Origin of the sequence: Streptomyces sp. NPDC051555 (assembly GCF_044454405.1) — a bacterium.
Classification (GTDB): Bacteria; Actinomycetota; Actinomycetes; order Streptomycetales; family Streptomycetaceae; genus Streptomyces.
The window spans coordinates 123,776-180,935 of record NZ_JBITDP010000016.1 but is presented as its reverse complement, the minus strand read 5'-3'; the positions used below and the strand labels follow the sequence as shown (position 1 = coordinate 180,935).

Sequence of the window (57,160 nt, the reverse complement as noted above, 5' to 3'; positions counted from 1 at the left end):
TCGCGGTCTTCTTCCTCCGGGCTGACGATCTGAACGACGTAGTTCATCTCGCCGGCCAGCATTTCGAGCGTCTCGTCGGAGACCGACTGCGTCGCGGTGACCATCTCGCCGAGGTTCATCATCACGGCGACGAGCGACGCCGGGTTGGCGTTGATCTTCTCCGCGAAGTCGGTGAGGGACGCACCGCGCGACAGGCGAACGGTCTCGCCGTGACCGCGCGGCAGCATGACGCCGCCGACCGACGGGGCCTGCATGGCCTCGTACTCCTGGCGCCTCTGACGCTTCGACTTGCGACCACGACGGGCGGGCCCGCCGGGACGGCCGAAGGCACCCTGTGTGCCGCCACGGCCACCGGGGCCGCCGGGACGACCGGCGAAGCCGGGACGGCCACCGCCACCCGCACCGGGACCGCCGCCGAAGCCGCCGCCACCACCGGGACGGGGGCCGCCGAAGCCGCCGCCACCACCGGGACGCGAGCCGGGACCGGCCGGACGGCCGGCGAAGCCGCCGCCACCGGCGGGACGACCGGCACCACCGGTGCCGGGACCGCGGCCGCCTGCACCGGGACCGCGACCGGCGCCGCCGGGGCCGCCACCGGGACGGGGACCGGCAGCGGGACGCTGCGGCATCATGCCGGGGTTCGGACGGTTACCACTGGGGGCACCACCCGGACGCGGAGCGCCGCCCTGCGGGCGGGGCATGCCGCCCGGGGTCGGACGAGCGCCGCCGGGACCACCCTGCGGACGCGGAGCGCCGCCGGGACCACCCTGCGGACGGGGAGCACCCTGACCACCGGCGCCGGGGGCACCGGGACGCGGAGCACCCTGCGGGCGGGGAGCCTGCGGGCGCGCCATGCCGGTGGAGCCACCGGAGGTGAAGGGGTTGTTGCCGGGACGGGGACCCGCGGGACGGGCACCCTGCGGACGGGGAGCACCCTGACCGCCGGCGGCGGGGCGCTGGCCCTGGGCCGGACGCTCCTGGCCACCCTGACCGGCCGGACGCGGGGCGCCGGGACGGGCACCGGACTGACCCGGGGCGGCGGCCGGACGCTGCTGCGCGGGACGCGGGCCGGGGGTCGCACCGGCGGGACGCTCGGCACGCTCGGCGCGCTGCGGGGCAGCGGGGGCCGACGGCGGCGCGGTGAACTCGGTCGCGACCGGAGCCGGCGCCTGGGCGGCGGGCTTCGGGGCGGCCGGTGCCTTCGGACCGGGACGCGGGCCGGAAGCGGCCGGAGTCACCGGGGCGGGGGCGCTGGGCGCGGCTGCGGCCGGAGCCTCGGCGACGACCGGCTTGGGGGCCGGGGCGCCGGGCTTGGGAGCCGCGGGACGTGCAACGGGACCCGGGGTGGGAGCCCCGGGCTTGGCAGGCGCGGCCTTGCGGGGCGCGCCGGGCTTCGCAGCGGACTTGCCGGCGTTGCCGCCGGGGCCCTGCAGTGCGTCAGTCAACTTGCGTACGACCGGCGCCTCGATAGTCGAGGACGCCGAACGCACGAACTCACCGAGTTCTTGGAGCTTGGCCATGACGACCTTGCTCTCCACTCCGAACTCCTTGGCGAGTTCGTATACCCGGACCTTAGCCACTTCGCTCCTTTTAGGTCCGGGTTACGCCGGACCGTCGCTACTTCATGGGCGTACTCATCGCGTACTCATCGAGTGCTCATCGCAATCTCGACCTACTTCCAACTCGCGAGGTACCTGACCGCACGGAGGCATCCGTGCCGTACTGCTCTGTTCTTGCGCTGTGCCTCTACGGCCCTTCTACGGCCTTGCGCAGCTCCGCCGTGTCGAACGGTCCCGAGGACTTGAAGGCCCTGGAGAACGCGCGTCGGCGTACCGCCTGGTCGAGGCAGACCACAGCGGGGTGCACATATGCACCCCGGCCGGGCAGCGTACCGCGAGGATCGGGGACGCATGCGTCCCCTGCCACCACGATGCGCAACAGGTCGTTCTTGGCCGCTCGCTCCCGGCACCCCACACAGGTGCGTTCAGGGCATGCGCCGGCATGCGTCCGGCCAGACACGCTTAAGTCTACCTCCCCGCACCGACCTCACCCGTACGGGCGAAAAATCGAACGGACGTCGTCGTGTAATCACCTGTCTACCGGCCGGGAACCTCCGGCCGGTAGCGGTTTATTCCCGGTCGCTGTCCTGGTGGACTAGCGGACCGGACGGTCCGACCGCTGGTCGCGGTCGTTCCCGGCACCCTCTTCGGAGGCCTGCTCCGTGTCGGGACGGATGTCGATGCGCCAGCCGGTGAGCCGCGCGGCGAGGCGGGCGTTCTGGCCCTCCTTGCCGATGGCCAGCGACAGCTGGTAGTCGGGCACGATCACCCGGGCGGAACGGGTGTCCCAGTCCACGACCTCGACCTCGCTCACCCGGGCGGGTGACAGCGCGTTCGCGACCATCTCCGCCGGGTCGTCCGACCAGTCGACGATGTCGATCTTCTCGCCGTGCAGTTCGGCCATCACGTTGCGCACGCGGCTGCCCATCGGGCCGATGCAGGCGCCCTTCGGGTTCAGGCCCGAACGGGTGGAGCGGACGGCGATCTTGGTGCGGTGACCGGCCTCACGGGCGATCGCGCAGATCTCGACGCTGCCGTCGGCGATCTCCGGGACCTCCAGGGCGAACAGCTTCTTCACCAGGTTGGGGTGGGTGCGCGAGAGGGTCACGGACGGACCGCGGACGCCCTTGGCCACCCGGACGACGTACGTGCGAAGACGCAGACCGTGGGTGTACTCCTCGCCCGGCACCTGCTCCTGCACCGGCAGGATGGCTTCCAGCTTGCCGATGTCGACCAGGACGTTCTTGGGGTCCTTGCCCTGCTGGACGACGCCGGTGATGACGTCGCCCTCACGGCCGAGGAACTCGCCGAAGGTCTGGTCGTCCTGCGCGTCGCGCAGACGCTGCAGGATCACCTGCTTGGCGGTGGTGGCGGCGATCCGGCCGAAGTCCGACGGCGTGTCGTCGAACTCCTTGGGCTCCTGGCCCTCCTCCAGATCCCGCGGGTCCTCCTTCGCCCACACGACCACGTGACCGTTGGTGCGGTCCAGCTCGACGCGTGCGCGGCGGAAGCTCCCGTCGGTGCGGTGGTAGGCGATGAGGAGAGCGGACTCGATCGCCTCGACCAGCAGGTCGAAGGAGATCTCCTTCTCCCGGACCAGACCCCGCAGGGCACTCATGTCGATGTCCACGACTACGCCTCCTCTTCCTTCTTGTCCTTGCGGTTGAACTCGATTTCGACACGCGCCTTGGCGATGTCGGCGAACGCGACGCGGCGGGCGGTCGCCTTGCGGCCCTTCACGCCCGGCACCTCGAGGTCCATGCCCTCGTCGTCGACGTCGAGGATGCGGGCGACGAGGTCGCCGGCTCCCTTGTCGTCCTCGCCGGCCAGCTGGAACTTGGCGAGGCGGCCGATGGCGCGCACGTAGTGGCGGTGCTCGGTCAGCGGGCGGTCGGCGCCGGGCGAACTCACTTCGAGGACGTACTCGTCCTCGCCCATGACGTCGCTCGCGTCCAGTGCCTCGGAAACCACCCGGCTCAGCTCGGCACAGGTGTCCAGTTCCACGCCCTCGTCGGAATCCACGATGATGCGCAGCATGCGGCGCTTGCCCGCCTTGGACATCTCGACGTCTTCGAGGTCCAGGTCCTGGGCGGCGACGAGCGGCTCCAGCAATGCGCGCAGCCTGTCGCTCTGGGTGGTGCTCATCCGGGTGACTCCTCGGCCGCGTGTGCTGTTGTGGTTCCGTCGCGTGTGTCGCGTGTCAGGTCCACAGGGTATCCGGTCGCGGGGGGTGTTGCCGTCCGCCCTGTGGACAGGGCCCCGGGTACCGTGATCTTTGCCTGTCCCCCGCCCCTGCCCGCCGTGACCACCGAGGACGTCGCCGTGCCCTGGACCATGCCTTCGCGAAGGAGCCTGCTGGCCGGAGCCGCAGGCGCGGCCACGGCCGCGCTGCTCACCGGCTGTTCGGGGGCCGCCGGCGCCACCGACGCCGCCGAGGCTCCACCCGAACGGCCGGTTCGGGAGGGTGCCGTACGGGACAGTGCGGCGCTGCTGGAACGTTACGACGCCACCATCGCCGCGCATCCGTCGTTGGCCGCGCGCCTGGCGCCGCTGCGCGCCGCGGTGGCCGCGCACGTCGGGGCGCTGGCCCCCGACGGGGGCCGGGGCAAGCCGTCCCCGTCGTCCTCCCGGTCGCCCTCCGCGGCCGCCCCGACCGCGCCGGGTACGGGGACGGGAGCGGCCGGGAACCCGCCCGGGAAGGCCCCGGGCAAGAGCGCCGAACCGGTGCCCGCGCAGCCCGCGGAGGCCATCACCGCGCTCGCGACCGCCGAGCGGGACCTGGCCGAAGCCCGCACGATCGCCCTGGCCGGGGCGTCCGGCGAGCTGGCCCGGCTGCTCGCGTCGGTGGCCGCCTGCGGCGCCGTGCACACCTACCTGCTCAGCTCGAACCCCGGAGGCAAGGCGTGACGAGGCCCGTGACACGAGCGTCGGGCGCTCCCGAGCCCACCCGCGGCGGCGGCCGCTCCCTGACCGCCGCGCAGGCCGCGCTGGCCGCCGAGCACGCGGCGACCTACGGCTACGGGGTGATCGGCGCCCGGATCGCTCCGGAGCGCGCGAACGAGGCCCGGGACGCCTACGGGGGCCACGTGGCCCGCCGGGATTCGCTCGCCCGCACCGTGCGTGACCTGGGCGGAGCCCCGCAGCCCGCGGAGGCGGCGTACACGCTGCCGTTCCCCGTGCGCACCCCGGGCGACGCGGAGCGGCTCGCGGCCGACATCGAGGAGCGGGTGGCGGGCGCGTACTCCGATCTGGTGCGCGCGGCCGACGGCCCGCTGCGCCGCGAGGCGGCCGACGCGCTGAGCGCGGCGGCGGTCCGCGCGGCACGCTGGCGCGGCGGCGGCGTAGCCTTCCCTGGGCTCGCGGAACGCGCGGAACCAGCCCGCACCAGCTGAAAGGGACCACGCACGCATGGCTTTCGAACCGCCGGAGCGGCTTGTACGGGCGCTCGGCGAGACGCCGGGATCGTCGCAGACCACGGAGTGGCTGGGGCGGTTGCCCGAGCTGGCCGGGAAGGCTCTGGACCGGCGTGGGGTGCAGGCCCAGCGGGTGCAGGCACCGGGCGGGCGCAGCAGTCTGGTCATCCTGGTCCGGTACGCCGACGGCACCCCGGCCGCGCTGAAGATCGCGCCGCCGCAGGCCCGGCCCGACCGGGAGCGGGCAGCGCTGGAGCACTGGGCCGGTTTCGGCGCCGTACGGGTCCTCCCCGCGCCGGACGGGGCGGACGAGGACGGCGCGCTGCTCCTGGAGCGGCTCCAGCCGGAGGTCTCGCTGCGCTCGCTGCCGGAGGCGAAGGCGCTGCTGGAAGCGGCCGGGACGATCCGCCGGCTGTGGGTGGCGCCCGCGGTGGACCACCCCTTCGAGACGGTGGCGGAGCGTACGGGGCACCAGTGCGCGGCGTTCGCCACGGCGCCCGCGCAGGCGGCCCCGCTGGTCGCGGCGGCGCTCGCGGCGCGCGAGGAACTGACCGCGGCGGCGGGCGAACCGGTGCTGCTGCACGGCAACTTCCGCCAGGGCAAGGTGCTGGCGGGCGAGCGGGCGCCGTGGCTGACGGTCGGCCCGGAGCCCTTGGTCGGCGACCGGGAGTACGACCTCGCCCGGCTGTGCCGGGACCGGTTGGAGGACCAGGTCGCCACCTCGGCGGGGGCGGCCGGTGCGCGGCGCCGGGTGAACCGGCTGGCGGACTCGCTGGAGGTGGACCGGGACCGGCTGCGCGGCTGGACCCTCTTCCGGGCGGTGGAGTCCGGGGTCCGCGCCCTGGCGGCGGGGCGCCACCGGGACGGCGAGCTGCTGCTGGAGTTCGCGGGCTGGCTCTAGGAGCCGGTTGTCCGGCGCGCCGGCGGGCATACCGTAGGTAGGTGTGTCAGTCCGGCAGGAGGCCGTCATGGTCGCAGAGCTGCTGACGGCGGGAATCGCCGCGGGAACCGGTGTCGCGGTCCTCCTGGGCGCCGCCTCCCGGGTGGTCAAGCAGTACGAACGCGGTGTGGTCTTCCGCTTCGGCCGGCTGCGGGAGGGGATCCGGGGGCCCGGGTTCACGCTGGTCGTCCCGGGGATGGACCGGCTGCGGAAGGTCAACATGCAGATCGTGACGATGCCGATCCCGGCCCAGGAGGGCATCACGCGGGACAACGTCACGGTCCGGGTGGACGCGGTCGTCTACTTCAAGGTGGTCGACGCGGCGAGCGCGATCATCGAGGTGGAGGACTACCGCTTCGCGGTCTCGCAGATGGCGCAGACCTCGCTGCGGTCCATCATCGGCAAGTCGGACCTCGACGATCTGCTGTCGAACCGGGAGCAGCTGAACCAGGGCCTGGAGCTGATGATCGACAGTCCGGCGATCGGATGGGGCGTGCAGATCGACCGGGTCGAGATCAAGGACGTGTCGCTGCCCGAGACGATGAAGCGGTCGATGGCCCGGCAGGCGGAGGCGGACCGCGAGCGGCGGGCCCGGGTGATCAACGCGGACGCGGAGCTCCAGGCGTCGAAGAAGCTGGCCGAGGCGGCAGAGGTGATGTCGGAACAGCCGGCGGCGCTCCAGTTGAGGCTGCTGCAGACGGTGGTGGCGGTGGCCGCGGAGAAGAACTCCACGCTGGTCCTGCCGTTCCCGGTGGAACTGCTGCGCTTCCTGGAACGCGCGACCCCGGCGCCGCCCCCCGGCCCCGCGGCGACACCCCGGCCCCCTGCCTCCGGCGGCGAGGCCGAATTGCCTCCGGCCGCGCCCCAGCTCGGCCCCGCCGGCGATTGAGGCGCCGGCCGCCGTGGAGCCTGCGGCGGCGCCTCAATCGCCGGCGAGGCTGGATGGGCTCCGACCGGGCCGGGCCCGAAATCAGCCCCGCCGGCGATTGAGGCGCCGCCGGAGGCAAAACGTCACCGACAGGGCCGGGGGCGGACGCGTTCGCCGGGCACCACCGGCAGTGGAGCCTCCGGCAGCGCCTCAAACGCCGGCGGGGCTGGATCGGCACCGACCGGTCCGGGGCGGGCGCGCGCGTCAGATCAGGCGGGACAGGGCCTCGTCCAGGGTGAGTTCCTCGCGGACACCGGTGGCCCGGTTCTGGAGCTCGACGACCTCTTCGGCGGACCGGCGCCCCGCGACCAGGATCCACGGCACGCCCATCAGTTCGGCGTCCGTCAGCTTCACCCCGGGCGAGAGCCCCGGCCGGTCGTCCAGCAGGACCCGCCGCCCGGCCCCGCCGAGGGCCTCGGCCGCCCGCTCCGCCAGCGCGAGCGGCACCGCCTTGCCCGCCGCCACCACGTGGACGTCGGCGGGGGCGACCTCCGCGGGCCAGCACAGGCCGCGGTCGTCGGCGCTCTGTTCCGCCAGGGCCGCGACCGCGCGCGAGACCCCGATGCCGTAGGAACCCATGGTGACCCGGACCGGCTTGCCCTCCTTGCCGAGGACGTCGAGCCCGAAGGCGTCCGCGTACTTGCGGCCGAGCTGGAAGATGTGCCCGATTTCGATGGCACGGTCCAGCCGGAGGCCCGCACCGCAGGACGGGCAGGGGTCGCCGGGTTCGACGACGACCACGTCGAGGTACTGGTCGACCTCGAAGTCCCGCCCGCAGACCACGTTGCGGGCGTGGGTGTCGACGCGGTTGGCACCGGTGACCCACGAAGTGCCGGGCGCGACGCGGGGGTCGGCCAGGTAGCGGACCTTCTCCAGGCCCTGCGGGCCGACGTAGCCGCGGACCAGGTCGGGACGACCGGTGAAGTCCTCGGCCGTCACCAACTCGACCACGGCCGGGGCCAGGTGCTCGCCGAGCTTGCCCAGGTCCACCTCGCGATCACCCGGCACGCCGACGGCCACGATCTCGCCGTCGACCTTGACCAGCAGGTTCTTCAGGGTGGCCGAGGCCGGTACGCCCAGGTGCGCGGCCAGCGATTCGATGGTGGGGGTGTCGGGGGTCGCGATGTCCTCGACCGGACCGTGCTCCCCGGCGACCGGCGCCAGGGCGAAGGTGACGGCCTCGGTGTTGGCCGCGTAGTCGCAGGAGGGGCAGTCGACGAAGGTGTCCTCGCCGGCACCGGCGGGGGCCAGGAACTCCTCGGAGGCGGAGCCGCCCATCGCGCCCGAGACGGCCGAGACGATGCGGTGGTCCAGCCCGAGCCGGGTGAAGATCCGCTGGTAGGCGGCGCGGTGGAGCGCGTAGGACTCGGCGAGGCCCTCGTCGCTGACGTCGAAGGAGTAGGAGTCCTTCATCTGGAACTCGCGGCCGCGCAGCACGCCCGAGCGGGGCCGGGCCTCGTCGCGGTACTTGGTCTGGATCTGATAGAGCATCACCGGCAGGTCCTTGTAGGACGTGCACTGGTCCTTCACCACGAGGGTGAAGATCTCCTCGTGGGTGGGACCGAGCAGGTAGTCGGCGCCCTTGCGGTCCTTGAGCCGGAAGAGCAGGTCGCCGTACTCCGACCAGCGCCCGCTGACCTCGTACGGCTCGCGCGGCAACAGCGCGGGCAGCAGCACCTCCTGGGCGCCGATCGCGTCCATCTCCTCGCGGACGATGCGCGAGACGTTCTCCAGGACCCGCTTGCCCAGGGGCAGCCAGCTCCACACTCCGGCCGAGCTGCGGCGCACGTAGCCCGCGCGGACGAGGAGCTTGTGGCTGAGGGTCTCCGCGTCGGCGGGGTCCTCGCGGAGGGTCTTGGCCATCAGTCGGGACATGCGCTGCACGTGTTGCGTTGACATGCCGCGAGGCTACCGGGGGCCCCGGCGCCCCGGAAAATCCGTTACGGAGCCGGTACGGGGCGGCACAAGGGCAGCGGGGCGCCCATCACCGCGTACGGCAGCCGGGCGCTCGGGAAGCGCACCCGACGGGCGAGGTCGGTGTAGCCCAGCTTCCGGTAGAGCGCGCGGGCCGGGCTGTCGGCGTCGATCGCGGAGAGGATCGAGCGCGGCTCGGCGGCGGTGTCGGTGATCCGGGTGATCAGGGCGCGGCCGACCCCCCGGCCCTGGAAGGCGGGGTGGACGTGGAGTTCGGTGATGACGAAGGAGCCGTCGAGCCACCCGTCGTGGCCGCCCGCGCGCAGGTGCGGCTCGACGACCGTGGACCACCAGTGCGCACGGTCGTTGGGCATCCCGTAGACGAAGCCGACCAGGGCGCCGCCGTCCTCGAAGGCTCCGAGCGCGCGGGCTCCGGGGGAGGTCATGTGGCGCTGCACGATGTAGCGCCGGATGGCGACCTCCTCCTCGCTCAGGCCGAAGGCGACGGCCTGGACCCGCAGGGCCTCGTCCACGCGGGCGGCGAGGTCGAGCGGACCGAGGGTGACGCCGGCGGGGTGGCGGGGGTCGCCCCCGGAGGTAGGCAGCATGCGGCCGACCTTACTTCGCGCCGCCCGCGCCCGGATACGCCTTCGGCACAGGTCGACGGCACGGGTCGGCGGCACGGGTCGGCGACACCGGGCGGGGGCACGGGACGGCGGCAGCGACCCCCGGCATACTACGCCGCGCCGCCGGGGCGCGTACGGAGCCGGCTCCGGTCCGGATCAGAACAGGACGCTCATGAACGCGCCGACCTCGCGGAAGCCCACGCGCCGGTACGAGGCCCGCGCGGCGGTGTTGAAGTCGTTCACGTAGAGGCTGACGACGGGGGCGACGTCCCGCAGGGCGTACTCGACCACGGCGGCCATCCCCGTCTCGGAGTGGCCGAGGCCGCGGTGGTCGGGGTCGACCCAGACGCCCTGGATCTGGCAGGCGCGCGCGGTGGCCGCGCCGATCTCCGCCTTGAAGACGACCTTGCCGCCCTCGATCCGGGCGAAGGATCGGCCCGCCGCGACCAGCTCGGCCACCCGGGCCTGGTAGAGCAGGCCGCCGTCCCCGGCGAGCGGGGAGACGCCGACCTCCTCGGTGAACATGGCCACGCACGCGGGCATGATCACGTCCATCTCCTCCTTGCGGACCCGGCGGACCAGCGGGTCCGCGGCGATCTCGGCGGACGGCTGCTCGATGGCCATCAGGGGCTGGTGGGAGCGGACGTCCCGGGCGGGGCCCCAGTGCGGCTCCAGCAGCCGCCACAGCAGACCGGCGGCCTCGACGGGGCCCACGATGGAGGAGCAGCGGCGGCCGGTGCGCCGGGCGCGGTCGGCGAAGGCCCGTACGGCGTCGGGGGTGGCGCAGGCCGGGACGAGGTTCGCCCCCGCGTAGCACAGGGAGCGCAGCTCGCCGTCGGTGTACCAGCCCCACATCTCGCCGCCGAGGCGCCAGGGGTCGAGGCCCGCGACCTGGACCCGGGACGTGACGAAGGCGTTCGCGACGGGCTCGCGGCCGAGCACCGCGAGCGCGGCGTCGAGATCACTGGGTTCCAGGACCCGGGTGGTGGTCTGCGTCAACACTGTAGGGGGCCTCACCGTGCACGTCCGCTGATCTCCGCACTGTACCCGCAGGACATGTGGGATGCCGCCCGCAGCGGCGCGAAAAGGCCCGGGCCCCGCCCACGAGCTGCGGGAACGGGGCCTGGGCGGGACGAGCGGGGGGTCCGGCGAGCGGCTGCGCGGGGCGCGGCGGCGGCCGGCTCGGGGTGGTGCTCAGCCGGCGACGGAGATCTTCGGCTCGCCGGAGGCCACGCCGTCCTTCTCCATCTGCTCGGCGATCTTCAGCGCCTCTTCGATGAGGGTCTCGACGATCTTCGACTCGGGCACGGTCTTGATGATCTCGCCCTTGACGAAGATCTGGCCCTTGCCGTTGCCGGAGGCGACGCCGAGGTCGGCCTCGCGGGCCTCGCCGGGGCCGTTGACGACACAGCCCATGACGGCGACGCGCAGCGGCACCTCCATGCCGTCCAGGCCCGCGCTGACCTCTTCGGCGAGCTTGTAGACGTCGACCTGGGCGCGGCCGCAGGAGGGGCAGGAGACGATCTCCAGGCGGCGCTGCTTGAGGTTCAGCGACTCCAGGATCTGGAGGCCGACCTTGATCTCCTCGACGGGCGGGGCCGAGAGGGAGACGCGGATGGTGTCGCCGATGCCCTCGGAGAGCAGGGCGCCGAAGGCGACCGCGGACTTGATGGTGCCCTGGAAGGCGGGGCCGGCCTCGGTGACGCCGAGGTGCAGCGGGTAGTCGCAGGCGGCGGCGAGCTGGCGGTAGGCGTTGACCATGATGACCGGGTCGTTGTGCTTGACCGAGATCTTGATGTCGCCGAAGCCGTGCTCCTCGAAGAGGGAGGCCTCCCACAGCGCGGACTCGACCAGCGCCTCGGGGGTGGCCTTGCCGTACTTCTTCAGCAGCCGCGCGTCGAGGGAGCCGGCGTTGACGCCGATCCGGATCGGGGTGCCCGCGTCCTTGGCGGCGCGCGCGATCTCCTTGACCTTGTCGTCGAACTGCTTGATGTTGCCCGGGTTCACGCGGACCGCGGCGCAGCCCGCGTCGATCGCCGCGAAGACGTACTTGGGCTGGAAGTGGATGTCGGCGATCACCGGGATCTGCGACTTCTTCGCGATGGTCGCGAGGGCGTCGGCGTCGTCCTGGGTCGGGCAGGCCACCCGAACGATCTGGCAGCCCGAAGCCGTCAGCTCGGCGATCTGCTGCAGCGTGGCGCCGATGTCGGAGGTCCGGGTCGTGGTCATGGACTGCACCGAGACGGGTGCGTCGCCGCCGACGGCGACCGAGCCGACCTGGATCTTGCGGCTGACCCGGCGGTCGGCAAGCTTGGTCGGCACGGACGGCATTCCGAGAGAGATGGCAGTCATCTGCTGAGCAACCCCAAGGTGTGGATCAAGGTGTGGATCGAGGTGGATCGAGGTCCCGGGATCGGCGGGCTCCAGCGTTCGAGATTACGCCAATCAGCGCGCCCCCCGCGCATCCGAGGGGCCGTACCACCCGAACGTAGGGAGTCGGGCACGATTCGTGGCCGACTCCCCCTGGAGTGCGGTACGACAATCGGCCGATCCTGAACGAGGATCAGCTGATCTTGATCGGGTTCACCACGTCCGCCACCATCACCAGCAGCGTGAAGCAGACGAAGACCCCGGCCACCAGGTAGGCGGCGGGCATCAGCTTGGCGACGTCGAAGGGACCCGGGTCGGGGCGCCGGAAGACCCGCGCCACGTTGCGCCGGAGCGACTCCCACAGGGCGCCGGCGATGTGCCCGCCGTCGAGCGGGAGCAGCGGCAGCATGTTGAAGAGGAACAGCGCCAGGTTGAACATCCCGACGAGGTTCAGGTACATCACGAGCTGATCGGTGACCGGGATGTCGAGGTTGGCGATCTCGCCGCCGATGCGGGCCGCGCCGACGATGCCGATCGGGGAGTCCGGCTCGCGCTCGCCGTTGCCGAAGGCCGCGTTCCACAGCGGGGGGATCTTGGACGGGAGCTTGAGCAGGCCGGTGACGCTCTGGTCCACGACGTCGCCCATGTGGGTCACGGACTGGCCGAAGCTGAGCGCCTCGGTCTCCCGCGCGGGGCCGAAGCCGAGGAAGCCGGCCGTGACGAACTGTCCCTTGACGTAGCCGCCCTGGCCGTCGGTCTTGCCGACGGTGTTCTCGATCAGCTTGGCGTTGAGGGTCAGTTCCTTGCCGTCGCGCAGCACGGTGATCGTGGCCGGCCCGACGGTGGCGCGGATCCTGTCCTGGAGCACGGACCAGTCGTCGACCTTCTGCCCGTCGAAGCCGACGATCCTGTCGCCGGCCCGGAGCCCGGCGGCCTTGGCCGGTGCCACCGGGTCACCCGGCTGGCAGGTGGTGCGCTTGTCGCTCTGCTTCAGGACGCAGTCCGAGACCGAGGAGACCTTGGTCGTCTGCTGGGTGACGCCGAAGGTCATCCACACGCCGAAGAAGACCGCGAGGGCGAGCACCAGGTTCATGAAGGGGCCCGCGAACATCACGATGACGCGCTTCCAGGGCTTGCGCGTGTAGAAGAGCCGCTTCTCGTCGCCGGGTTCGAGCTCCTCGTACGCCGCCGAGCGCGCGTCCTCGATCATCGACCGGAAGGGCGAGGTCGAGCGGGCGGTGACCTTGCCGTCCTCGCCGGGCGGGAACATCCCGATCATGCGGATGTAGCCGCCCATCGGGATGGCCTTGAGGCCGTACTCCGTGTCGCCCTTCTTCCGCGACCAGATGGTCCGGCCGAAGCCGACCATGTACTGGGGCACGCGGATGCCGAACATCTTGGCCGTCGACAGGTGGCCCAGCTCGTGCCAGGCGATCGAGATCAGCAGCCCGATCACGAAGATGAGCATGCCGATCACGGTCATCACAATCGTCATGCGCGCGCCTCCACTGCGGCCTGTGCCGCCGTCTCCCGGGCCCGGGCCCGTGCCCAGGCTTCCGCTTCCAGGACGTCCTGGACGGTCAGAGAAGTTCCCGAGCTCGGGGTTCCGTGCTCGTCGACCACGGCTGCGACGGTATCCATGATTGCTGTGAACGGCAGCCGACCGGCCAGGAAGGCCGCCACGCACTCCTCGTTCGCCGCATTGAAGACGGCGGGGGCGGTGCCGCCGAGGGTGCCGACGTGCCGGGCCAGGCCCACGGACGGGAAGGCCTCGGTGTCGAGCGGGAAGAACTCCCAGGTGGACGCCTTGGTCCAGTCGAATGCGGGGGCCGCGTCGGGGACCCGCTGGGGCCAGCCGAGGCCGATCGCGATGGGTCCGCGCATGTCGGGCGGGGTGGCCTGGGCGAGGGTGGAGCCGTCGGTGAACTCGACCATCGAGTGCACGTAGGACTGCGGGTGGACCACGACCTCGATGCGGTCGAAGGGGATGTCGTAGAGCAGGTGCGCCTCGATGACCTCCAGCCCCTTGTTGACCAGGGTCGCGGAGTTCACCGTGATGACGGGGCCCATGGCCCAGGTGGGGTGCGCGAGGGCGTCCTCGACCCGGACGTCGGCGAGCTCGGCGCGGGTGCGGCCGCGGAAGGGGCCGCCGGAGGCGGTGACGACCAGCTTGCGCACGTCGGCGCGGGTGCCGGCCGCGAGGGCCTGGAAGAGCGCCGCGTGCTCGGAGTCCACCGGGATGATCTGGCCGGGCTTCGCCAGCTCCTTGACCAGCGGGCCGCCGACGATCAGCGACTCCTTGTTGGCGAGCGCGAGGGTGCGGCCGGCCCGGAGCGCGGCGAGGGTGGGCGCGAGGCCGATGGAACCGGTGATGCCGTTGAGGACGGTGTGGCAGTCGGACGCGGCGAGTTCGGCCGCGGCGTCCGGCCCGGCCAGGATCTCGGGCATCGGCTCGGCGCCGTACTGGTCGCCCAGCGCCTCCTTCAGGGCCGGCACGACGTCCTCGCGGGAGACCGCCACCGTCTTCACCCGCAGCAACCGCGCCTGCTCCGCGAGCAGCCCGACGCGGCCGCCCGCGGCGGACAGCGCGGTCACCCGGAACCGGTCCGGGTTGCGCAGGACGAGGTCGATGGCCTGGGTGCCGATGGATCCGGTCGACCCGAGGACGACGATGTCCCGGCGGCCGGCCGCGGCGTCGAAGAGGAGGTGCGGGTCGGCGAGGGGGGATGGGCTGTCGCTCATCCCCCTATTGTTGCCCCATCGCCGGCCCGCTCGGACACCGTCTCCCTAGGAGGAGGCGCCCGATCCCTTGGCGAACTTCTCCCACTGCGCCGTGACGATCTCCGGCGGCACGGCGCCGAAGTCCTTGATGTCGAGAATGTCGGAGCGGAACGAGAGCGTGACCGCGCCGGAGCGGATCACCGTCAGGTACTTGTACAGCGAGAGGTTCTTCTCCTTCACGTCCTGGACCACGATCCGGTACGCCTGCGCCTCGTCCCCGAGCTTCGGCGCCTGGACGGCCTCCACCTTGAGGACCTTGCCCTCGGCCAGCATCCGGTCCTCGGTGTAGCCGCCCGCGCAGCTCTTGCCCGCGGCGGCCAGGGACTTCAGGGCCGCGTCGGCGGCGGTCCCGTCCTTGTACGAGCGCAGCAGGATGTCGGTGCCGACGCCCGTCAGCTCACCGGGCACGCTCGTGTGCGCGTACGCCTGGGCGGTGTGGCCCGCCTTGCCGAGGCTGGTCAGCGGCGCGCACACCGCGGGGGTGACCTCGTACGACTCGTTGATCGGCTCGTCCAGGACCGGTTCGCCCGCCTGGTAGGGGCCGGTCGTCTCGCCCGGGGCGAGGGCGAGGGCCTTCAACCGGTCGGCTCCGGGGCCCGGGGCCGCCGGGGGCACCGGGGTCGGCGCGCCCTGCGTGCTCGGCGCGCTCGGGGCCCCCGTGCGGGGCGCGGGCACGCCCGTCTCCTTGTCCACCTGGTCGGAGCCGCCGCAGGCGGTGGCTCCGACCAGGAGCAGCGCCCCGAGGGCGGCCCCCGTCGCGCGCCGGACCGTCGTCGTGTTCCGCACCCTGTACATCGTGTCCCCGTCCCCTTTGGATCATGCCGAGGGGACGATTGTCCGACAGGTGTCCGACAGGTCAGCGGATGGGTCGGTGCACGTTCTTGTGCGCGGAGGGTCCGGGGGTGGCGTCGGCGATCCACGGGCCGTCGCCGGAGGGGTCCAGGACGCCCTCCTCCAGCCAGGTGTAGACGCCGCCGAGGACGCCTTCGACCACGGTGCGGTCGAGGTCGTCGGTGTTGTCCCAGAGCCGGCCGAAGAGCTCCTCGACCCGTAGCCGGGACTGCCGGCAGAAGGCGTCGGCCAGCTGGTAGGCCTCGCGACCGTGGTCGCCGGTGGCGCGCAGGTGCTCGGCGCGCACGCAGGCCGCGCTCATCGCGAAGAGCTCGGCCCCGATGTCCACGATCCGGCCGAGGAAGCCCTGTTTGGTCTCCATCCGGCCCTGCCAGCGGGACATCGCGTAGAAGGTCGAGCGGGCGAGTTTGCGGGCGCCGCGCTCGACGTACCGCAGGTGGGTGGCGAGGTCGGGATGGCCGCTCGGGTGGAAGGCGCGGTAGGTGCCGGGGACCTGGCCGGCGCCGGTCGCCAGTTTGGGCAGCCAGCGGGCGTAGAAGCCGGCGGCCCGGGCGCCCGCCCTGGCCTTGTCGCCGAGCGCCTTGTCGGGGTCGATGAGGTCGCCCGCGACCGAGAGGTGGGCGTCGACGGCCTCGCGGGCGATCAGGAGGTGCATGATCTCGGTGGATCCCTCGAAGATCCGGTTGATGCGCAGGTCGCGGAGCATCTGTTCGGCGGGGACGGCGCGTTCGCCGCGGGCGGCGAGGGACTCCGCCGTCTCGAAGCCGCGGCCGCCGCGGATCTGGACCAGTTCGTCGGCCATCAGACAGGCCATCTCGCTGCCGTACAGCTTGGCCAGCGCGGCTTCGATGCGGATGTCGTTGCGGTCCTCGTCGGCCATCTGGGAGGCGAGGTCGACCATCGCCTCCAGCGCGAAGGTGGTGGCCGCGATGAAGGAGATCTTGGCGCCGACGGCCTCGTGCCGGGCGACCGGGCGACCCCACTGCTCGCGCACCCCGGACCATTCGCGGGCGATCTTCAGGCACCACTTGCCCGCGCCGACGCACATCGCGGGCAGCGACAGCCGGCCGGTGTTGAGGGTGGTCAGGGCGATCTTGAGACCGGCGCCCTCGGGGCCGATCCGGTGGGCGGCCGGGACCCGCACCTGGTGCAGCCGGGTGACGCCGTTCTCCAGCCCGCGCAGGCCCATGAAGGCGTTGCGGTGCTCGACGGTGACGCCCGGCGAGTCCGCTTCGACGACGAAGGCGGTGATGCCGCCCTTGTGCCCGTCGGACTTCGGCACCCGGGCCATGACGACGAGCAGGTCGGCGACCACGCCGTTGGTGGTCCAGAGCTTCACGCCGTCCAGGACGTAGGTGTCGTCGCCGTCGGGCACGGCCGTGGTGGCGAGCCGGGCCGGGTCGGATCCGACGTCCGGTTCGGTGAGCAGGAAGGCGCTGATGTCGGTGCGGGCGCAGCGCGGCAGGAAGAGGTCGCGCTGTTCCTGGGTGCCGAAGAGCTTGAGCGGCTGCGGCACGCCGATCGACTGGTGTGCGGAAAGCAGGGCGCCGATCGCCGGACTGACGGAGCCGACGAGGGCCAGCGCCTTGTTGTAGTACACCTGGGTGAGGCCGAGGCCCCCGTACTTGGTGTCGATCTTCATCCCGAGGGCGCCGAGCTCCTTGAGCCCGCGCACGGTCTCGTCGGGGATCTTCGCCTCGCGCTCGATGCGGGCGCTGTCGATCTCGGTCTCGCAGAAGGCGCGCAGCCGCTCCAGGAAGGCCTCGCCGCGCCGGACGTCCTCGTCGGCGGGGAGCGGGTGGGGATGGATCAGGTCGAGCCGGAAGCGTCCCAGGAAGAGCTCCTTGGCGAAGCTGGGCTTGCGCCAGTCCTGCTCCCGGGCCGCCTCCGCGACCTGTCGGGCCTCGCGCTCGGTCACCTTGGGCTGTGTTGCGGACATGCGCAGCTCACCTCGCCGCCGAATCGGATGATCAGGTGATTACCGGTCGGTGCTACCAGTGAGTCGTACCCGCTTCGGGCGCGGGGGAAAAGGGGCCGGGCAAAAGAGGGACGGCCCGAACCCCCGCACAGTGGGTTCGGGCCGTCGGCTCATCGCCGTACGAGTCGGCTCAGATGTCGAGGCCCGTGAGGACCAGGACGCGCTCGTAGGTGTAGTCGTCCATCGCGTAGCGGACGCCCTCGCGGCCCACGCCGGACTGCTTGACCCCGCCGTACGGCATCTGGTCGGCGCGGTAGGAGGGGGCGTCGCCCACGATCACGCCGCCGACCTCCAGCTCGCGGTGGGCGCGGAAGGCGGTCTGGATGTTCCGCGTGAAGACACCGGTCTGCAGGCCGAACTTCGAGTCGTTGACGGCGGCGAAGGCCTCGTCGACGCCCTCGACCTTCCGCAGGGTCAGGACCGGTCCGAAGACCTCCTCGCAGGCCAGCTTGACGCCCGCGGGCAGCTCGGCGATCACGGTGGGCTCGTACGAGGCGCCCTCGCGCTTGCCACCGGTCAGCAGCTTGGCACCCGCGGCCACGGCCTCGTCCACCCAGGACTCGACGCGCTTGGCGGCGTCCTCGGAGACCAGCGGGCCGACGTCGGTGCCGGCGTCGGACGGGTCGCCGGTGACCTGGGCCTGGACCTTCGCGACGACCTTCTCGACCAGGCGGTCGTAGACGGTGGCGTCGGCGATCACGCGCTGCACCGAGATGCAGGACTGGCCGGCCTGGTAGTTCGAGAAGGTCGCGATGCGGGTCGCGGCCCAGTCGAGGTCGGCCTCGGAGGACCAGTCGTCCAGGACGACGGCCGCGGCGTTGCCGCCCAGCTCCAGGGTGCAGTGCTTGTGGGGCACCGACTGCTGGATGGCGTAGCCGACGGTGTCGGAACCGGTGAAGGAGATGACGGGCAGCCGCTCGTCCTTGACCAGGGCCGGCATCTTGTCGTTGGCCACGGGGAGCACGGACCAGGAACCGGCCGGGAGGTCGGTCTCGGCGAGCAGCTCGCCCAGGATCAGGCCGGAGAGCGGGGTGGCCGGGGCCGGCTTCAGGATGATCGGCGCGCCGACGGCGATGGCCGGGGCCACCTTGTGGGCGCACAGGTTCAGCGGGAAGTTGAACGGCGCGATGCCGAGGACCGGGCCCTTGACGAAGCGGCGGGTCAGGGCCAGGCGGCCGACGCCGCCGGCGTCGGTGTCCAGGCGCTGGGCGTCACCGCCGTTGAAGCGGCGGGCCTCTTCGGCGGCGAAGCGGAACACGGAGACGGCGCGGCCGACCTCGCCGCGGGCCCACTTGATGGGCTTGCCGTTCTCGGCGGAGATCAGCTGGGCGATCTCCTCGGTGCGCTCGGCGAGCCGCTTGGACACGTGGTCCAGGGCGGCGGCCCGTACGTGGGCGGGGGTCGCCGAGAACTCCGCGGTCACGGCGTGGGCGGCCGCCACGGCTTCCTCGACCTGCGCGTCGGTGGGCACGCTGACGGTGCCCACGACGCGGCCGTCCCAGGGGGACGTGACGTCGAAGCTGTCCTCGCCGGTGGCCTGGCGACCGGCGAGCCAGAAGGCGTGGGTGGAAGTCATGGCGAATCCCGGCCCTTCGGAGTGTGTGCGGAGTCCTTGTCCCTCCCACCGTAGGACTCCGCCGCGGATTCGGCGCTTGTCCGGCGTGGAGTGGGGCCCGGGCGTGGTGCGCCGGTTTGTCAGGGGACGGCCCGGCCCGGGGTCAGGACGGGGCGTCGGTGCCCGCGACCTTCAGGGCGAGCCACAGCTCCATCCGGACGTCCGGATCGTCCAGGGAGCGGCCCAGGATCTCCTCGACCCGGCGCATCCGGTAGCGCAGCGTGTGCCGGTGCACCCCGAGGTCGGCGGCGGCCGCGTCCCACTGGCCGTGCCGGGAGAGCCAGGCCCGCAGGGAGGCGACCAGGTCTCCGCGGCCGATGGCGTCGTGGTCGATCAGGGCGCGCAGCGTCCCGTCCGCGAAGGCCCGTACCGCGTCGTCGGCGAGCAGCGGCAGCACGGATCCCGCGGCCAGGTCGTCGTGCTCCACGAGAGGGCGGCCGCGCCGCCGGGCGACGACGAGGGCCTGGTCGGCCTGTTTGTAGGCGGCCGCGGCGCTCGCGGAGCCCGCGGGAGCGGACAGGCCGACGACGAGTTCGTCGGGCTCCGGTCCCGTCGTCTCGCGCCCGCGCCGCGATTCGAGGGCTTCGGCGTGGTCCGCCACGGCCGCGGCGGCCGCTCCCCCGTCCGCGGCGAGCACGACCAGCCGGCCGGGCTCGTTGACCACCAGCAGGGCCTCGCCGCTGCGGGCCGCCGCCGACTCCACGGCGTCGGCGAGCAGCGCGAGCCCCTCGGGCTGCGCGGTGCCCGCCAGGGCGGGTTCGGCGATGACGAGGCGGAAGGGTGCGTCGAGGAGTACGCCGTACAGGTCGCCGGCGACGGCCCGGGCGTGCGCGGTCTCCCCGTCCAGCAGCAGCCGCAGCACGGCCGAGCCGAGTCGGGATTCGGCGTCGTGCAGGGAGCGGGAGCGCTCGGTGGTGAGGGTGAGGAGGGCGACCGCGGAGTGCACGGCGTACCGCTCGGCGGTGCCCAGCGGGGCTCCCGTCCCGACGGCGAGGGCGCCGCGGGCGCGCCGGCCCGTGCCCAGGGACTGGAGCTCGACCCGGTCCTCGGAGCCGCCGACGACGGCGCTGGCGGGGGCGGGCCGCTCGCGCAGCCGCTCGACGTCGGGGGTGAGCCGGGCGGCCCGCCGGGCGGCCCAGTCGGGGGCGGCGGCGACGACCGCGCCGGAGGTGTCGTAGAGGGCGGCCCAGCCGTGCACGTGCGCGGCGAGCTTGGCCAGGAGCTCGGCGGGGCCGTCGGCGGAGAGGGCGGCCCGGGTCAGTTCGCGCTGGGCCTCGAAGCCGGCGGTGACGGCCCGGTACTGGTCGGCGGCCAGGGCGGCGGAGACGGCTTTGCTGATGGCGAGGAAGGGGGTGCGCCGCGGCACCTCCAGCAGGGGGAGGTCCTCGGCGCGGGCCGCCTCGACGAGCGCCTCGGGGACCGCCTCGTAGTTGACGCCGACCGCGAAGCCGAGGCCGACGACGCCGGCGGCGGCGAGCCTGCGGACGTAGCGGAGCATCTCCTCGGGATCCTCCGCGTCCAGCTTCATCGCGGTGATCAGCAGCAGCTCGCCGCCCTCCATGTAGGGGACGGGATCGGCCAGCTCACTGACGTGGGCCCAGCGGACGGGGGTGTCCAGGCGGCTCTCCCCCGCCCGGACGCTGAGCTTGAGCGCCGAGTGCTGGACGAGCGAGGCGAGGGTGAGCGGCATCGGATACCAGCGGCCTTAGGGCGGAGGGGGAATTTCGCCGTGTCGTACGAACGGCACCCCTCGATTCTGCCACCTCGTACGGGTTGCCGAACCCGCGATCGGGACGGTCGCTCAGCCCGCCAGCGAGACGAGCAGCGGAGCCGCCCGCTCCCCGTCCACCGAGGTCAGCGAGAGCACGGCGTGGCCCGGGGGCACGGTGTTGGCCAGGGCAGAGGCGGACCAACGCTCGCGTTCCACCTGCCGCACGGTGACGGCGTCCGTGGTGACCGCCTTGCCGGTGATCAGCTTGCGCACCGTGTTGATGAACCGGGTCATGGGCTGGTCGGCGTAGACCGTCCGGCTCGTGACGTCCCGGGTCTCCACCAGCTCGGTCCCCCAAGCGTCGGCGAACCACTTTCCGTCCCAGGTGGTAACACCGGAGAATGCCATCCGGCAGCCGACGGCGCCGAGCAGCGGAGTGCGCAGCGGTTCCGGTACATCGTCCAGCGTGCGCAAGGTCAGGAGCACCCCGGCGTTGGCAGCGCGCAACCGCTGGATACCGCGGACGGTTCCCGAGGTGAGGGTGTGCGAGGCGTCGTCGATGGCGAGGAAGGCGAAGAGGGAGCGGTCGCCGCGCGCCGCGGCCGCGGCATTGAACTGCGCGAGCAGCAACCGGGCCAGCAACCGGGAGGCATCCGCGTGTCCGCGCTCGGGGAGGTCGATACGGACCCGGACGGGGTGCTCCAGGGCGCGCAGGGAGAACGGCCGCCCGGCGCCGGAGGTGTCGAAGAAGCCGTGGAAGGCGGGTCGGTCCAGTAGGGCGACCCGGTCGGCGAGGCTTGGGCCGGGGTCGCCGTGTGCCCCGTGCTGCCGGGTCCTGGCGTCAAGGTCGCGCAGCATGTCCTGGCGGCCCGCGTTCTCCAACTCCTGGCGCAGCGCGCCGAGCGTGGCGGGTCCCCCGTCGAGGAGTTCGCGCAGCTCCGGCACGGTGGGGAAGCGCTCGTACGCCGCCCGGAAGGGCCCGATGAGCTGGGCGAGGACGGTAGCGCACCGGCGTACGTCGATGCCCGGGACGTCACCGACGAAGGCCTCGGCGAGCACGTGGGCGGCCTCATCGGGATCGGTGGTGCCACCGTAGAGGTCGAGGTCGTGGACAGAGGCCGGGTCTCCTGGGCGCACCACGATGTCGTAGGCGCTGTCGGATCCGAGCGGCGAACCGGCGACCGTGACGGCGATCAGTGCGGCCTCGCCGGCCAGTGCCTGGAGCATCAGCGATTCGACGGCGGGCTGCACCAGCCGGGTGGTCTTGCCCGCTCCCGATGGGCCGACGGCCAGCACTGAGGTACCCAGCACGCTCGGGTCGAGAGCCAGGCCGGTGCCGCGCCGATCGTGCGGGTTGGGTTCCGCGTGGGTCACGCCGCCGAGGCGGACCTGGGCGACGGTCAGGTCGTGGTTGGCGGTGCGTGCGGGCAGGTCACGGGCCCCGGAGGGGTGCCCGCAAGCGGCGGCGCCCTTGTCCCGTACGGCCCGGACGAAGGCGGTGTGGCGCGCCGGGTCGGCCAGGACGGAGTCCCAGGCCCGGCGGATCCGCACGTGATCGACGTCGTTCATCCGCCCGGCGGCAGCCTCGCCAGCAAGGCGGTCGGCGACCTCCGACAGGCCGGCCGCACGCAGCTGCGGCCACGCAGCGGGGTCATCGGGACCGCCGGGGGCGACCGGGAGGGGCTCGCTGGGGGCGGCGGGGCCCGCGATGACCGACTGCACCAGGCCCGGCCAGTCTCCCAGGCGTCCGAAGAAGAGGATGACGGGGAGGTAGATCAGCACGTAGAGGACGTAGGTGATGACCGAGCTGCCGGTTTCACCGAGTTCCGCGTACGGGAGGTGGGCAAAGGCAAGTGGGTAGACCGGCAGGACCTGGTGCTCGATCAGCAGGACAACCACCGTGGCACCTGCAGCTGCGCCCAGCGCGCGGTACCACGGGCCGCGCTCGGCGATCAGACGATCGAAGGCCGCGCGCCAACCGCCGATCTTGGCGAAGCCGAGGAACAGGCCCACCGTGACCAACAGCTCGTAGAGCTCGAGGGCTACCCGGCCTGGGTCGCCGGCGGGAGCGGACACCAGCTCCTTGGTCCACCAGCTGTCGGGGGTGAAGTAGTAGAGCGGAGCACCGAGCAGGGGGAGCTTCCCGTCGAGGAAGGCCTGCCAGCACACGAAGAAGACGAGGAAGGCGACGACGACGCGGGTGAGCACCGACCGGTCGGTGTCGGGCCGCTTCGGCGCGGCCGGAACGTGGCCGTAGCGCCACACGCCCGGTCCCGCGGCGGGACGCGGGACGCGGAGCCAGGCCGCGAAGGGAGAGGAGGCGGGAGCATCGGAAGCGGTTCGCGCGCCCGCGACTGTTCCCGGGGCGTATCCAGGCACGGGCGGCGGGACGGTGGCAGGACGGGGCGGCAGCCCCTCGGGCAGGGGCGGCGGTGGCCCCGACGGGCGGGGGGGCTGGCCCTGGCCCGGTACGGCCCGGGCCGTGTCCGGGTCCGGCGTGTCGTACGCACCGTGCGCGCCGTGCGTGCCGTCGGTGTCCATGAACCCCAAGCCCCCTGCCCGTTCACTGCGCTGCGCGCGGCCGTGCCGCGGGCTCAATCTAGTCGCCGGGAGCGCTCCGCGACCCGTACCCCGCCATGATCCACACGGCGCGCGCCGGATCCCTCCTATGGCCGCCACGGACAAGGACACGCGGGCACCACTCCCTATCGGAGCATGCCGTACCCCCTCCCCCGGGCCTAGCCTGCGGACAAAGACACAAGTGCGTCCGAAAACACCCCCCAGGAGCCCCCTATGACCGCTGTCCCGCAGGAGCGCCGCATCGTCACCGCGATCCCCGGCCCCAAGTCGCAGGAGCTGCAGGCCCGCCGCCTCCGGACGGTGGCCGGTGGCGTGGGCTCCGTGCTCCCCGTCTTCACGGCCCGTGCGGGCGGCGGCATCATCGAGGACGTCGACGGCAACCGCCTGATCGACTTCGGCTCCGGCATCGCCGTGACCTCGGTCGGCGCCTCCGCCGAGGCCGTCGTGCGCCGCGCCGCCGCGCAGCTCGCCGACTTCACGCACACCTGCTTCATGGTCACGCCGTACGAGGGTTACGTCGAGGTCTGCGAGGCGCTGGCCGAGCTGACCCCGGGCGACCACGCCAAGAAGTCGGCCCTGTTCAACTCGGGCGCCGAGGCCGTCGAGAACGCGGTGAAGATCGCCCGCTCGTACACCAAGCGCCAGGCCGTCGTCGTCTTCGACCACGGCTACCACGGCCGCACCAACCTGACCATGGGCATGACGGCGAAGAACATGCCGTACAAGCAGGGCTTCGGCCCCTTCGCCCCCGAGGTCTACCGCGTCCCGGTCGCCTACGGCTACCGCTGGCCGACCGGCGCCGAGAACTGCGGCCCCGAGGCCGCCGCGCAGGCGATCGACCAGATCGTCAAGCAGGTCGGCGCCGAGAACGTCGCCGCGATCATCATCGAGCCGGTGCTCGGCGAGGGCGGCTTCATCGAGCCGGCCAAGGGCTTCCTGCCCGCGATCGTGCAGTTCGCGAACGACAACGGCATCGTCTTCGTCGCCGACGAGATCCAGTCCGGCTTCTGCCGCACCGGCCAGTGGTTCGCGTGCGAGGACGAGGGCATCGTCCCGGACCTGATCACCACCGCCAAGGGCATCGCGGGCGGTCTGCCGCTCGCCGCCGTGACGGGCCGCGCCGAGATCATGGACGCCGCGCACGCGGGCGGCCTGGGCGGCACCTACGGCGGCAACCCGGTGGCCTGCGCCGGTGCGCTCGGCTCCATCGAGACGATGAAGGAGCTCGACCTCAACGCCAAGGCGAAGCGGATCGAGTCCGTGATGAAGGCCCGCCTGACGGCGATGGCGGAGAAGTTCGACATCATCGGCGACATCCGTGGTCGCGGCGCGATGATCGCGGTCGAGCTGGTCACCGACCGCGCGACCAAGGAGCCGAACGCGGCCGCCGCGGGCGCCCTGGCCAAGGCGTGCCACGCCGAGGGCCTGATGGTCCTCACCTGTGGCACCTACGGCAACGTGCTGCGCTTCCTGCCCCCGATCGTGATCGGCGAGGACCTGCTGAACGAGGGCCTGGACATCATCGAGGCCGCGTTCGCGGGCGTCTGAGGACGCGTCATGGGGACCGTTGTGGAGGCCCGGGCGAACACCCGAGCACCACGCTCGATCCCCTGCTCGATCGATACCGCCGGTAACGGTCGGGCGCTGTGAAGAAGGTGTGGGGGGCCGATGGCGGGAGCGCGTTCTCGCTGTCGGTCCCCCTTTCGCTGGCGTACGGTTTCTGCAGATGAGTGAAACAGCCCGCCCGCGGAATTCCACGGGCGACCCTGGTAACGGGCTTCCCCAGCGCCGTACTGGGCATGCGTTCGCGCACACTCCTCACCGATCGGACAGCCGTTCGCTCCAAACCCCCCGGGGTGGACGGCAACCCGGTCCGGGCGGCCGCCCCGGAACCACCCCCCCTGTTCCGGGGCGGCCGGCCACCTCCTCCTTCCGCTCGCCCCGCTCCCTGCTCGCGCTCTGCGCCGCCTCCTGGGCCGCCTTCGCGCTGATCACCTGGCAGGTGCTGGCCGCGGGCCCACTGCTCGCCCCGGACGCGCGGATCAGCCGCGCCGTGGTGCGCGCCGTCCCCGACGCGGTCACCGAGCGCCTCGCCGACCTCGGCAACGTCGAGGTCGCCGTACCGGTCCTGTTGCTCGCCATGGCGTACGCCGGCCGCCGCTCCCGGCGGTGGCGGCCCGCGCTGGCCGCGGGGCTCGCCATGGCCCTGGTCCCGGCGCTGATCGTGCCGCTCAAGGAGTGGACCGCCCGGCCGGGGCCGCTGGAGCCGTGGGCCGCCGGGTACTTCCCCTCCGGCCACACCGCCACCTCGACCGTCGCCTATCTGGGCGCCGCCCTGCTGCTCGCTCCGCACGCGCGTCGCCCGTGGCCGATGGCCGTGGCCCTGCTGCTCGCGGGGGCCACGGCCGTCGGCCTGGTGCTGCGGGGGTTCCACTGGCCGCTGGACGTGCTAGCCAGTTGGCTGCTGTGCCTGCCGCTCCTGGTGGGCGTGGGCGCGGTCAGCCGAAGTACGCGTGGAAGTTCTTCGCGAACTCCCAACCTCCGAACCGGTCCCAGTTGACGGACCAGGTCATCAGGCCGCGCAGCGCGGGCCAGCTGCCGTGGGTCTGGTAGCTCCCGCAGTTCGTCTTCTTCGTCAGGCAGTCGAGCGCCTTGTTCACCTCGGCGGGCGCGGTGTAGCCGTTGCCCGCGTTGGTGGTGGCCGGGAGGCCGATGGCCACCTGGTCCGGGCGCAGCGGCGGGAAGACGCGCGCGGTGTTGCCCGCGACCGGGAAGCCGGTGAGCAGCATGTCGGTCATGGCGATGTGGAAGTCCGCACCGCCCATCGAGTGGTACTGGTTGTCGAGGCCCATGATCGAGCCCGAGTTGTAGTCCTGGACGTGGAGCAGCGTGAGGTCGTCGCGCAGGGCGTGGATCACCGGCAGGTAGGCCCCGGCGCGCGGGTCCTGGCCTCCCCAGGGGCCCGATCCGTAGTACTGGTAGCCCAGTTGGACGAAGAAGGTCTCGGGGGCCATGGTCAGGACGAAGTCCGGACCGTACCTGGCCTTGAGGGTCTTCACCGCCGCGACCAGATTGACGATCACCGGTGTGGTGGGGCTGCGGAAGTCGGTGTCGCCGGTGGCCAGGGAGAGCGAGTGGCCCTCGAAGTCGATGTCGAGCCCGTTGAGCCCGTACTCGTCGATGATCTTGCTGACCGAGGAGACGAAGGTGTCCCGGGCGGCGGTGGTGGCCAGCTGGACCTGGCCGTTCTGCCCGCCGATGGAGATCAGCACCTTCTTGCCCGCCGCCTGTTTGGCCTTGATGGCCGCCTTGAACTCGGCGGGGGTCTCCACGCCCGGGCACGCGCTGACCGGGCAGAGCTGGAAGCGGATGTCGCCCGAGGTCACCGAGGTCGGTTCGCCGAAGGCGAGGTTGATGACGTCCCAGGAGGCGGGTACGTCGGCCATCTTGAGGTAGCCGGACCCGTTGGCGAAGCTCGCGTGGAGGTAGCCGACCAGGGCGTGCGCGGGCAGGCCCGGGTTGCCGGGGTCACCGCCGCCGGTGGTGCTCGCCGAGAGGGTCGCGCTGCGCGGGGACTCCCCCGCCGCGTTCTTCGCGCCGACCTGGAAGGCGTACGTCGTGGACGCGGCCAGACCCGTTACGGTCGCGGAGGTCCCGGTGACCTGGAGGGGCGCCGCGCCCTCCCGGTAGACGGTGTAGCCGGTGGCTCCGGCGACGGCCGACCAGGACAGGGTCAGCGCGCTCGCGGTGGCGCCGGAGGCGGTCAGGCCGGTGGGGGCGGCCGGGGGCTGGGGCTGGCCGGGGCCGGTGCCGCCGGGATCGGGGCCGACCAGGGTGAGGTCGTCGGTGAGGACGGGGCCCTGGCCGTACCAGCCGTGGGTCCAGACGGTGACCGAGGTGGTGGCGGGGCCGGTGCGGAAGGTGGTGGTCAGCTGCTTCCAGGCGCCCGGGGACTGGGTCCAGGTGGACACGTCGGTGGTGCCGGTGCCGGTCGCGCCGAGGTAGGCGTAGCCGCCCTGCACCCAGGCGCCGAGCGTGTAGGTCGAGTCCGGCTTGACGGTGACGCTCTGGGCGCACTGGGCGTAGTCCTGGCCGGCCGGGGTGGCCTTGAGGGCGGAACTCCCGCCGTGGACGGGGTTGGTGACGACGGCTCCGCTGCCCGCCGAGCAGTTCCAACCGTCGAGGCCCGCTTCGAAGCCGCCGTTGCGGGCGAGATCCGCGTCGGCGGCCGCGGCCGGCGGGCCCGCGGTCAGCAGACCGGCCACCGCCAGGGCGGTGGCCGTAAGTATGGACAGTCTTCTGCGCACAACTGCCTCCGGTGCATGGGGGGATGGAGGGGGGTAGCGGCGCTCAAGATGGTCCAGACCAATGCCCTTGTCAAGAGTTCCGGTCCTCCTTCGCGGCCGCGGCCCCGGCCACCTGCGCCGCCGCCTCGTGCATCGCCAGCTCCAGCACCACCGGATCGGTGAGCGTGCCGTGGCCGTCGGGCACCACCAGCCAGCGCACGCCGCCGGTGGCCCGACCCGGGTAGGGCACCACGATCCAGGTGCCGCGCCCGGCGCCGCGCACGCCCGTACCGAGCCATCGCGAGGCGGTCCCCGCGGGCACGAAGAAGCCCAGCCGGGCGTCGCCGAAATCGGCGAGCACCGGGCCGGGCTTCTCGATGAGCAGGTTCAGGACGTCGAGGGTGGCCCGCCCGAGCTCCCCGGGCAGGATCAGCACGTCCCAGCGCCGGCCGGCGGGCAGCAGGGTCACCCCGAGGGGGTTGCGCTCCCACTCCCACCGGCACGCCTCGGGATCCGGCGCCACCGACACCAGCCACTCCACCGCGGTCTTCGTCCCCGGGACTGTCATCGCCCGGCCTCCGATCACTCCGTGTCGAGGAAGGTCCTCGTCCGGAGAGAGCGGGGTCGGGGGCGATGATGACGCGGGTTTCGTTACTCCGTGGTAGTGAAGCGGGTCACACCGCGATGACGGTGGTGCGCCGGGCGCTTCACCAGTTCATCCGGGTGTCGGGATATCGGGGTATCGGGGTATCGGGTCATGTGCTCATCGGTTCACCGCACGAGCACATGGCCGGCGGGCCGGCGCCGGCGGCCGGCGGCCGTCAGCTGTCGAAGCCGAGGCCGAAGCGGTCCAGCGTCTTGAGCCACAGGTTGCGGTGCCCGCCCCGCGCGTCGGAGCGCGCCAGGGACCACTTCGTCAGCGCGATCCCGGTCCAGGCGAACGGCTCGGGCGGGAAGGGCAGCGGCTTGCTGCGCACCATCTCCAGCCCGGTGCGCTCCCCCCGTACGCCGTCCAGCAGGTCCAGCATGACGTCCGCGCCGAAGCGGGTGGCGCCCACGCCGAGTCCGGTGAAGCCGGCGGCGTAGGCCACCTTGCCCGCGTGCGCGGTGCCGAAGAAGGCCGAGAACCGCGAGCAGGTGTCGATCGCCCCGCCCCAGGCGTGGCTGAATCGCACCCCCTCCAGCTGGGGGAAGCAGGTGAAGAACTGCTCCGCGAGCTTGAGGTAGGTCTCGGGGCGGTGGTCGCGCTCCGCGTCGAGCCGGCCGCCGTAGGGGTAGATGGCGTCGTAGCCGCCCCACAGGATCCGGTGGTCGGGGGTGATCCGGAAGTAGTGGAACTGGTTGGCGCTGTCGCCGAGTCCCTGCCGGTTCTTCCAGCCGATGGCGGCCAGCTGCTCGGCGTTCAGCGGCTCGGTCATCAGCGCGTAGTCGTAGACCGGCACGGTGAACGGGCGGATCCGCTTGACCAGGCTGGGGAAGATGTTGGTGCCGAGCGCGACCCGGCGCGCGAAGACCCGGCCGTAGGGGGTGCGTACGGCCATCCCGGCGCCGGAGGCGGCCAGGTCCAGGCCGCGCGTGTGCTCGTAGATCCGCACCCCGAGCTCCAGGCAGGCCCGCTTGAGGCCCCAGGCGAGCTTGGCCGGATTCAACATGGCCACGCCCTCGCGGTCCCAGAGGCCGCCGAGGAAGGTCGGCGAGTCGACCTCGGCGCGCAGCGCGTCGCGCTCCAGCCATTCGGAGCCGTCGGCGAGACCGAGGCGCTGCGCCTCCTGGTGGAGTTCGAGCAGCTCCTCGACCTGGTGGGGTTCGGTGGCGACGTCGATCTCACCGGTGCGCTCGAAGTCGCAGTCGATGGAGTAGCGGGCGACCGCGGCCTCGATCCCGTCGAGGTTGCGCGCGCCGAGCTCCTCCAGCTTGGCCAGCTCTCCCGGCCAGCGGGCGAGGCCGTTGGCGAGGCCGTGGGTGAGGGAGGCGGCGCAGAAGCCTCCGTTGCGGCCCGAGGCGGCCCAGCCCGCCTCGTTCCCTTCGATCAGGACGACGTCCCGGCCGGGGTCGCGCTCCTTGGCGATGAGCGCGGTCCACAGTCCGCTGTAGCCGCCGCCGATGACGAGCAGGTCGCAGCGCTCGTCGCCGGTGAGGGCGGGCTCGGGGGCGGGCTTGCCGGGGTCGTCCAGCCAGTACGAGACCGGCAGTGCTTCAGAAAGTGATCGTGCAGCGGTGCGCATGGCGACTGGGGCCATGTCTTCCAACTCCCTACGGAATACGGAATACGGATTACGGAATGCGGTGACGCGGTCGGGGATCTACTTGGGTTGCGCCTTCTTGCGGCGGTTGCCGATCATCATCCCGGCGAGGACCACCAGCACCGCGATGACGAACATCGCCGTACCGATGACGTTGATCTGCACGGGCGTACCGCGCTGCGCCGAACCCCACACGAACATGGGGAAGGTGACGGTGTTGCCCGAGTTGAAGTTGGTGATGATGAAGTCGTCGAAGGAGAGCGCGAAGGAGAGCAGCGCGCCCGCCGCGATGCCGGGGGCGGCGATCGGCAGGGTGACCCGCAGGAAGGTCTGGACGGGGCCCGCGTAGAGGTCGCGGGCGGCCTCCTCCAGCCGCGGGTCCATCGACAGGACACGGGCCTTGACGGCGGCGACGACGAAGCTGAGGCAGAACATGATGTGGGCGATCAGGATCGTCCAGAAGCCGAGCTGGATGCCCATGTTGAGGAAGAGGGCGAGCAGGGAGGCGGCCATCACGATCTCGGGCATGGCCATCGGCAGGAAGATCAGCGAGTTGACCGCGCCGCGCGCCCGGAAGCGGTAGCGGACCAGGGCGAAGGCGATCGCCGTGCCGAGGACGGTCGCGCCGAGGGTGGCCCACACCGCGATCTGGAGCGAGAGCGAGAGCGAGCCGCACATGTCGGCGACCCCGCACGGGTCCTTCCAGGCGTCGAGCGAGAACTCCTGCCAGGCGTAGTTGAAGCGCCCGGTGGGGTTGTTGAAGGAGAAGACCGTGACGACGACGTTCGGCAGGATCATGTAGGCGAGCGTGCCGAGGCCCGCGATGACGACGAGGTCGCGCCGGAGCCGGGTGAAGAGCGTACGCATCAGACCAGGTCCTCCGTTCCCGCTCGGCGGATGTAGACGGTGACCATGACCAGCACGATCGCCATGAGGATGAAGGACAGCGCGGCCGCGGTCGGGTAGTCGAGGATCCGCAGGTACTGCGACTGGATGACGTTGCCGATCATGCGGGTGTCGGTGGAGCCGAGCAGTTCCGCGTTGACGTAGTCGCCGCTCGCCGGGATGAAGGTCAGCAGGGTCCCGGAGACCACGCCCGGCATCGACAGCGGGAAGGTGACCTTGCGGAAGGTGGTGAAGGGGCGGGCGTACAGGTCCCCGGCCGCCTCGTGCAGGCGGGTGTCGATGCGTTCCAGCGAGGAGTAGAGCGGCAGGATCATGAAGGGGAGGAAGTTGTACGTCAGGCCGCAGACCACGGCGAGCGGGGTGGCGAGCACCCGGTCGCCCTCGGTCATCCCGAGCCAGCTGGTGACGTCGAGGAACCCGATCTTGTTCAGGACGCCGACCACCGGTCCGCCGTCGGCCAGGATCGTCTTCCAGGCCAGGGTGCGGATCAGGAAGCTCGTGAAGAACGGCGCGATGACCAGGATGAGCAGCAGGTTGCGCCAGCGGCCCGCCCGGAAGGCGATCAGATAGGCCAGGGGGTAGCCGAGCAGCAGGCACAGCGCGGTCGCGGTGCCGGCGTAGAGCAGCGAGCGCAGGAACTGCGGGTAGTACTCGGTGAAGGCGTCCCAGTAGGTCTGGAAGTGCCAGGTGACCTTGAAGCCCTCCTCCAGCGAACCGGTCTGCACCGAGGTGGAGGCCTGGTAGACCATCGGCAGGACGAAGAACACGAGCAGCCACAGGATGCCGGGGAGCAGCAGCCAGTACGGGACGAGCCGCTTGCGCATCGAGGGCTTGTGGACCGGGGGCTCGGCGGCCGCCCTGGGCGGGGCCTGGGTGGCGGTCATACCCCCTCCTCCACCGTGAGCGCGCCCGCGTCGATGTCCTGGTCCGCGTCGAGCCCGAAGGTGTGCTCGGGGTTCCAGTGCAGGATCACCTCGGCGCCGGGGGTCAGGCGCGCGTCCCGCTCGATGTTCTGGGCGTAGACCTCCAGCTCGGGGCAGACCGGGCTGTCGATGACGAACTGGGTGGAGACCCCGATGAAGGAGGAGTCGACGATCCGGCCGGGCACCTTGTTGCGGCCGTCCGCGATCGTGTGCTCCTCGTCCGCGTGGGCCAGGGAGATCTTCTCGGGACGCACTCCGACCAGCAGCTTTCCGCCGGTGCGGGGCGTGGTCGAACATCGCGCCGCGGGCAGCCTGAGCTTGGTGCCCGCCGAGCTGACGGTGATGTCGCCGCCGCCGGCCGCCAGGACCTCGGCCTCGATGAGGTTGGAGGTGCCGAGGAAGTTGGCGACGAAGGTGGTGCGCGGGTTCTCGTACAGCTCGGCGGGCGCGCCGAGCTGCTCGACCCGGCCGCCGTTCATCACGGCGACGGTGTCGGCCATGGTCATGGCCTCTTCCTGGTCGTGCGTGACGTGCACGAAGGTGATGCCCACCTCGGTCTGGATGCGCTTGAGCTCCAGCTGCATCTGGCGGCGCAGCTTGAGGTCGAGGGCGCCGAGCGGCTCGTCGAGGAGCAGCACCTGGGGGTGGTTGATCAGGGCGCGGGCGACGGCGACGCGCTGCTGCTGGCCGCCGGAGAGCTGGTGCGGCTTGCGCTGGGCGAACTGGCCGAGCTGGACCAGTTCCAGCATGTCGTCGACCTGCTTCTTGACGGACTTGATGCCGCGCCGGCGCAGGCCGAAGGCGATGTTCTCGGTGACGTCGAGGTGGGGGAAGAGCGCGTAGCTCTGGAAGACGGTGTTGACCGGGCGCTTGTAGGGCGGCAGGTGCGTGACCGCGGTGTCGCCGAGGTGGACCGTGCCGGTCGAGGGCTCCTCCAGGCCGGCGATCATGCGCAGGGTGGTGGTCTTCCCGCAGCCGGAGGCGCCGAGCAGGGCGAAGAAGGAGCCCTGGGGGATGGTGAGATCGAGCGGGTGCACGGCGGTGAAGGAGCCGTAGTGCTTGCTGATCCCGGTGAGGCGGACGTCGCCGCCCTCGGTCTTGTCAGTCATGGAGGGATCCCGGAGTTGGGTGCGGTCAAGGGGCCGGAGGGGGAGCCGAGGCCGGGCCGGGCGGGCCCGGCCGGCGCGCTAGGCGCCGATGAGCTTGGTGAACTTCTCCTCGTACGCCGTCTCTTCCTCACCGGTGAGGGAACGGAAGGCGTGGGACTTGGCGGTCATCGCTTTGTCCGGGACGATCAGCGTGTTGTCCGCGAGCGCGGGGTCGATCTTGGCGAGGTCTTCCTTGACGCCCTCGACCGGGCAGACGTAGCTGATGTACGCGGCCAGCTGGGCGGCGACGGGCAGCTCGTAGTAGTAGTCCATGAGCTTCTCGGCGTTCGCCTTGTGCCGGGCATGGGCCGGGACCAGCATGTTGTCGCTGGAGGTGATGTAACCGGCCGCGGGGATCGCGTACTTGATGTCGGGGTTGCCGGCCTGGAGCTGGATGATGTCGCCCGCCCAGGCGAGGCAGGCGGCGATGTCGCCCTTGTCGAGGTCCGCGGTGTAGTCGTTGCCGGTGAAGCGGCGGATCTGCTTGCTGTCGACGCCCTTCTGGAGCCGGCCGATGGCGCCGTCGAAGTCCGCGGTGGTGAAGCTCGCCGGGTCCTTGCCCTGGTCGAGGAGGGTCATGCCGACGCTGTCGCGCATCTCGGTGAGGAAGCCCACCCGGCCCTTGAGCGTGGGGTCGTCCAGGAGCTGGGTGACGGAGTCGACCTTCTTGCCGTCGGTGGCCTTGGAGTTGTAGGCGATGACGGTCGAGATGCCGGTCCAGGGGTAGCTGTAGGAGCGGCCGGGGTCCCAGTCGGGGCTGCGGAACTGCGGTGACAGGTTCGCGAAGGCGTGCGGGAGGAGCGCGGGGTCGAGCTTCTGCGCCCAGCCGAGCCGGATGATGCGGGCGGCGAGCCAGTCGGTGACGACGATCAGGTCGCGGCCGGTGTCCTGGCCGGCCGCGAGCTGGGGGCGGATCTTGCCGAAGAACTCGACGTTGTCGTTGATGTCCTCGGTGTACTTGACCTTGATGCCGGTCCGCTTGGTGAAGGCGTCCAGCGTGGGGCGGGTCTTCTCGTCGTCGCTGGTGTCCATGTACTCGGTCCAGTTGGAGAAGTTGATCTCCTTCTCCCGGTCCGAGTGGTCGTCCGAGGCCGCCTGCTCGCCCGTACCGGCCCGCTTGGCGGGCGGGATGCCGCAGGCGCTCAGCGTCGAGAGACCGCCGAGGGTGAGCGCTCCGACTCCGGAGGCGCGCAGCAGCGAGCGGCGGGTCAGGGCGCCGCGACCGCTGGTGAGACTGCGCCGCATCGCGGCGAGCTGCGCCGTCGAGAGGCGGTCGGGCTCGAACTGCTCCATGAGCTGTGCCCTTTCGGGAGGTGTGGGCCGCTGGTCAGGCAGCGTGGGTTATCTGTCCCCGAAGATCGTGCGGTGCCAGTCCTTCTCGGCGACCGCTGTGATGTCGTACATGACGTGCTTGACCTGCGTGTACTCCTCGAAGGAGTAAGCGCTCATGTCCTTTCCGAAACCACTCGCCTTGTAGCCTCCGTGGGGCATTTCGCTGATGATCGGAATGTGGTCGTTGACCCAGACGCAGCCGGCCTTCAGCTCCCGGGTGGCCCGGCCGGCGCGGTAGACGTCGCGGCTCCAGGCGGAGGCCGCGAGGCCGTACGGGGTGTCGTTGGCCAGGGCGATGCCCTCGTCGTCGCCGTCGAAGGGCAGCACGACGAGCACCGGGCCGAAGATCTCCGACTGCACGACCTCGCTGTCCTGGGCCGCGCCGGAGATCAGCGTGGGCCGGTAGTAGGCGCCCTCCGCGAGGTCCCCGCCGGGGATCTCGCCGCCGGTGACGACGGTGGCGTAGCCGCGGGCGCGCTCGACGAAGCCGGCGACCCGGTCGCGCTGCGCGTGCGAGACGAGCGGGCCCAGGTCGGTCGTGGGGGCGAAGGGGTCGCCCAGGCGGACGGTCTCCATCAGTTCGGCCACCCGGGCGACGAAGGCGTCGTGGAGCGGGCGCTGGACGTAGGCGCGGGTGGCCGCGGTGCAGTCCTGGCCGGTGTTGATCAGGGAGGCGGCCACCGCGCCGTGGGCCGCGGCCTCCAGGTCGGCGTCGTCGAAGACCAGGAAGGGGGCCTTGCCGCCGAGCTCAAGGTGGAGCCGCTTGACGGTGGCGGTCGCGATCTCGGCGACCCGCTTGCCGACCCCGGTCGATCCGGTGAAGGAGGTCATGACCACGTCGGGGTGGCCCACCAGGTGCTCGCCCGCGGTCCGGCCCGCGCCGGTGACGATGTTGATCACCCCGTCGGGGATCCCGGCGCGCTGGGCCGCCTGGGCGAACATCAGCGAGGTGAGGGGGGTCAGCTCGGCCGGCTTCAGGACGATCGTGTTGCCCGCGGCGATCGCCGGGAGGATCTTCCAGGCGGCCATCTGGAGCGGATAGTTCCAGGGCGCGATGGAGCCGACCACGCCGATCGCCTCGCGGCGTACGGAGGAGGTGTGGTCGCCCGAGTACTCGGCGGCGGCCTGGCCCTGGAGGTGGCGGGCGGCGCCCGCGAAGAAGGCGGTGTTGTCGATGGTCCCCGGTACGTCGAACTCCGTGGACAGCTTGATCGGCTTCCCGCACTGCAAGGACTCGGCCCAGGCGAAGTCCGCGGCCTCTTCGGCCAGGACGCCGGCCAGCCGGTGCAGGGCGTCGGAACGCTCGCCCGGGGTGGCCCCCGACCAGCCGGGGAAGGCCCGCTTGGCGGCGGCCACGGCCGCATCGACGTCGGTCGTGCTCGCCAGTTCGTAAGTGAAGACCTCTTGGCCGGTGGCCGGGTCGACGACGGTGTGTGACGCGCCCGAGGTACCGGCCCTCAGCCGGCCGTCGATGTATTGCGCGCCGTCTGCGAATCGGTCTTTGACCTGGAAGCGGTTGCCCATCGCGCTCTCCGTAGCTACAGCTCGAATTGACTGCCGATCCTGGCAGAGGGGTTCCCCTCCGCCAAGTGATTCCGTCGTTGCCTTTTGATTACGCGACGGAATCGGTCGACCATGTGTCGAGGCGGACCTCAAATCCTTTACGAAGTGTCAGTGGCGGCTGCCAGACTCGCGTGCATGGAACGGATCGACGAACTGATCGAGCAGGTCAACCGGGGTGAACGAGTCAAGTATCTGCCGTTCTGGGGACACACGCCCCGGCACGACGGAACGCTCGGGCCGAGCTGCCTGAGCCAGTGGTGGCCCGCGCCCTTCACTGTGGGTGAGGTCCGCTACGCCACCGCCGAGCACTGGATGATGGCCGAGAAGGCACGCCTGTTCGAGGACGCGGAGGCGGAGCGCGCGGCGCTGACCGCCACCAGCCCTGCCGCGGCGAAGAAGGCGGGGCGCCTCGTGCGCGGCTTCGACGCGGACACCTGGGAGCGCGAGCGGTTCGGGATCGTGGTGGCGGGCAGCGCGGCCAAGTTCGCCTCCTCGCCGGAGCTGCGCGGCTACCTCCTGGGCACCGGGAAGCGGGTCCTGGTGGAAGCCTCGCCGGTGGACCGGATCTGGGGGATCGGGCTGGCGCCGGACGACCCGGGGGCGCTGGATCCGGCGCGCTGGCGCGGGCTGAACCTGCTGGGCTTCGCGCTGATGGCGGCCCGGGAGCAACTGGCCGCACAGGGCTGAGCGGCCCGGCCGGAAGGGGGTGGCGGCCCGGATAAAAGGCGTGGCGGCCCGGCGAGGGACCCTCCTAGAGTGAGGGCGTGTCCAGGTGCGCAGGCAGGACCTACTTCCACTCTTGATGGGGCGGTCGCGGGTTCGAGTCCCGTCACCGGCTTCGGGCCGGTGTAGCTCAGTTGGCAGAGCACCTTGCGGTTCCGCCGCCGTGACCTCTGGACGCACACGCTTCGCACCTCCCGGTGCGCGGGCTGCGGCTCCTTCTTCGACGAAATCACGCCGCCGCTCACTTGATCTCGGGAGGCGCGCGTGGAGGATGCCCGGTGCGCAGGCGACGGTTCCTTCTGGATCGACGTGCCGCGGGTTCGAATCCCGCCCGGCTCCGGCCGGTAGCTCAGTCCGGTAGAGCGAGCGACAACACCGTCACCGACTTGATCTCGGGCATCCCCCACGCGCGCCTCCCCCGATCGTTCACTTTTTGCCATGAATTCGGGGGGATTCACATGTCTCGTTTCAACCGCCGCACGCCCGCGCCCGCACTCGCCGCGTCGGGCGCCCCGCACTCGCCCGTCCGGTCCACCGGGCAGGTCGCCGCGACCGCTCTGGGCGCGGTGGGACGACTGCGTGACGCACGCTCCGAACTCTTCCTGCTGGCCGTCGCCAACTTCGTGACCCAGCGGACCTTCCACGAGGACGCCGCGCAGCGCGACGACCGCTACACCGCGCTGGTGCGCGAGCTGGCGGTCGAGGACCCGCACTGGACCGCCGGGCTGCTCGGCTGGCTGCGCGGCGAGGGGAACATGCGCACCGCGGCCCTCGTCGGCGCGGCCGAGTACGTCAAGGCCCGGCTCGACGCGCCGCAGGCGTCGCCCGCCACGGCGCAGTCGCAGGCACAGGCACAGGCGCAGGCGCCCTCGAACCGGCAGGTCATCGACTCGGTGCTGCGGCGGGCCGACGAGCCCGGCGAACTGCTCGCGTACTGGACGGCCGTGCACGGCCGCAACGTGCCCAAGCCCGTCAAGCGGGGCGTCGCCGACGCCGTGCGCCGGCTCTACTCCGCCTCCTCCCTGCTGAAGTACGACACCGCCACCAAGGGCTTCCGCTTCGGCGACGTCCTCAACCTCGTGCACGCCGTGCCCGATCCCGCCAAGCCCTGGCAGGGGGAGCTGTTCCGGTACGCACTCGACCGGCGCCACCACCCGGACTCCGCGGTCCTGCCCGAGGGGGCCCGTACCCTGGCCGCCCACCAGGCGCTCATGGAGCTGCCTGTCGCCGAGCGGCGGGCCGTGGTCACCGGGCCCGGCGGCGCCGAGCGGCTCGCCGCGGCGGGGATGACCTGGGAGGCGCTGGCCGGCTGGTTGCAAGGACCGCTGGACGCGGCCGCCTGGGAGGCGGTCATCCCCTCGATGGGGACGATGGCGCTGCTGCGCAACCTGCGCAACTTCGACGGGGCGGGGGTCGGCGACGAGGTGGCGGCCTCCGTCGCGGAGCGGATCAGCGACCCGGAGGCGGTCGCCCGCTCCCGGCAGTTCCCCTTCCGCTTCCTGGCCGCCTACCAGCACGCGCCCTCGCTGCGGTGGGCCTATCCGCTGGAGCGGGCCCTGGGGCACTCGCTGGCCGCCGTTCCGGCGCTGCCCGGCCGGACGCTGGTCCTGGTCGACCGTTCGGGGTCGATGTGGTCCCGGCTGTCGGACCGCTCGCAGCTCAACCGGGCGGACGCGGCGGCGGTGTTCGGCGCGGCGTTGGCGCTCCGGGCGGCCGACGCGGACCTGGTCGAATTCGGCACGGGCAGCGCGCCGGTGCCCTACGCCGCGGGCGAGTCGGTCCTGAAGGTGCTGGAGCGCTTCGGTGACCTCGGCGGGACCAACACCACCGAGGCGGTGCGGCGCCACTACGCCGGGCACGACCGGGTGCTGATCGTCACCGACGAGCAGGCCGCCCGCCACCGCGCCGGGGACCCGACCGAGCAGGTGCCGGCGGAGGTTCCGGTCTACACCTGGAACCTGGCCGGCTACCAGGTGGGACACGGCCCCTCGGGCGGCGCCAACCGGCACGTCTTCGGCGGCCTCACCGATGCGGCGTTCCGCATGGTGTCCCTGCTGGAGGCCGGGCGCGAGGCGCGGTGGCCCTGGGAGGCATAGGAACGGCGGACCGGGGCGGGGCCCGAACGGGCTCGGCCCCGGGCCCCGCGTGGCGGTCCGGGGACGGGCCCGCCGGCCGTGGGGCTCAGGTGCCGAAGGGTGTCTCGGAGACCGTGGCCGGGTAGTCGCGCCGCGTGCCGTAGGGGTCCCGCGCGTTCTCGTCCATGATGCCGGTCAGGATCGCCGCGAGCATGAGCCCGCCCAGCACGATCCCGACGATGCCGAGGATCAGGCCGGCCAGCGCCATGCCGCCGTTGTCGGCCTCGCCGCGCCCTGCTCGCTGGCGGCCCAGGGCGCCGAAGACCACCGCCACGATGCCCATGACGACGGCGAACACACTGGTGATGCAGCCGACCACGGACAGGATGCCGAGGACCAGGGCGGTGACGCCGAATCCGTTGCGCGGGGCCGCGTAACCGCCCGGGTAGCCCGGCTGGCCCGGGTATCCGGGATAGCCCGGGTAGCCCTGGTATCCGGGGTACCCCGGATAGCCGCCCTGGTCCGGCTGGGTCGGGTACCCGTAGGCACCGGCCCCCGGCGGGGCGGGCTGCGCCGGGTACCCGTAGGCGGGCGCCGGCTGCGACGGGGGCTGCGGCTGCGGCTGCCCGAAGGGCCCGCCCGTGCTCTCGCCCCCCGGCATGCCGACGATCGTCGGCTGGTCGTGCACGCGCGACGGATCCGGCGCGCCCGGCGCGGGAGCGCCCCCCGGCGCGCCCTGCTGCTTGCCCAGGTCCACCGCGGGCCGCTCCGGCGGCGCCCACGGGTCGATGGGCTCGGGGCTGTGTTCGGTCATGCGACGCCCCCCTCTCGTACAGCCATGCTACGGGCTGCCACCGACATGCCCCGGGCTGCCTACGATGAACCCCAGACCTGCCCGCACGCGCGTCCCGACGGAGACTCCTCATGCCCGATCTGCACCCCTTCATCGCGGGGCTGCCCAAAGCCGAACTCCACGTCCACCACGTCGGTTCGGCCTCGCCGCGCATCGTGGCCGACCTGGCCGCCCGGCACCCCGATTCCGCGGTCCCGACCGACCCCGAGGCGCTCGCCGACTACTTCACCTTCACCGACTTCGCGCACTTCATCGAGGTGTACCTGTCGGTCGTCGACCTGATCCGCACCCCGGACGACGTCCGCCTCCTGACGTACGAAGTCGCCCGTGACATGGCCCGGCAGAACATCCGGTACGCCGAACTCACCATCACCCCCTACTCCTCCACCAGCCGCGGCATCGAGGAGAAGGCCTTCATGGAGGCCATCGAGGACGCCCGCAGGGCCGCCGAGAGCGAGCTCGGCGTGATCCTCCGCTGGTGCTTCGACATTCCCGGCGAGGCCGGCCTGGAGGCCGCCGCCGAGACCGCCCGGCTCGCGGTGGACCTGCGCCCCGAGGGCCTGGTCTCCTTCGGCCTCGGCGGTCCCGAGATCGGGGTCCCGCGCCCGCAGTTCAAGCCGTACTTCGACCGGGCCCGCGCGGCCGGTCTGCACAGCGTGCCGCACGCCGGCGAGACCACGGGGCCGCAGACCGTCTGGGACGCGATCCGCGACCTGGGCGCCGAGCGCATCGGCCACGGCACCAGCTCCACGCAGGACCCGGAGCTGCTCGCCCACCTCGCCGAGCACCGCATCGCGCTGGAGGTCTGCCCGACCTCCAACATCGCCACGCGCGCGGTGGCGGACCTCGACGCGCACCCGATCAAGGAGATGGTCGCGGCGGGCGTGCTCGTCACCATCAACAGCGACGACCCGCCGATGTTCGGCTCCGACCTCAACAACGAGTACGCGGTGGCCGCGCGCCTGCTGGAGCTGGACGAGCGCGGTCTGGCGCAGCTCGCCAAGAACGCCGTCGAGGCCTCCTTCCTGGACCCGGCCGGCAAGGCGAAGCTGACGGCGGAGATCGACACGTACACCGAGGCGTGGCTGGCTTCCTGACACTGCGGAGAATGGGGATCATGCGCACTCTGACTGTGACCGCCGTCGGCCACCGCGGTGATCCCTACCGCGTCCGTGAGAACACCCTGCCCTCGCTCCGTTCCGCGTTCGACCGCGGGGCGGACGCCGTCGAGATCGACGTACGCCTCACCCGGGACGGCGTCCCGGTGCTGCTCCACGACGACACCCTCCAGCGGCTGTGGGGCCACGACGTGCGGCTCGACGCCGTGACGGCCCCGCAGTTGCGGGAGCTGACCGGGGGCGGGGTGCCCACCCTGCGGGAGGCCCTGATGGCCACCGGCGCGGGACGCGTGATGATCGACCTGCCGGGCGCGAGCCCGGAGGGGGTCAAGGCGGTGGTGGGCCTGGTGCGCGAGTGCGGGGCGCGCGAGCGCGCGTACTACTGCGCGGGCGCGAACACGATGCTGGCCGTCCGGGCCGCCGATCCCGGCGCCGAGATCGCGCTGACCTGGACCTCGCTGAGCCCGCCGCGCCGGGTGCTGATCGACGCGGTGGCGCCCGCCTGGCTCAACTACCGCTTCGGGCTGGTGCGGCGGGAGCTGGTGGACGCGCTGCACGGGGACGGGCTGCGCGTCTCGGTGTGGACGCCGGACACCAAGCGGTCGATGCGCAAGGTGTTGGCGGCCGGGGTGGACTCCGTCACGACGAACCGGATGGACGTGCTCACGGCCGTACGGGCCGAGTCCGACCCCGACCGGTGATACCCGGTTGGGGGGATCTCGCCGGGGCCGTCCGGCGGGCCGATCCGCGCGCCCAGGACCTCGGGCTGACGCTGCTGGTGCAACTGGCCGTGACGATGCCGTTCGTGGTCCCTCGCGCGGCCGATCTGCCGCCCGCGGACTGGGCGTCGTACGCGGTGACCACGCTCGGCGTGCTGCCGCTGGTCTGGCGGCGGCGCTCTCCGGTGGGCGTGCTGGTCGCGATCCTGGCCGTCGGCGGCGTGTACAACCTGGCGGTCGACGGGCCCGGGCAGCCGATCCCGTACGCCGGGCTGATCGCCTTCTACACGGTCGCGCTGCGGTGCCCGCCCCGGGTCCGACTCGCCGTGGGCGCGCTCGCGGTCGTGACGGTCGCCGTGTCCGTGGGGTGGAACACGGGGTCCGCGCGCGAACTGCTCTTCACCCTCTTCGTCTCGGGCGCGGCCTACGCGCTGGGGCGCCTCCAGCACACGCGGCAGGCCTACACCACCGCCGTGGAGGACCGCGCGGCCCAGCTGGAGCGGGCGAACCGGATCGAGGCGGAGCAGGCGGCCGCCCGGGAACGGGCCCGGATCGCCCGGGAGATGCACGACGTCCTCTCGCACGCCGTCAGCATCATGATCGTGCAGGCGGAGGCGGGTCCGGTGGCCGTGCGGCGGGCCCCCGAGCGGGCCGAGGCGGCCTTCGACGCCATCGCGGAGACCGGTCGGGACGCGATGGCCCAACTGCGGACGATGCTGGGCGTGCTGCGGACGGACGACGCCTCTCCGCGCCGCCCGCAGCCGGGCATCGCGGAGCTGGCGGAGCTGCTGGAGCGGGTCCGGGCCAGCGGGCTGACGGTGTCGTACGAGCGGACCGGCGCGGTCCGCGCGCTGCCCGCCGCGCTGGAGGCGACGGTGCACCGGGTGGTGCAGGAGGCGCTGACGAATGTGGTGAAGCACGCCGGGGCGGCGCGGGTGACGGTCACGCTGGAGTACGGGCCGCGGATGCTCGGGGTGACGGTGGTCGACGACGGGCGCGGCCCGGCCCGCGACGGGCGGGGCGGCCGGGCCGACGACGGGGCTGGCGGCGGGTCCGGCGGCGGGTCCGGCGGCGGGCACGGGCTGATCGGGATCCGGGAGCGGGCCGCCGCCCACGGCGGCACGGCCCGGTGCGGTCCGGGTCCGGCCGGCCGGGGCTTCGAGGTGCACGTCAGCCTTGTAGCCTCGCCGCTGGAGGTGGGGAATTGACGATCCGTGTGGTGGTCGCGGACGACCAGGAGCTGGTGCGCGCCGGCTTCGCGATGATCCTGGACGCCCAGGAGGACATCGAGGTCGTCGCGGAGGTGGGTGACGGCGCGGCGGCGGTGGCCGCGGTGCGGGAGCTGACCCCGGACGTGACGCTGTTGGACGTCCGGATGCCGGTCATGGACGGGATCGAGGCGTGCCGGGCGATCACGGCGCGCAGCGCCTGCCGGACGGTGATGCTGACGACGTTCGACGCGGACGAGTACGTGTACGAGGCGCTGCACGCGGGGGCCAGCGGTTTCCTGCTGAAGGACGTGCGGCGGGACGATCTGGTGCACGCGGTACGGGTGGTGGCGGCGGGCGATTCCCTGCTGGCGCCCTCGGTGGCGCGGCGGCTGATCGAGGAGTACACGGCGGCGACGGCGCGGGGCCGGCTCGGGTCGGCGGCTAAGTCGGCGGCGGAGTCAGTCGCGGCCGCCGAGGCCGCGCGCCGGTTGGCGGGGCTGACGGCCCGGGAGCGGGAGACCCTGCTGCACCTCGGGCGGGGACTGTCGAACGCGGAGATCGCGAGCGCGCTGGTGGTGAGCGAGCACACGGTCAAGTCGCACGTGGGGAACGTGCTGGCGAAGCTCGGGCTGCGGGACCGGATCCAGGCGGTGATCTGCGCGTACGAGACGGGGCTGATCACTCCCGCCGGCGCCTCTCCCTCCAGCACCTCTCCCTCCGGGGGTTCTCCCTCTGGGGGTTCTCCCTCTGGAGAGTGAGGGATGGGCGTGTCGACTCCCCCGCGCCGGCTAGTTGTCACACCGCTGAAGACCCCTCTCGCTGGTGATCCGCAACTACCCCTGTGAGCAGCACCATTGAGTCATCGGGGGCCGCGGTGGCCGCCGGAACTCGCAGTCACTCACAGGGGGAGACCATGAACGCTCGCACCCGCACGCTGATCGCCGCCACGCTGGTCCTGGGGATCGCCTCGGGCCCCGTGCTCGCCCACGCGGCCCCGGCCCCGGCTCCGGCTCCGGCCCCCGCTTCGGGGGTCGCTTCGGGGGTCGCCGCGCCCACGGTCCCGACCCCACCGAACGCGGCGGCGCTGGCGGAGGCGATCACCGGGCTCGGCGCCGACAACGAGCACGCGACCGCGGCCCTGGTGCGCGTGGGCGGCACCAGCGGCAGCTGGCAGGGAAGTTCCGGCGTCTCGGACGTGCGCACCGGCCGCGCGGCGATCTCGGAGGGCCGCTTCCGGGTGGGCTCGGTGACGAAGACCTTCACCGCGGCGGTGGTGCTCCAGCTGGTGGCCGAGGGCGAGGTGGGCCTGGACGAGACGGTCCAGCACCGCCTGCCCGGCCTGCTGCCGGACACCTTCAAGCCCGTGACCGTGCGCCAGCTGCTCAACTACACGAGCGGCATCCAGTCGGCCGACGGCCCCGGCGACGCCTTCGAGGACGCCTATTCCCACCGGTTCGACATCAGCGACCCGCACGCCATGATCGCCAACGCGGTGGCCAAGGGACCCGGCTTCGACCCGGGGACCAAGCAGGAGTACCTCAACATCGGCTACACGATCCTGGGCGTCCTGATCGAGAAGCTGACGGGCACCTCGTACGCGAAGGCGGTCGAGGCCCGGATCACCAAGCCCCTGGGGCTGCGCGACACCTCCTCCCCCGGACCGGTGCGCGTCCGGATCCAGGGCCCGCACCATCACGGCTACCAGGCGGTGCCGCGGGCGGACGGGACCAGCGAGCTGGTCGACGTGAGCGACTGGAACGCCTCCGCCCAGTTCGCCGCGGGCGACCTCGTCTCGACCACGGCGGATCTGGAGCGCTTCACCGTGGCCCTCTTCAGCGGGCGGCTCGTGCCGAAGGCGCAGCTGGAGGAGATGTTCACCGTGCCCGCGGTGAAGAACACGGCCGGCGAGGACGCGGATCTGACCGCGGGCATGAAGCGGTTCCTGCTGCCGGGCGGGGTGGTGGCCTGGGGCAAGACGGGCGCCCGCCCCGGCTATAGCACGGTGATCGGGGGCACCCGCGACCTGTCCCGCACGCTGGTCTACTCGCTCAACTCCACGGACGCGAAGGGGCGGGAGACGAACCCGATAGCCGAGAAGCTGGTGATGGCGGCCTTCAAGAAGTGACGGCGGCCCCCGCCGACGCCGCCGACCCGGGCCTCGGCTCCGCCCCCGGCCCCGCCGCCGGCCCGCCGGCCAGCGCTTCCAACCGCTTGATCATCCGGCGGAGCACCAGCAGGGGGATCACCCCGAACACGCCGAACGACATGTCGATGACGCTCCACCCGAAGGGGATGCCGCGGATCGGTCCGCAGATCAGGGCCAGCGGGATGATTCCGGCACAGGCGATCATGCCCGCCTCGACGATCCAGATGTTGCGGACCGGGTCCCGGTGGACCCCGTAGAAGAACACCGCGATCACCAAGTGGGCGAAGGCGAGCCAGTCGGTTCCGTAGAGGAGGAAGGGGTAGTCCGCGTCGGCCCGCTCCAGCCCGTCACCGACCCGCCGCAGCCACTCGTGCGAAATCAAGGAATTTGCCCAGTGGAGTTCGCTGACCAGTGGGAAGGCCGTGAGGCCGCTGAGCACCAAGCAGACGATGAACAGGGTCAGCCAGACCCTGATCCGGCGCAGCAGAACGCTTCGTTCGGTCATGATCCGAAGAGTACGCTGATTTCTGAACACGTTCAGCAAAATCTCTGAACATGTTCAGTTCTGTGCCTCACAGGCCGACGATGGAGTTCCAGCGCCTCGCGAAGGACTGCCGCTCCGCCGCCGAGATGTCCCGGGCCACGACGAGCCGCTTGCGCATCTCGTCGTCGGGGAAGATCAGCGGGTTCGCGGCCAGTTCGGCGGTGTCCTTGTCGTCGGATCCGGCCAGCACCTCGCGGGCGGCGGGGACCGGGCAGACGTAGTTGACGGAGGCGGCGAGCTCGGCGGCGATCTCGGGCTGGTAGTAGTGGTCGACGAGGGCCTCGGCACTGGCCTTGTGGCGGGCCAGGTTCGGGATGAGCAGGCTCTCGGCCCACAGCTCGGCGCCTTCCTCCGGGACCACGAACTCGATGTCGGGGTTGTCCGCCTGGAGTTGGATGGCGTCGCCGGAGTAGGCCTGGCAGGCGAGCACATCGCCCTTGCTGAGGTCCGAGGTGTAGTCGTTCCCCGTGAAGCGGCGGATGTGCTTCTTGCGGACCATCTCCTCCACCTGGTCGCAGACCCGGTGGAAGTCCGACTCGGTCCAGCGCGTGACGTCGACGCCGTTGCCCTGCATCAGCAGCGAGAAGGACTCGTCGAGCCCGGAGAAGAGCGTCACCTTGCCCGCGAGGTCGGGGTGCCAGAGCTCCTTGGTGGACTTGATCTCCCGGCCCAGCGCCTTGCGGTTGTAGGCGATGCCGGTGATCCCGGACTGCCAGGGGACCGTGTGCAGGCGCCCCTGGTCGAAGGCCGGGGAACGCAGCTGCGGGTCCAGGTGCTTCGCCACGTTCGGCTGGGCCCCGCGGTTCATGGTCTGGGCCCAGCCGAGCCGGACGAACCGGGCCGCCATCCAGTCGCTGACCACCACCAGGTCGCGGCCGGTCTCCTGGTGGTTCATCAGGGCCGGGCTGACCTTGCCGAAGAACTCGTCGTTGTCGTTGATCTCCTCGGTGTACTTCACCTCGATCCCGGTCCGTTTCGAGAAGGCGTCCAGCGTCGGGCGCCGGGTCTCGTCCTCCTCATCGGTGTCGATGTAGAGCGGCCAGTTCGCGAAGGCCAGGCTCCGGTCGGCACCGGAGCGGTCCGTGCCTTCCCGTCGGTCCTCCGGGACATAGGCGGCGGGCACGCCACAACCGACGAGGCCGGCCAGCAGGCCCGCGGCGCCGAGGCCGCGCAGGGCCGCGCGGCGGGAGAGAGCGAGTTCAGGCATGCGCACAGACTGGGCGAACGCGAAGGGGCGGGCAATAGACATGTTGTCTACTGCCCGCCCCTTGAGCGAACGGCGGTGAACGATGCGCCGACGGTCGGCGACCGGTCAGCCGTCGAGCGAGGTCATCACGTGCTTGATCCGGGTGTAGTCCTCGAAGCCGTAGGCCGAGAGGTCCTTGCCGTAGCCGGACTTCTTGTACCCGCCGTGCGGCATCTCGGCGACCAGCGGGATGTGGGTGTTGATCCACACGCAGCCGAAGTCGAGGTTCTTGGACATGCGCATCGCGCGGCCGTGGTTCTTGGTCCACACCGAGGAGGCGAGGGCGAACTCGACGCCGTTCGCGTACTCCAGGGCCTGCGACTCGTCCGTGAAGGACTGGACGGTGATGACGGGCCCGAAGACCTCGTTCTGGATGATCTCGTCGTCCTGCTTCAGGCCGGAGACCACGGTCGGGGCGTAGAAGTAGCCCTTGTCGCCGACCCGGTGGCCACCCGCCTCCACCTTGGCGTGCGCGGGGAGGCGCTCGATGAAGCCCGCGACCTGCTTCAGCTGGTTCGGGTTGTTCAGCGGCCCGTAGAGCACGTCCTCGTCGTCCGGCTGACCGGTCTTGGTGTCGGCCGCGTTCTTGGCGAGCGCCGCGACGAACTCGTCGTGGATCGACTCGTGGACGAGGACGCGGGTCGCGGCGGTACAGTCCTGGCCCGCGTTGAAGAAGCCGGCGACCGCGATGTCCTCGGCGGCCTTGGCGATGTCGGCGTCCTCGAAGACGACGACCGGGGCCTTGCCGCCCAGCTCCAGGTGGACGCGCTTGACGTCCTTGGCGGCGCTCTCGGCGACCTGCATGCCCGCGCGCACCGAACCGGTGATGGAGGCCATCGCCGGGGTGGCGTGCTCGACCATCGCCTTGCCGGTCTCCCGGTCACCGCACACGACGTTGAAGACGCCCTTGGGCAGGATCGAGTCGATGATCTCGGCCATCAGGATCGTGGAGGCCGGGGTGGTGTCCGAAGGCTTGAGGACCACGGTGTTGCCCGCCGCGATGGCCGGGGCGAACTTCCACACGGCCATCATCATCGGGTAGTTCCACGGCGCGACCTGCGCGCAGACGCCGACCGGCTCGCGGCGCACGATGGAGGTCATGCCCTCCATGTACTCGCCGGCCGAACGGCCTTCCAGCAGACGGGCGGCGCCCGCGAAGAAGCGGATCTGGTCCACCATCGGCGGCAGCTCCTCGCTGGCCGTGAGGCCCAGCGGCTTGCCGGTGTTCTCGGACTCGGTGGCCACCAGCTCCTCGGCGCGCGCCTCGAAGGCGTCCGCGATCTTCAGGAGGGCCTTCTGGCGCTCGGCGGGGGTGGTGTCGCGCCAGCCCGGGAAAGCCGCGGCGGCGGCGGCCATGGCGGCGTCGACGTCGTCCTGCCCGGACAGCGGGGCGCTGGCGTACACCTCGCCGGTGGCGGGGTTGACCACCTCGGTGGTCCGCCCGTCGGCGGCGTCCTTGAACTCCCCGCCGATGTAGTTGCGCAGACGACGCAGTTCGCTGGTCACTACGGCCACTCTCCTGATCACATGTCCAATGGTTGAGACAAAACCCCAGCCTAGCCGCTGCGGAGACGCTTTCGACAGAGCCGGACGCCACGAACTACGAAATCCGCGTAATCCGAGACCTCGAACAACGAATTACATCGGTTACCGCTTGCGGAACAGACGACTCCTCGTGCACAGTGAGGTCGTGGTCAGTCGAAGCGCAGATTCCAGGAACAGACAACCGTCCCCTTCGGTCGATGCTGTGTCCCTGGCGATCATCGAGCAACTGCAAGAGGACGGCCGCCGCCCCTACGCGGCGATCGGCAAGGCCGTCGGCCTCTCCGAAGCCGCCGTGCGCCAGCGCGTGCAGAAGCTGCTCGACCAGGGCGTCATGCAGATCGTGGCCGTCACCGACCCGCTCACCGTGGGCCTGCGGCGTCAGGCGATGGTCGGCATCAACGTCGAGGGAGACCTCGACCCGGTGGCCGACGCGCTGACCGCGATGGCCGAGTGCGAGTACGTGGTGATGACCGCGGGTTCCTTCGACCTGATGGTGGAGATCGTCTGCGAGGACGACGACCACCTGCTCGACACGATCAACAAGAAGATCCGCGCGCTCCCCGGCGTGCGATCAACCGAAAGCTTCGTTTACCTGAAGCTGAAGAAGCAGACCTACATGTGGGGAACCCGATAACCGTGAGCCAGGACCTCTCCAAGACCGCGTACGACCACCTGTGGATGCACTTCACCCGCATGTCGTCCTACGAGAACGCGCCCGTCCCCACCATCGTCCGGGGCGAGGGCACCTACATCTGGGACGACAAGGGCAAGCGCTACCTGGACGGTCTCGCCGGACTGTTCGTGGTCAACGCCGGTCACGGCCGCAAGGAACTGGCCGAGGTCGCCTACAAGCAGGCGCAGGAACTCGCGTTCTTCCCCATCTGGTCGTACGCGCACCCCAAGGCCGTCGAGCTGGCCGAGCGCCTCGCCCACTACGCCCCCGGCGACCTGAACAAGGTCTTCTTCACCACGGGTGGCGGCGAGGCCGTCGAGACCGCGTGGAAGCTCGCCAAGCAGTACTTCAAGCTGCAGGGCAAGCACACCAAGTACAAGGTCATCTCGCGTGCGGTGGCCTATCACGGCACCCCGCAGGGCGCCCTGTCCATCACCGGCCTGCCGGCGCTCAAGGCCCCCTTCGAGCCGCTGGTACCCGGCGCGCACAAGGTGGTCAACACCAACATCTACCGCGCCCCGATCCACGGCGACGACCCGGTGGCCTACGGCCGCTGGTGCGCCGACCAGATCGAGCAGGAGATCCTGTTCGAGGGCGCGGACACCGTCGCCGCCGTCTTCCTGGAGCCGGTGCAGAACGCCGGTGGCTGCTTCCCGCCGCCGCCCGGCTACTTCCAGCGCGTCCGCGAGATCTGCGACCAGTACGACGTGCTGCTCGTCTCCGACGAGACGATCTGCGCCTTCGGCCGCCTGGGCACGATGTTCGCCTGTGACAAGTTCGACTACGTGCCGGACATGATCACCTGCGCCAAGGGCATGACCTCGGGCTACTCCCCGATCGGTGCCTGCATCATCTCGGACAAGCTCGCCGAGCCGTTCTACAAGGGTGACAACACCTTCCTGCACGGCTACACCTTCGGTGGCCACCCGGTCTCCTCCGCCGTGGCCCTCGCCAACCTCGACATCTTCGACAAGGAAGGCCTCAACCAGCACGTGCTGGACAACGAGGACGCCTTCTTCTCGACGCTGAAGAAGCTGCACGACCTGCCGATCGTCGGTGACGTCCGCGGCAACGGCTTCTTCTACGGCATCGAGCTCGTCAAGGACAAGAACACCAAGGAGTCCTTCACGGACGAGGAGACGGAGCGCGTGCTCTACGGCTTCCTCTCCAAGGCGCTCTTCGAGAACGGCCTCTACTGCCGCGCCGACGACCGTGGCGACCCGGTCATCCAGCTGGCCCCGCCGCTGATCGCCGACCAGGGCACCTTCGACGAGATCGAAGGAATCCTGCGCTCGGTGCTCACCGAGGCGTGGACCAAGCTCTAGATCGGACCCCGGCACCGCCGGACCCCACGGCCCGGATCCTCCGTTCGAGTGAGAACGAGAGGGTCCGGGCCGTGTGCTGTAGCCAGCCAAGACGTTCATCTCTTTACATCTCATTGCGGCGCCAGTGACCAAGCGGGCTCCGCTTCGTTCCCCCGGACGGAGGTGTACGCCATGGTTGCTCCACCGGACAACGACGTGCTCTGGGCACGCTCTCTGCACTACTCCCACAGCGGATCGCCCGGCCTCATCGGTGTCTCGATCGGCGTCCGCCAGGGTGAGGTCCTCGCCGTCACGGGCCCCCGCGGCAGCGGCAAGACCACGCTGCTGCACTGCCTTTCCGGGCAGCTCGTGCCCGAACAGGGCGAGGTCTGGTTCGACGACGTCCCCGTGCACACCATGGGGACACTGGCCCGGGAGCGGCTGCGCCGCGACCGGTTCGGCTGGATCGGCCCCGAGCCCGGGCTGCTGCCGGAGCTGAAGGTCTGGGAGAACGCCGCGCTGCCGCTGCTCCTCGCGGGCGCCCCGCACCGCGTCGCCAAACAAGCCGCCTGTGAGTGGCTGGACCGGCTCGACATCGGCGGCTTCGCCCGCAAGCGCCCCGGCGCCCTGACCCGCGCCGAGTCGCAGCGGGTCGCCCTGGCCCGGGCCCTGGTCGGCGACCCCTCGGTGATCTTCGCGGACGAACCGACGGCCCCGCTGCACCGCGCCGAGCAGGCCACCCTGCTCCGCACGCTGACCACCGCCGCCCGCTCGCACGGGATCACCGTGTTGCTGGCCACGCACGACGAGCGGACCGCCGAGGTCGCCGACCGCCGCGTGGCCCTCCTCGACGGCCGCTCGGCGTCGACCGCGGGCGCGGACCCGGGCATGGGCCCGGGCGCGGACCCGGGCATGGGCGCGGAAGCGGACCCGAGCCGGGACGCGGACACCGCTGCGAACGGCCCGGGGCTGCCGACGGAAGCGGAGGGTCAGGGCGCGTGCTCGCTCTCCGCCTGACCCGGGGCTCCCGGCCGCTCGTCCAGCTCCGCCGGCTGCTGGTCGCGGCCGCCTCGGCCGGAACCGGCTTCCTGCTGCTGTACGTGCTGGCGGAGGCGCTCGGCGGAGCTGCCGGATCGTTCCCCCGGCTGTTGTGGGCGCTCGTCCCGCTCGCCGTGACCGTGCACTTCGCCGTCGCGGTGGCCCGTACCGACCCGGCCACCCGACCCCGCGGGGGGATGGACGCGGCCGGACTGGGGCCCGTACGCCTCGTGCTCGTCGCGGCGATCTCCACCGCCATCGCCTGCACCCTGGGCAGCGCGGTCGCCCTCGCCGCCTTCCTGCACCTGCGCGGGGAGGTCTCCGGGCTGCCCTTCGACGGGGCCGGGGCCTCGCTCCTGCACGCCGACCGGCCGCTTCCGGTGGCGGCCGCCCTCACCCTGCTGGCGCTGGTGCCGATCATCGCCTCGGCCACCGTGGCCCTCGCCCTGCGGCCGGGGGCGCGGGCACGCCGTGCCCCGCAGGCCGAACTGCCGTGGGGGATCTCACTCACCGCCTGCGGGCTGGCGGTCGAGGCCTACGCGGGCCGCGGCGGCCCCGGGATGCTCACGGGCTGGGCGCTCACCGCCCTCGGGCTGTCCCTGGCCGGGCCCGGCCTGGCCTACGCCTGCGGCACCCTCGTCCAGTCGGTGCGCCCCGGCGCGACGCGGCTGCTCGCCGGCCGGATCCTCCAGGAGGAGGCGCCCCGGGTCGGCCGCCCCCTCGGCGTGGTGTGCGCGGTGGCGGCCGGGGCGCTGACCGCCCTGGCCCTGCGCGAGCAGGGCGGACTGCACGTACCGCTGGGGCCGCTGACCGGACCCGCGGCCGCGCTGGTCGGCGCCTGCGCCGCCGCGACCCTGCTGACCACCGCCGTCGAGATCCGCCAGGGCCGGTCACCGGCCCGCGAGGCGCTGCGCGGCCTGGGGGGCGCGGCCGGGGTGCTGCGCGGCGCGGTGGCGCTGCGGGCCGTCGCCCTGCTCGCGGTCTGCGTCCCGCTCAGCTGGGGTGTGGCGCAGCTGACGGTGACCGCCTTGACCCACTGACGCGGACAGCCCTTAGGGTGGGCGAAATGGCTTACCCGGACATCGAGATCGAGACCCTCGCCGAATTCGACCAGGTCGTCGCCCGCGGGGACCTGAGCGGCTACCGCATCCAGTCGGTCAACCTGCTGGAGCGCACCCTCGCCCTGCTGTCGAGCGACACCACCGCGGCCGTCTTCCTGGGCTGCCCCATGGAGCCGGACGCGGCCGCGAAGGTGCGCGCGGACGGGGCGCTGGTCTTCCCGCCGGTGCCCGACCTGCCGTTCAACCCCTACCGGGGGCTGCTCTACACCCCACAGGAGCTCTTCGCCTCGCTGTCCGCCGGGTACGAGGCCACCCCGGACGCCGAGGCGTACTCCTGGTTCCAGGAGACGAAGGCCGACGGCGACGTCTTCTCCTCCATGCTGCGGTCCATCCACGACGACGCCATCTCGGACGCCCTGGACGAGCACCTCGCGGGCGTGCGGGTGGTGGGCGTCATGGGCGGGCACGCCATGGCCCGCGGCGGCCCGGCCTACGCGGGCGCGGCCCGACTGGGCCGCAGCCTGGCCCGGACCGGGCTGACCGTGGCCACCGGCGGCGGCCCCGGAGCGATGGAGGCGGCGAACCTCGGTGCGTACCTGGCCCCGGCCGCGGACGACGCGCTCACGGAGGCCCTGAAGATGTTGGCCGAGGCGCCGTCGTTCACCCCGTCGGTCTCCGAGTGGGCACGGGCCGCCTTCGCCGTGCGGGAGCGCTGGCCCGACGGCGGCGACTCGGTGGGCATCCCGACCTGGTTCTACGGCCACGAGCCGCCGAACGCCTTCGCGGGCCACATCGCGAAGTACTTCGCGAACGCCGTCCGCGAGGACGGGCTCCTCGCCCGGTCCAACGCGGGCGTGGTCTTCCTGCCGGGCGCTGCGGGGACCGTCCAGGAGATCTTCGACAACGCCACCCCGAACTACTACGGGTCGCGCGGCGAGCCCGCCCCGATGATCCTGGTCGACCGGGAGCACTGGACCGAGCGGCTCCCGGCGTGGCCGCTGCTCCAGGCCCTGGCGGCGGGCCGACCGATGGAGTCCCGGATCGCCCTGGTCGACTCCGTCGACGAGGTTCCGGCGACACTCGCGTCATTCGTTTAGGGGTACGAGGCAACTTCCGGGGTCGATAGGCCGTCTGGCATAGGTAATAGATACGTAAAAACCTGCCAGACGTGAACGGAGCCCTCTGTGCTCATAGGCCTGCTGACCGCTGTCGCGGCTTCCATCTGCTACGGCACGGGATCCGTCCTACAAGCCGTGGGCTCCCGCAAGGCGGCCCGGAGTTCCGATGCGGGCGCGGGGGTCACCCAGCACGGGGGCCCGAACCTCGCCTCCACCGCGAAGGCGGCGATGACCTGGGAGTTCATCGTCGGCACCATCCTGGACTTCGTCGGGTTCGGGCTCGGTGCGCTGGCCGCCCGGCTGCTGCCGCTGTTCCTGTCCCAGACGGTCATCAGCGCCAACCTGGTGGTCACCGCCGTGCTGAGCGTGAAGATGCTCGGCATCCGGCTGACCCGCAAGGAGTGGACCTCGATCGGTGTCGTCTGCAGCGCGCTGGTGCTGCTGGCGACGGCCGCGGGCCACGAGGGCGGACACCACGCCGCGGCCGCGACGCACTGGTGGCTGCTGGCGGTGACCGTACTGATCATCGGCGGTGGCACGGTGGCCGTGCGGTTCCTCGGCGGGCGGGCGGCGATCCTGGCGGGTCTGCTGTCCGGCCTGGCGTTCGGTGCGCTGGGCGTGGGCGTGCGCATCCTGGACGGCGTCGAGCCCTTCTCGCTCGGTGCGCTGCTGGCGGACCCGGCCCTGTACGCGATCTTCCTCGCCGGGACCGGCGGCATGTACCTGCACACCGTGGCCCTGCAGATCGGCTCGGTGAACGGTGCGACGGCGGCGCTGGTCGTGGGCGAGACGGTGCTGCCGGGGGCCATCGGCGTCCTGTGGCTCGGGGACGCGTCCCGGCCGGGGCTGGCGTGGTTGGCCGTACTGGGCTTCGTCCTGGCCGTGGCGGGTGCGGTGGCGGTGGCCTGGTTCGGCAACCACGAAGGCGCCGACCCCGAAGCCGCGGCCGACACCAGAACGGACCCCCCGGTCCCGGTCCCCTGACGCCCGGCCCGGCCCGGGCTGGTCTCGCCTCCGGCGGAGTCCGACCTCGCCCCGGCCCGGGCTGATCTCGCCTCCGGCGGGCCCTCAAACGCCGGGCAGGCTGGATTTGCCCTCCGGGCACTCCATCCCAGCCCCGCCCGAGGCAAACCCAGCCCCGCCGGCGTTTGAGGCGCCGCCGGAGGCACGGACGGCCCGCACGGGCCCACCCAGCCACGCCATCCCAGCCCCGCCGGACGTAAACCCAGCCCCGCCGGCGATTGAGGCGAATCCGGCCTCGCCGGGGAACGCGGTGGCTACTCCGGGGGGAGGACGACCACCTCGGACGGGGTGAAGGTGACCGCGACCCGGTCCCCCGGCCCCGGCGCCCCCGCCCACCCGCACTCGGCCTCCAATACCGACCCCGAGTCCGCCCGCAGCCGCAGCGCCACATGCGTCCCCCGAAACGTCCGCGCCTCCACCACGCACCCCAGCCCGGAGGGCCCCGGCACCACCCCCGCCGACCGCACCAGCACCCGGCACGGCCCCTCCGGGGACCCCTCCGGCACCGGGATCCGGCCCCACACGGTCTGTGCCACGCCCCGCGAGACCTCCGCCGGAACCACGTTCTCGAAGCCGAGGAACCGCGCCACGAACTCCGACGCGGGCCGCTGCCAGACCTCCAGCGGGGTCCCGACCTGGGCGATCCGCCCCTCCCGCATGACCACCACCCGGTCGGCGAGCGCGAACGCCTCGCCCTGGTCGTGCGTCACGGCGAGCACGGTCGTACCGAGCCGGGAGAACAGCTCCCGCAGTTCGACGACGAGTCGCTCCCGCAGCCCCCGGTCCAGCTGCCCCAGCGGCTCGTCGAGCATCAGCAGCCGCGGCGACGGCGCCAGCGCCCGGGCCAGCGCCACCCGCTGCTGTTCGCCGCCGGACAGGGAGGCCACGGCCCGGCGCTGCGCCCCCGGCAGGCCGACCAGCTCCAGCAGCTCCGCCACCCGGGCCTCGTACGACGACCGCGCCGCGCCCTGCATCCGCAGGCCGAAGGCCACGTTCCCGCCGACGTCGCGGTGCGGGAAGAGCTGGTGGTCCTGGAACATCAGGCCCACCCCGCGCCGGTGCACCGGCACCCCGCGCTGGTCGGCCCCGCCGAGGCGCACCCGCCCGCCCGCGGTCGCCTGGAGCCCGGCGACCACCCGCAACAGCGTGGACTTCCCGCTGCCGCTCGGCCCGAGCACGCACACGGTCTCGTGCTCGGCGACCGCCAGATCCACGGCGTCCACGACCGCGCGCTCGCCGAAGCGCACCGACACTCCGCTCAGTTCCAGCAGGGTCATCAGAACTCTCCGGAGGTCTTGTCGGGGCGCAGCCGCTCCAGCGCCAGCAAGGACGCCGCGCACACCAGCATCAGGATCGTGCTCAGGGCCATCGCCTGGCCGTAGTTCATCTCGCCCGCCCGTCCCAGCAGCCGGGCCACGGCCACGGGCAGCGTCGGGTGGTCGGGCCGGGCGATGAAGACGGTCGCCCCGAACTCGCCGAGCGAGACCGCGAAGGCGAAGCCGGCGGCGATCAGCAGCGCCCGCCGCACCAGCGGCAGGTCCACCTCCCGCCAGGCCCGCAGCGGCGAGGCCCCCAGCACCGCCGCGGCCTCGCGCAGCCGGCCGTCCACCGCGCGCAGTACGGGCAGCATGGTCCGTACGACGAAGGGGACGCCGACCAGCGCCTGGGCCAGCGGCACCAGGATCCACGAGGTCCGCAGGTCCAGCGGCGGCTCGTCCAGGGTGATCAGGAAGCCGAATCCGACCGTCACGGCCGACACGCCCAGCGGAACCATCAACAGCGCGTCGAACCCGCGCACGAAGCGGCCCCCGCGCCGGGTGAGCGCCGCGGCCGCGAGCCCCCCGACGACCAGGGCGATGGCGGTGGCGGCCAGGGCGTACTGGAGGGAGTTCCAGATCGCCTCCAGCGGCGGCACCAGGAAGGTCCCGCCGCCGGCGCCCGCCTCTTGCAGGGCCCGGTAGTAGCGGAAGCCGTAGCCCCCGGGCGTATCGAAGGACCGTTCGACCAGGACCCCGAGCGGCAGCACGATCAGCAGCGCGACCGTCAGCAGGACCGCGCCGAGCAGCAGCCGCTGCCCGAGGCCGTGCGGCCGCTGCGCCGTCCCGGCGGGATCGACCAGCCGCAGCGCGGTCTCCCGCTTGCGCACGATCCAGGCGTGCACGCCGAGGATCGCGCCGACGGCCACGAACTGCACCATCGTCAGGACGGCGGCGGTCGGCAGGTCGAGGAGCTGTGCGGTCTGCCGGTAGACCTCCACCTCCAAGGTGGAGTACGCCGGTCCGCCGAGGATCTGCACGACGCCGAAGGAGGTGAAGGTGAACAGGAACACCATCAGGGCGGCCGCGGCGACGGCCGGGCCGAGCGCGGGCAGGGTCACCCGGCGCCAGGCGGTGAACCGCCCCGCCCCGAGCACCCGGGCGGCCTCCTCCTGGCGCGGGTCGAGCTGCGCCCAGAGGCCGCCGACCGTGCGGACGACCACGGCGTAGTTGAAGAAGACGTGGGCGAGCAGGATCGCCCAGACGGTGGTGTCCAGCCGTACGCCCCACAGCTCGTCCAGCATCCCGCCGCGTCCGACCAGGGCCAGGAAGGCGGTGCCGACGACCACGGTGGGCAGTACGAAGGGAACGGTGACGACCGCCCGCAGCAGCTGTTTGCCCGGGAACTCGAAGCGGGCGAAGACGTACGCACCGGGCAGCGCGATCAGCAGGGTCAGCGCGGTCGAGGCCAGCGCCTGCCAGGTGGTGAACCAGAGCACGTCGGCGATGTCGGGCCGGGCGAGGACCTCGCCGATCCGGCCGAACTGCCAGCCGTCGTCGCCCCGCAGCCCGCGGCCGACGATCGCGGCGACCGGGTAGGCGAAGAACAGGCCGAAGAAGGCGAGGGGCAGGGCCATCAGGGCCAGCCGCACCGCGACCGCACGACGCCCCTCGGCGCCCGGCGACGGCCCGACCGGACCGGACCCGGAGTGGGGGGGGGGGGGCCCCCCCCCCCCCCCCCCCCCCCCCCCCCCCCCGGGCCGGCCCCCCCCCCCCCCCCCCCCCCAGGGCCACACACACCCCGTGGGGGGGGTGGGGGGGGGGGGGCCCGCCGCGGGG

At 72.2% G+C, this 57,160-nt stretch carries 48 protein-coding genes and 1 tRNA gene (1 of these 49 only partly in view); 20 read left to right on the top strand and 29 right to left on the bottom strand.

From position 1 onward, the window contains the following. From infB to rimP, 4 genes are all read right to left on the bottom strand, one after another. On the bottom strand, positions 1-1,580 hold the beginning of the coding sequence (infB, locus tag ACIBEA_RS28980; protein WP_399265833.1) for a translation initiation factor IF-2. It extends 1,588 nt beyond the left edge of the window; 1,580 of the gene's 3,168 nt are visible here — the first part of the coding sequence; its start codon is at positions 1,578-1,580; its stop codon lies beyond the left edge, outside the window. A gap of 166 nt (positions 1,581-1,746) precedes the next feature. Next, positions 1,747-2,019 (bottom strand): YlxR family protein, encoded by a 273-nt coding sequence (locus ACIBEA_RS28975; protein WP_354383781.1) that lies wholly within the window; start codon positions 2,017-2,019, stop codon positions 1,747-1,749. Positions 2,020-2,154: 135 nt separating this feature from the next. Further along, complete coding sequence (nusA, locus tag ACIBEA_RS28970) at positions 2,155-3,189, bottom strand: transcription termination factor NusA (protein ID WP_399265831.1); 1,035 nt, start codon at positions 3,187-3,189, stop codon at positions 2,155-2,157. A gap of 2 nt (positions 3,190-3,191) precedes the next feature. Beyond that, positions 3,192-3,704 carry a ribosome maturation factor RimP gene (gene rimP, locus ACIBEA_RS28965; protein ID WP_399265829.1) on the bottom strand — a complete coding sequence of 171 codons (513 nt, stop codon included), beginning with the start codon at positions 3,702-3,704 and terminating at the stop codon, positions 3,192-3,194. A 156-nt stretch (positions 3,705-3,860) separates the two neighbouring features. Between rimP and ACIBEA_RS28960 the strand changes: the two genes are divergently transcribed. From ACIBEA_RS28960 to ACIBEA_RS28945, 4 genes are all read left to right on the top strand, one after another. After that, the gene (locus ACIBEA_RS28960) at positions 3,861-4,466 is read left to right on the top strand and encodes a hypothetical protein (protein ID WP_399265827.1); all 606 of its coding nucleotides are present in this window, start codon (positions 3,861-3,863) and stop codon (positions 4,464-4,466) included. Between the two features lie 8 nt (positions 4,467-4,474). Beyond that, the gene (locus ACIBEA_RS28955; protein WP_399265825.1) at positions 4,475-4,951 is read left to right on the top strand and encodes a ferritin-like domain-containing protein; all 477 of its coding nucleotides are present in this window, start codon (positions 4,475-4,477) and stop codon (positions 4,949-4,951) included. A gap of 16 nt (positions 4,952-4,967) precedes the next feature. Beyond that, complete coding sequence (locus tag ACIBEA_RS28950; protein WP_399265823.1) at positions 4,968-5,873, top strand: aminoglycoside phosphotransferase family protein; 906 nt, start codon at positions 4,968-4,970, stop codon at positions 5,871-5,873. A 67-nt stretch (positions 5,874-5,940) separates the two neighbouring features. Next, a complete protein-coding gene (locus ACIBEA_RS28945; protein WP_399265821.1) occupies positions 5,941-6,801 on the top strand; it encodes a slipin family protein in 861 nt (286 codons plus the stop codon). A gap of 243 nt (positions 6,802-7,044) precedes the next feature. On the opposite strand, the gene ACIBEA_RS28940 is transcribed toward ACIBEA_RS28945, so the two are convergent. The 11 genes from ACIBEA_RS28940 to ACIBEA_RS28890 all read right to left on the bottom strand — a co-directional run bounded on the left by ACIBEA_RS28940 (position 7,045) and on the right by ACIBEA_RS28890 (position 23,228). Next, positions 7,045-8,739: a proline--tRNA ligase gene (locus ACIBEA_RS28940; RefSeq protein ID WP_399265819.1), complete on the bottom strand. Its 1,695-nt coding sequence runs from the start codon at positions 8,737-8,739 to the stop codon at positions 7,045-7,047. Positions 8,740-8,780: 41 nt separating this feature from the next. Further along, positions 8,781-9,362 carry a GNAT family N-acetyltransferase gene (locus tag ACIBEA_RS28935; RefSeq protein ID WP_399265818.1) on the bottom strand — a complete coding sequence of 194 codons (582 nt, stop codon included), beginning with the start codon at positions 9,360-9,362 and terminating at the stop codon, positions 8,781-8,783. A gap of 174 nt (positions 9,363-9,536) precedes the next feature. Beyond that, positions 9,537-10,382 carry a GNAT family N-acetyltransferase gene (locus ACIBEA_RS28930; RefSeq protein ID WP_399265816.1) on the bottom strand — a complete coding sequence of 282 codons (846 nt, stop codon included), beginning with the start codon at positions 10,380-10,382 and terminating at the stop codon, positions 9,537-9,539. A 192-nt stretch (positions 10,383-10,574) separates the two neighbouring features. Next, entirely contained in the window at positions 10,575-11,732 is a 1,158-nt protein-coding gene (gene ispG / locus ACIBEA_RS28925; protein ID WP_399265814.1) for a flavodoxin-dependent (E)-4-hydroxy-3-methylbut-2-enyl-diphosphate synthase, read from the bottom strand. Between the two features lie 211 nt (positions 11,733-11,943). Beyond that, positions 11,944-13,245, bottom strand: coding sequence for a M50 family metallopeptidase (locus ACIBEA_RS28920; RefSeq protein WP_399265812.1), 1,302 nt, complete (start codon positions 13,243-13,245; stop codon positions 11,944-11,946). Then, complete coding sequence (dxr, locus tag ACIBEA_RS28915; RefSeq protein WP_399265810.1) at positions 13,242-14,492, bottom strand: 1-deoxy-D-xylulose-5-phosphate reductoisomerase; 1,251 nt, start codon at positions 14,490-14,492, stop codon at positions 13,242-13,244. The genes ACIBEA_RS28920 and dxr overlap by 4 nt, the downstream gene beginning before the upstream one ends. 45 nt (positions 14,493-14,537) lie before the next feature. Then, on the bottom strand, positions 14,538-15,317 hold the full coding sequence (locus ACIBEA_RS28910; RefSeq protein WP_399265808.1) for a hypothetical protein: 780 nt from the start codon (positions 15,315-15,317) through the stop codon (positions 14,538-14,540). 70 nt (positions 15,318-15,387) lie between these two features. After that, entirely contained in the window at positions 15,388-17,322 is a 1,935-nt protein-coding gene (locus ACIBEA_RS28905; RefSeq protein WP_399265806.1) for an acyl-CoA dehydrogenase family protein, read from the bottom strand. Positions 17,323-17,491: 169 nt separating this feature from the next. Continuing rightward, entirely contained in the window at positions 17,492-18,937 is a 1,446-nt protein-coding gene (locus ACIBEA_RS28900) for an aldehyde dehydrogenase family protein (protein ID WP_399265805.1), read from the bottom strand. 142 nt (positions 18,938-19,079) lie between these two features. Continuing rightward, entirely contained in the window at positions 19,080-20,666 is a 1,587-nt protein-coding gene (locus ACIBEA_RS28895; RefSeq protein ID WP_399265803.1) for a PucR family transcriptional regulator, read from the bottom strand. A 111-nt stretch (positions 20,667-20,777) separates the two neighbouring features. Next, positions 20,778-23,228, bottom strand: a complete 2,451-nt coding sequence (locus ACIBEA_RS28890; RefSeq protein WP_399265801.1) for an ATP/GTP-binding protein — start codon at positions 23,226-23,228, stop codon at positions 20,778-20,780. Positions 23,229-23,480: 252 nt separating this feature from the next. On the opposite strand from ACIBEA_RS28890, the gene gabT reads away from it, so the two are divergent. Then, a complete protein-coding gene (gene gabT, locus ACIBEA_RS28885) occupies positions 23,481-24,815 on the top strand; it encodes a 4-aminobutyrate--2-oxoglutarate transaminase (RefSeq protein WP_399265799.1) in 1,335 nt (444 codons plus the stop codon). 454 nt (positions 24,816-25,269) lie between these two features. Beyond that, entirely contained in the window at positions 25,270-25,827 is a 558-nt protein-coding gene (locus ACIBEA_RS28880; protein WP_399265797.1) for a phosphatase PAP2 family protein, read from the top strand. On the opposite strand, the gene ACIBEA_RS28875 is transcribed toward ACIBEA_RS28880, so the two are convergent. The 8 genes from ACIBEA_RS28875 to ACIBEA_RS28840 all read right to left on the bottom strand — a co-directional run bounded on the left by ACIBEA_RS28875 (position 25,766) and on the right by ACIBEA_RS28840 (position 35,629). Then, a complete protein-coding gene (locus ACIBEA_RS28875; protein WP_399265884.1) occupies positions 25,766-27,562 on the bottom strand; it encodes a chitinase in 1,797 nt (598 codons plus the stop codon). The two genes, ACIBEA_RS28880 and ACIBEA_RS28875, sit on opposite strands and share 62 nt — an antisense overlap. Before the next feature lie 82 nt (positions 27,563-27,644). After that, positions 27,645-28,121: a hypothetical protein gene (locus tag ACIBEA_RS28870; RefSeq protein WP_399265795.1), complete on the bottom strand. Its 477-nt coding sequence runs from the start codon at positions 28,119-28,121 to the stop codon at positions 27,645-27,647. A gap of 253 nt (positions 28,122-28,374) precedes the next feature. Next, a complete protein-coding gene (locus ACIBEA_RS28865) occupies positions 28,375-29,793 on the bottom strand; it encodes an NAD(P)/FAD-dependent oxidoreductase (protein WP_399265793.1) in 1,419 nt (472 codons plus the stop codon). Positions 29,794-29,856: 63 nt separating this feature from the next. Then, positions 29,857-30,663, bottom strand: a complete 807-nt coding sequence (locus ACIBEA_RS28860) for an ABC transporter permease (RefSeq protein ID WP_399265791.1) — start codon at positions 30,661-30,663, stop codon at positions 29,857-29,859. Beyond that, a complete protein-coding gene (locus tag ACIBEA_RS28855) occupies positions 30,663-31,586 on the bottom strand; it encodes an ABC transporter permease (RefSeq protein ID WP_399265789.1) in 924 nt (307 codons plus the stop codon). Before ACIBEA_RS28855 ends, ACIBEA_RS28860 begins: the two co-directional genes overlap by 1 nt. After that, positions 31,583-32,734, bottom strand: a complete 1,152-nt coding sequence (locus ACIBEA_RS28850; RefSeq protein WP_399265787.1) for an ABC transporter ATP-binding protein — start codon at positions 32,732-32,734, stop codon at positions 31,583-31,585. The genes ACIBEA_RS28855 and ACIBEA_RS28850 overlap by 4 nt, the downstream gene beginning before the upstream one ends. Positions 32,735-32,812: 78 nt before the next feature. After that, complete coding sequence (locus ACIBEA_RS28845; protein ID WP_399265785.1) at positions 32,813-34,066, bottom strand: spermidine/putrescine ABC transporter substrate-binding protein; 1,254 nt, start codon at positions 34,064-34,066, stop codon at positions 32,813-32,815. A gap of 48 nt (positions 34,067-34,114) precedes the next feature. After that, positions 34,115-35,629, bottom strand: a complete 1,515-nt coding sequence (locus ACIBEA_RS28840) for a gamma-aminobutyraldehyde dehydrogenase (protein WP_399265783.1) — start codon at positions 35,627-35,629, stop codon at positions 34,115-34,117. 174 nt (positions 35,630-35,803) lie between these two features. On the opposite strand from ACIBEA_RS28840, the gene ACIBEA_RS28835 reads away from it, so the two are divergent. The 3 genes from ACIBEA_RS28835 to ACIBEA_RS28825 all read left to right on the top strand — a co-directional run bounded on the left by ACIBEA_RS28835 (position 35,804) and on the right by ACIBEA_RS28825 (position 38,487). Further along, a complete protein-coding gene (locus ACIBEA_RS28835) occupies positions 35,804-36,355 on the top strand; it encodes an NADAR family protein (protein WP_399265781.1) in 552 nt (183 codons plus the stop codon). A 74-nt stretch (positions 36,356-36,429) separates the two neighbouring features. After that, positions 36,430-36,503 (top strand) — tRNA-Lys (locus ACIBEA_RS28830). 346 nt (positions 36,504-36,849) lie between these two features. Next, on the top strand, positions 36,850-38,487 hold the full coding sequence (locus ACIBEA_RS28825) for a TROVE domain-containing protein (protein ID WP_399265779.1): 1,638 nt from the start codon (positions 36,850-36,852) through the stop codon (positions 38,485-38,487). Between the two features lie 85 nt (positions 38,488-38,572). Here ACIBEA_RS28825 and ACIBEA_RS28820 read toward each other — a convergent pair whose 3' ends face one another. After that, entirely contained in the window at positions 38,573-39,280 is a 708-nt protein-coding gene (locus ACIBEA_RS28820; RefSeq protein ID WP_399265778.1) for a DUF4190 domain-containing protein, read from the bottom strand. 110 nt (positions 39,281-39,390) lie between these two features. On the opposite strand from ACIBEA_RS28820, the gene ACIBEA_RS28815 reads away from it, so the two are divergent. The 5 genes from ACIBEA_RS28815 (at position 39,391) to ACIBEA_RS28795 (ending at position 44,492) form a co-directional block, all read left to right on the top strand. After that, complete coding sequence (locus ACIBEA_RS28815) at positions 39,391-40,416, top strand: adenosine deaminase (protein WP_399265776.1); 1,026 nt, start codon at positions 39,391-39,393, stop codon at positions 40,414-40,416. 11 nt (positions 40,417-40,427) lie between these two features. Next, positions 40,428-41,138, top strand: a complete 711-nt coding sequence (locus ACIBEA_RS28810; protein ID WP_399265774.1) for a glycerophosphodiester phosphodiesterase — start codon at positions 40,428-40,430, stop codon at positions 41,136-41,138. Continuing rightward, on the top strand, positions 41,138-42,364 hold the full coding sequence (locus ACIBEA_RS28805) for a sensor histidine kinase (protein ID WP_399265882.1): 1,227 nt from the start codon (positions 41,138-41,140) through the stop codon (positions 42,362-42,364). The genes ACIBEA_RS28810 and ACIBEA_RS28805 overlap by 1 nt, the downstream gene beginning before the upstream one ends. Then, entirely contained in the window at positions 42,361-43,125 is a 765-nt protein-coding gene (locus tag ACIBEA_RS28800; protein WP_399265772.1) for a response regulator, read from the top strand. Before ACIBEA_RS28805 ends, ACIBEA_RS28800 begins: the two co-directional genes overlap by 4 nt. Positions 43,126-43,280: 155 nt before the next feature. Beyond that, the gene (locus ACIBEA_RS28795; protein ID WP_399265770.1) at positions 43,281-44,492 is read left to right on the top strand and encodes a serine hydrolase domain-containing protein; all 1,212 of its coding nucleotides are present in this window, start codon (positions 43,281-43,283) and stop codon (positions 44,490-44,492) included. Here ACIBEA_RS28795 and ACIBEA_RS28790 read toward each other — a convergent pair. The 3 genes from ACIBEA_RS28790 to ACIBEA_RS28780 form a co-directional block, all read right to left on the bottom strand. Continuing rightward, positions 44,482-45,018, bottom strand: coding sequence for a hypothetical protein (locus ACIBEA_RS28790; protein ID WP_399265768.1), 537 nt, complete (start codon positions 45,016-45,018; stop codon positions 44,482-44,484). The two genes, ACIBEA_RS28795 and ACIBEA_RS28790, sit on opposite strands and share 11 nt — an antisense overlap. A gap of 67 nt (positions 45,019-45,085) precedes the next feature. Continuing rightward, entirely contained in the window at positions 45,086-46,264 is a 1,179-nt protein-coding gene (locus tag ACIBEA_RS28785) for a spermidine/putrescine ABC transporter substrate-binding protein (RefSeq protein ID WP_399265766.1), read from the bottom strand. 105 nt (positions 46,265-46,369) lie between these two features. Then, the gene (locus ACIBEA_RS28780) at positions 46,370-47,809 is read right to left on the bottom strand and encodes a gamma-aminobutyraldehyde dehydrogenase (protein ID WP_399265764.1); all 1,440 of its coding nucleotides are present in this window, start codon (positions 47,807-47,809) and stop codon (positions 46,370-46,372) included. A gap of 169 nt (positions 47,810-47,978) precedes the next feature. Here ACIBEA_RS28780 and ACIBEA_RS28775 point away from each other — a divergent pair, with 169 nt between their 5' ends. The 6 genes from ACIBEA_RS28775 (at position 47,979) to ACIBEA_RS28750 (ending at position 54,026) form a co-directional block, all read left to right on the top strand. Continuing rightward, positions 47,979-48,482 (top strand): Lrp/AsnC family transcriptional regulator, encoded by a 504-nt coding sequence (locus ACIBEA_RS28775; protein WP_037791052.1) that lies wholly within the window; start codon positions 47,979-47,981, stop codon positions 48,480-48,482. After that, complete coding sequence (locus ACIBEA_RS28770; RefSeq protein ID WP_399265762.1) at positions 48,467-49,846, top strand: aspartate aminotransferase family protein; 1,380 nt, start codon at positions 48,467-48,469, stop codon at positions 49,844-49,846. Before ACIBEA_RS28775 ends, ACIBEA_RS28770 begins: the two co-directional genes overlap by 16 nt. Before the next feature lie 171 nt (positions 49,847-50,017). Further along, positions 50,018-50,842 (top strand): ABC transporter ATP-binding protein, encoded by an 825-nt coding sequence (locus ACIBEA_RS28765; protein WP_399265760.1) that lies wholly within the window; start codon positions 50,018-50,020, stop codon positions 50,840-50,842. After that, a complete protein-coding gene (locus ACIBEA_RS28760; protein WP_399265758.1) occupies positions 50,824-51,903 on the top strand; it encodes a hypothetical protein in 1,080 nt (359 codons plus the stop codon). The genes ACIBEA_RS28765 and ACIBEA_RS28760 overlap by 19 nt, the downstream gene beginning before the upstream one ends. 26 nt (positions 51,904-51,929) lie before the next feature. After that, a complete protein-coding gene (locus ACIBEA_RS28755; protein WP_399265756.1) occupies positions 51,930-53,021 on the top strand; it encodes an LOG family protein in 1,092 nt (363 codons plus the stop codon). An 87-nt stretch (positions 53,022-53,108) separates the two neighbouring features. Next, positions 53,109-54,026, top strand: a complete 918-nt coding sequence (locus ACIBEA_RS28750) for a hypothetical protein (RefSeq protein ID WP_399265754.1) — start codon at positions 53,109-53,111, stop codon at positions 54,024-54,026. A 293-nt stretch (positions 54,027-54,319) separates the two neighbouring features. Here ACIBEA_RS28750 and ACIBEA_RS28745 read toward each other — a convergent pair whose 3' ends face one another. Continuing rightward, a complete protein-coding gene (locus ACIBEA_RS28745) occupies positions 54,320-55,342 on the bottom strand; it encodes an ABC transporter ATP-binding protein (protein WP_399265752.1) in 1,023 nt (340 codons plus the stop codon). Then, a complete protein-coding gene (locus tag ACIBEA_RS28740; RefSeq protein ID WP_399265750.1) occupies positions 55,342-56,958 on the bottom strand; it encodes an ABC transporter permease in 1,617 nt (538 codons plus the stop codon). The genes ACIBEA_RS28745 and ACIBEA_RS28740 overlap by 1 nt, the downstream gene beginning before the upstream one ends. Between the last annotated feature and the right edge of the window lie 202 nt (positions 56,959-57,160).

Bases quoted from the DNA above. Each gene is read 5' to 3' on its own strand.
- ACIBEA_RS28900 (WP_399265805.1), bottom strand. From the start codon at position 18,937: ATGACTTCCACCCACGCCTTCTGGCTCGCCGGTCGCCAGGCCACCGGC.
- ACIBEA_RS28795 (WP_399265770.1), top strand. From the start codon at position 43,281: ATGAACGCTCGCACCCGCACGCTGATCGCCGCCACGCTGGTCCTGGGG.
- ACIBEA_RS28835 (WP_399265781.1), top strand. From the start codon at position 35,804: ATGGAACGGATCGACGAACTGATCGAGCAGGTCAACCGGGGTGAACGA.
- ACIBEA_RS28815 (WP_399265776.1), top strand. From the start codon at position 39,391: ATGCCCGATCTGCACCCCTTCATCGCGGGGCTGCCCAAAGCCGAACTC.
- dxr (WP_399265810.1), bottom strand. From the start codon at position 14,492: ATGAGCGACAGCCCATCCCCCCTCGCCGACCCGCACCTCCTCTTCGAC.
- rimP (WP_399265829.1), bottom strand. From the start codon at position 3,704: ATGAGCACCACCCAGAGCGACAGGCTGCGCGCATTGCTGGAGCCGCTC.
- ACIBEA_RS28810 (WP_399265774.1), top strand. From the start codon at position 40,428: ATGGGGATCATGCGCACTCTGACTGTGACCGCCGTCGGCCACCGCGGT.
- ACIBEA_RS28840 (WP_399265783.1), bottom strand. From the start codon at position 35,629: ATGGGCAACCGCTTCCAGGTCAAAGACCGATTCGCAGACGGCGCGCAA.
- ACIBEA_RS28740 (WP_399265750.1), bottom strand. From the start codon at position 56,958: ATGGCCCTGCCCCTCGCCTTCTTCGGCCTGTTCTTCGCCTACCCGGTC.
- ACIBEA_RS28850 (WP_399265787.1), bottom strand. From the start codon at position 32,734: ATGACTGACAAGACCGAGGGCGGCGACGTCCGCCTCACCGGGATCAGC.
- ACIBEA_RS28865 (WP_399265793.1), bottom strand. From the start codon at position 29,793: ATGGCCCCAGTCGCCATGCGCACCGCTGCACGATCACTTTCTGAAGCA.
- ACIBEA_RS28890 (WP_399265801.1), bottom strand. From the start codon at position 23,228: ATGGACACCGACGGCACGCACGGCGCGCACGGTGCGTACGACACGCCG.
- ACIBEA_RS28870 (WP_399265795.1), bottom strand. From the start codon at position 28,121: ATGACAGTCCCGGGGACGAAGACCGCGGTGGAGTGGCTGGTGTCGGTG.
- ACIBEA_RS28820 (WP_399265778.1), bottom strand. From the start codon at position 39,280: ATGACCGAACACAGCCCCGAGCCCATCGACCCGTGGGCGCCGCCGGAG.
- ispG (WP_399265814.1), bottom strand. From the start codon at position 11,732: ATGACTGCCATCTCTCTCGGAATGCCGTCCGTGCCGACCAAGCTTGCC.
- ACIBEA_RS28895 (WP_399265803.1), bottom strand. From the start codon at position 20,666: ATGCCGCTCACCCTCGCCTCGCTCGTCCAGCACTCGGCGCTCAAGCTC.
- ACIBEA_RS28790 (WP_399265768.1), bottom strand. From the start codon at position 45,018: ATGACCGAACGAAGCGTTCTGCTGCGCCGGATCAGGGTCTGGCTGACC.
- ACIBEA_RS28935 (WP_399265818.1), bottom strand. From the start codon at position 9,362: ATGCTGCCTACCTCCGGGGGCGACCCCCGCCACCCCGCCGGCGTCACC.
- ACIBEA_RS28745 (WP_399265752.1), bottom strand. From the start codon at position 55,342: ATGACCCTGCTGGAACTGAGCGGAGTGTCGGTGCGCTTCGGCGAGCGC.
- ACIBEA_RS28905 (WP_399265806.1), bottom strand. From the start codon at position 17,322: ATGTCCGCAACACAGCCCAAGGTGACCGAGCGCGAGGCCCGACAGGTC.
- ACIBEA_RS28940 (WP_399265819.1), bottom strand. From the start codon at position 8,739: ATGTCAACGCAACACGTGCAGCGCATGTCCCGACTGATGGCCAAGACC.
- ACIBEA_RS28860 (WP_399265791.1), bottom strand. From the start codon at position 30,663: ATGCGTACGCTCTTCACCCGGCTCCGGCGCGACCTCGTCGTCATCGCG.
- ACIBEA_RS28855 (WP_399265789.1), bottom strand. From the start codon at position 31,586: ATGACCGCCACCCAGGCCCCGCCCAGGGCGGCCGCCGAGCCCCCGGTC.
- ACIBEA_RS28825 (WP_399265779.1), top strand. From the start codon at position 36,850: ATGTCTCGTTTCAACCGCCGCACGCCCGCGCCCGCACTCGCCGCGTCG.
- ACIBEA_RS28785 (WP_399265766.1), bottom strand. From the start codon at position 46,264: ATGCCTGAACTCGCTCTCTCCCGCCGCGCGGCCCTGCGCGGCCTCGGC.
- ACIBEA_RS28950 (WP_399265823.1), top strand. From the start codon at position 4,968: ATGGCTTTCGAACCGCCGGAGCGGCTTGTACGGGCGCTCGGCGAGACG.
- gabT (WP_399265799.1), top strand. From the start codon at position 23,481: ATGACCGCTGTCCCGCAGGAGCGCCGCATCGTCACCGCGATCCCCGGC.
- ACIBEA_RS28920 (WP_399265812.1), bottom strand. From the start codon at position 13,245: ATGACGATTGTGATGACCGTGATCGGCATGCTCATCTTCGTGATCGGG.
- ACIBEA_RS28845 (WP_399265785.1), bottom strand. From the start codon at position 34,066: ATGGAGCAGTTCGAGCCCGACCGCCTCTCGACGGCGCAGCTCGCCGCG.
- ACIBEA_RS28765 (WP_399265760.1), top strand. From the start codon at position 50,018: ATGGTTGCTCCACCGGACAACGACGTGCTCTGGGCACGCTCTCTGCAC.
- ACIBEA_RS28755 (WP_399265756.1), top strand. From the start codon at position 51,930: ATGGCTTACCCGGACATCGAGATCGAGACCCTCGCCGAATTCGACCAG.
- ACIBEA_RS28945 (WP_399265821.1), top strand. From the start codon at position 5,941: ATGGTCGCAGAGCTGCTGACGGCGGGAATCGCCGCGGGAACCGGTGTC.